Here is a 57,671-nt window from a genome sequence, read left to right as displayed (position 1 = left end):
CTTTGGTACTTATTGCTCCAAGAGAGTGGCGACTTACTCAACTAAGCCAGTTGGACTGGACCAAGCATCAGGTGATTATGCCCGAAACTGGCCCAACCCGTCGTACTGCCTATCACTGGTTTGCTGAACACGGTATTCGTCCAAATGTGTATGCTTATGTCGGCGGTAACGAGGCCATCGTGAGCATGGTGGCACTTGAATGTGGCGTGGGATTTGTGCCTAAAGTGGTACTTGATCACTCCAGTATGGCCAATGCTGTAACCCAAATACCTGTTGAAGATATTGAGCCTTATGCTTTAGGTTTATGCTGCTTGCAGGATAAGCAAAACGAGCCGCTTATAAACGCCTTTATGCAGCTTAATTTGCAAACGCGTGGCTAAGTTTAAGGCATAGCTGGTGCTTAGCTAGTGCTCAACTGTTTAATAAGGTTATCGAGGGCGCGATAGCCCAATGCTTCTGCAATGTGCGCCCGCGATACAGCGTTTTGCTCTTCAAGGTCAGCAATGGTTCTTGCCACTTTTAACGTGCGATGAAATACCCGCATAGACAAATTAAGCTGTTTAGCAGCGGCTTGTAAAAACTGCAAATCAGCGTCATCAAGTAAGCATATATCGGCAAGCTCACCCGCGTGCAGCGCCCCATTTGGCTTACCTTGCCGTAGCCCTTGTTTGTGACGCGCTGCAATGACCCGCTCTCGCGTTGCGTGTATCGAGTCGTCAGATCTATTGGCACGCTCTGGCAGGTCGTAGTCAGGTAGCCGCGGCACTTCGACTTGTATATCAATTCTGTCAAGCAGTGGGCCCGATAATCGGTTCAAGTAGTTGAGCTGTTGCTGCGGGGTTAGTCGGTTATCATCAATGTCACCTGTCGGGCTTGGGTTCATTGCCGCTACTAATTGAAAGTTAGCGGGGTATGTGGCGCTTCCTGAAGCACGAGACAAATGCACGTCGCCGGTTTCAAGTGGCTCGCGCAATACATCCAGTGCTTTTCGCCCAAATTCAGGCAGTTCGTCTAGAAACAAAATACCATTATGAGCCAGCGATATTTCACCTGGCACTGGGTTAGAGCCGCCGCCAGTAAGTGCCACCGCAGAGCTAGTATGGTGGGGCGAACGCAAGTGGCGGGTTAAAAAACGCTCTGCATGCAGTTTTTCGCCTTTCACAGAGTGAATGGCTGCCACTTCCAACGCTTCTTCCTCGCTCATATCGGGTAATAGCGATAGCATTCGGCTGGCGAGCAGGCTTTTACCTGTGCCAGGAGGCCCCACCATAAGTAAATTGTGTGCTCCACTTGCTGCGATAACAAGCGCTCGTTTGGCCTGCTCTTGGCCGATAATGTCATCCCACCCTGAAAGGGGACTGTTAAGTGCTCGCGAGGTAAACGGTTGGCCTTTAGCAAGTTTTTTGTTGCCGGAAAGGTGTTCATAAACAGACTGTAAATCGAAAGCAGGATAGCGTGTTGCGTGAGAAACCAATGCAGCCTCTACGTCATTATCACCCGGGTATACGAGCGCAATGTCTTCGTGTTCAGCTGCCATTACCACAGGAATAAGCCCGTTTACTGGCTTTATTTCGCCGTTTAATGCAAGCTCGCCCACAAAGGCAATGTTGAGCAGGCTAATGTCTGAGATGTAGCCCGACGCAGCTAAAATGCCTACGGCGATGGGAAGGTCGAACCGCCCGCCAAACTTGGGAATATCTGCCGGCGCTAAATTGACGGTTATTCGTTTTGCGGGAAACTCAAAACCACTGTTTATCAGGGCACTGCGTACTCTTTCTCGCGCTTCTTTAACGCTGGTTTCTGCCATACCGACCAGTTGAAAAGCAGGTAATCCATTAGCTAGGTGAATCTCTACACTTACCTCTGGCGCTGCCACGCCCTGCCCTGCAAAGGTTTTAACAACAGCCATTCCCATAATCTAAACAACCTCCTCTCGCTGAATACTTATGATTCGTGGTTATGAAACGCAAACGTGTCAGCGCGGTAAAAATGTAAGCCAACGCAGTCGGCGTAAACTTTAGAGAGAGTCGGGATAAGATGTAACTGTACTAACGATGGGATCTACTGAGAGTGCATAAAACGCTTGGTATGTAATGATCCTGCTCAGCAAACTTAGGCTAGTGCTAGTGCTAGTGCTAGTGGTGGTCGTTGTAGAAAACGGGCAGCTGCCAATGCCAGCGCATGGCGCCAAGCCTAAACAGTACGGTTGTGACAAGGGCCGCAATACCACACCACTGTGTGGCGAGTTCCATTTGCATGCCTATTCCATAAACCACGCCCCCTGCAATACAGGTCATGGCATACAGTTCGCCGTTGAGTACCAGCGGTACCTCTCGGCAAATAACGTCCCGTAACAGACCGCCAAACACGCCGGTAATGGTGCCCATGGCAACCGCCACGGCCATGCCTGTGTCGTTTGCCAAGGCTTTCTCTATGCCTACTACGTTAAACAGCGCTAGCCCGAAAGCATCGGCAATTAATAAATAGTGAAAAGGAAAGCGTGGACTAATACGCAGCCAGATAATGGGTATAAAGGCGGCTATCAGTGTGGTGTATAAATAATCGGTATCGGCAATCCAGAAGACCGGGACATCTAACATGACATCACGCAGTGTTCCGCCGCCAATGGCGGTTGCGCTGGCAAGCACGACCACGCCAAATCCATCCATACGCTTTTGATAGGCCATCAGGGTGCCGGAAATTGCGCACACTGCAACCCCCGCTAAGTTTAACCAATGAAACCAATCAAACATCTTCTTGTACCCTTTTACTACCCTTAAAAACTCGCCATTCCTACCGCAAAATACTTGATCAGGCCTTATGTTTCATGCTATTTCTTTGCCCAATATCGAAACGTACTGTTGAGATTACGGTTCGTGATATTGAGTGATGAGGTAAAGCCATAACCTCTAACGAACAACATTTCATAATTACAATGCCAATGGATATAGGTATTGTATGTCAAATATATCATATAAAACAAAGCGCTACTGATGTGTTAGCAGTTAGGCTTTGTTGCTCCTCGCTTTGAACGACCTTAGATGATGTGTTACATCATCAGTATGACATGCAATTTTGAGTAAAACAGCGCGTATTGGAAGTTGAGCCAAAGCATTACTGGTTTACCACTGTTTTTTAGTTTCACAAAAAGGTCTAGCGCCTAAACCTAGAACCTTAAATTAACGGGAAGGATTTATGCCCAAGTTACGTTCAGCAACTACCACCCAAGGTAGAAATATGGCGGGAGCTCGCGCGTTATGGCGAGCAACTGGAATGAAAGACTCTGATTTCGGCAAGCCTATTATTGCTATTGCGAACTCATTTACGCAGTTCGTACCTGGGCATGTTCACCTAAAAGATCTCGGCCAATTAGTGGCACGCAGCGTTGAAGAAGCGGGTGGTGTGGCGAAAGAATTCAACACTATCGCAGTGGATGACGGTATCGCCATGGGGCACAGCGGTATGCTGTATAGCTTACCATCTCGAGAAATCATTGCTGATGCAGTGGAATACATGGTGAACGCACATTGCGCCGATGCCATTGTTTGCATTTCTAACTGCGACAAGATTACCCCGGGAATGCTAATGGCGTCTATGCGCTTGAACGTACCGGTCATTTTTGTGTCTGGGGGCCCAATGGAAGCGGGTAAAACCAAGCTTTCAGACCAGCTTATTAAACTAGACTTGGTTGACGCCATGGTAGCGGCTGCTGACGACAAAGTTAGCGATGCTGATACCGACGAAATTGAGCGCTCAGCCTGCCCTACCTGCGGCTCATGTTCAGGGATGTTCACCGCGAACTCCATGAACTGTCTAACCGAAGCGTTAGGTTTATCCTTGCCGGGCAACGGCTCTATGCTGGCTACCCACGCCGATCGTGAAGGTTTATTTAAACAAGCGGGCAAACAAATTGTTGAGCTGTGCAAGCGTTACTACGGCGACGATGATGACAGTGTATTACCACGTAATATCTCTAACTTTAAGGCTTTTGAGAATGCCATGAGCTTGGATATTGCCATGGGGGGGTCGACCAATACCATTTTGCATCTGTTAGCAGCGGCAATGGAAGGCGAAGTGCCGTTTACTATGGCAGACATCGACAGATTGTCTCGCAAAGTCCCTCACCTATGCAAAGTGGCACCTTCAACACCCAAATATCACATGGAAGACGTACACCGAGCGGGTGGCGTTTTGGGTATTTTGAACGAGCTAAATAAGGCTGGCTTGCTGAACACCGATGTTAATCATGTTTTAGGAAAACCGCTTACCGACGTTATCAGCGAGTGGGACATCACTAACCCTGAAAACGAAGACGCTATTACCTTTTATCGCGCGGGTCCTGCGGGTATTCGCACGACAAAAGCATTTAGCCAAGATTGTCGCTGGGACGAAGCCGATGACGACCGCGAAAACGGCTGCATTCGCTCTATCGACCATGCGTTCAGTCAAGAAGGTGGCCTAGCCGTGCTTTACGGTAATGTGGCTGAAGATGGCTGTATTGTAAAAACGGCTGGCGTAGATGAGTCTATTCTTAAATTCAACGGAACTGCGAGAATCTACGAAAGCCAAGATGATGCGGTAGCAGGTATCTTGGGCGATGAAGTAAAAGCCGGTGATGTGGTCTTCATTCGCTACGAAGGTCCCCGCGGCGGCCCGGGTATGCAAGAAATGCTGTACCCAACGTCTTACTTGAAATCTAAAGGGTTAGGCAAGCACTGCGCTTTGGTAACAGACGGACGCTTTAGTGGCGGTACCAGTGGGTTGTCTATAGGTCACTGCTCACCTGAAGCCGCCAGTGGTGGTGGCATTGGTCTAGTGGAAGATGGCGATAAAATTGAAATAGATATCCCCAATAGAAGTATCAATATTGCTATTAACGATGAAGAACTAGCAGAACGCCGCGCGAAAATGGAAGCCAGTGATAAGCCTTGGAAGCCGAAAGATCGCGTTCGTGAAGTCTCCACATCTCTTAAAACCTTTGCGGCGTTAGCAACCAGTGCCGATAAAGGTGCAGTGCGTGATGTGACTAAGCTGGAAAATCTATAATGGCAGCCGAACACGTTAGCGATCATGAATATTTGAAGAAGATCTTACTTGCCCCTGTTTACGATGTAGCAGTGGCAAGTGAACTTTCCTATATGTCTTTGCTTTCAGCCGAGCTTGGCAATGAAATTTTTCTGAAACGGGAAGATCAGCAGCCGGTAAAAAGCTTTAAGCTGCGCGGTGCCTATAACCGTATTTGCTCACTAAGCGACGAGCAATTGCAAGCTGGCGTAATTGGCGCCTCGGCGGGTAATCATGCGCAAGGCTTAGCGTACAGTGCAAAAATGAAAGGTATTCAGGCGACTATTGTCATGCCTGAAACCACGCCTGATATCAAGGTAGACGCAGTACGACGCTTCGGAGGTGAAAACGTGAATGTGGTATTGCATGGCACCAGCTTTGATCAAGCAAGTAGCCATGCAAAAGCATTATGTGAGACCCACGGTTATACCTTTGTTCCGCCCTTTGACGACCCCGATGTCATTGCAGGGCAAGGTACAGTCGCGCGAGAGCTGCTAGAGCAAAACCCACACCTCGATATCTTATTTATTGCTGTGGGCGGCGGTGGTTTAGCCGCTGGTATTGCGGTTTACTTAAAGCAACTAAAACCAAGCATAAAAATCGTTGCGGTAGAGTCGGAAGAATCGGCCTGTTTCATTAAAGCAAAGGCGCAAGGCGCGCCTACCGAGCTTGAAAGCGTCGGCATTTTTGCTGATGGCGTTGCTGTTAAAGTGATGGGGCAGGAAACTTTCCGTCTGTGTAATCGTTTAATTGATGAAACCATTACGGTTACTAATGATGAAATATGCGGAGCAATTAAGGATATCTTTGATGATACCCGTGTTATTGCAGAGCCTGCGGGCGCATTGTCGGTGGCGGCAATTCGCAAGTACGCTAAGCAACACGACCTCAAAGGTAAGAAGTTAGGCGGCATTCTGTGTGGCGCAAACATCAACTTTCATACCCTTCGCTATGTGTCTGAACGCTGTGAATTAGGTGAGCAGAAAGAAGCGGTCTTTGCGGTTAAAATTCCTGAAAACAAAGGTGCGTTTAAACAGTTTTGCGAGTGCGTTGGGGCAAAAGCAATCACCGAATTTAACTATCGCTATGCCAGTGAGAGCGAAGCACATATTTTCGTGGGCGTTAAGCTTAAAGGCGGGCAGCAAGAGTTTGCTGCACTGCAAAGCGACCTTGAAAGCAAAGGGTATGACTGCGTTAACTTAACCGATAATGAGTTAGCGAAGCTCCATGTTCGTCACATGGTTGGTGGCCGTCCGCCAACTATTCTCAACGAGCAAGTCTTCAGCTTTGAATTTCCTGAGCGTCCGGGTGCGCTACTGAACTTCTTAAATACGTTAGGTGAACAGTGGAATATTACCCTATTTCACTATCGCAACCATGGCGCAGCAGAAGGTTTGGTATTGGCAGGCTTTGATATCGCACCAGAAAGTAGAGATGACTTTAACCAGCATGTTGCTGAGTTAGGCTATAAGGTTGAAGAAGTAACAGACAACCCCGCCTATCGTTTTTCCTGTCGCAACCAGCGAAGGTCTAAATAGCGAAACAGGCGAAACGAGCCTATCTCCCGTTTTCGCTTTGTATTGCTTCGCGTTAAGCGCAGGTTTACCGGGGAGCGATACGAAGCGGCACTATCTAGCGTCTATCTATCAATGAAGTATGGGGATTTTCAATGCCAGCCAAGATAGATTGACGCGCAATAAAAAGCCCATGCAGTAGCATGGGCTTTCTCTTTTTACCTAAGCTCCGTAGTGCTGGCAAATTCAGCCAGCTAGCGTCGCCTTAATTCGAAGCGTTTAGTGTAACGTTCTCCAAATGCTGCATCATTTCTGGCCAAATCAGGGCCATAACGTCAGCACGTAAGGCTTCACACTCTTCTGAGTACTTCAAGCTGCCATCTTTTTCAGAGTCCAGCCAGTGGTTTTCTTTCAATGCACTGATAAAGCTAGACAACACATTCTTATCGTAAAACTCTGGTGAGCTTAGCCCGTAGAGAGCAGATAAGCGTTCAGCCACTTGCTTACTTTCGCGCTCAAGCGCACTTCGGCTAATCACTTTTTCTTTATCAAGAATGGTCAATACCACCGCGTAACGCTGAAGCGTTTCCTGCATACATCGGCTTAACAGCCATGCTGAGTGGAATTGTTTGCAGTGTGCATCTGGCGGCAACAGTTCATCGCCCTCCTGACGCAACAATCCTTTGTTTAGTAGCGCTGTTATAAGCGCATCAGTATGCGCAAGCGCCTCATCTTGGGTAAGGTGCAAGAATAGCTCTTTTTGCAGCAACGGATAAAGCGCCGCAATAAGCTGAAAAATACTGTTCTTCGTGGTGCCTTTCTTCGCGAAGATAGACGCCATTATAAGACCTGGGATCGCGAATAAGTGCAAAATGTTGTTGCGATAATAAGTGAGGTATACCGCTGATTTTGGTTGAGGACTGATCAAACGCCCATAATCGTCTTCTTTTACGTCAAAGCGGCCTAATTTCAGCGTATCGCGCAGTAGCTCTTCCGCTGATGAATCTGGAATGGTGGCATCATCGCTGAACGGTACCGCTTTAAACAAGTCCATGAAGTCGCCCATTGCTTGTTTTAACTCTGCTTCACTCATGGTCTGTCGTTTAGAAGACAGTAAGCATAACGACGCTAACGCCATACCATTTAATGCCGCTGCGCGATTAATTCGCGTCATGACATTATTGGCCAGTTCGTTAACCGCAGGTGTCAGCCACGCTGGTTTTTTCTCTGGCTCGGCATCGCGACAATCTCGCCAGTTAGGCACATGATTTTCAAGAAACTGGTTAAGCGCAATGGGTTCGCCAAAATTCACGTATCCGTGACCATAATTCTTGAGTTTACGAATAGCCGAGAACACCTGAAGGTTAGATTCCTTTTTCTTCTTAGAGCCTTTGAGTTCGTTCAAATAGCTCTTCACTTCCATCACGTTTTCATAGCCGATATAAACAGGCACGATACTAACGGGACGGTTAACGCCTTTGAGCATGGCTTGAATGGTCATGGCTAGCATGCCCGTTTTCGGTGGGATCAAACGGCCGGTTCGGCTGCGGCCACCTTCGGGATAGTATTTTACCGAATAGCCTTTGTTAAACAGCAGCTCTAGATATTCTCTGAAAACAGCTGTGTAGAGCTTGTTGCCTGCAAAACTGCGGCGTAAGAAAAAAGCACCGCCACGACGGAACATTTTTCCAACCGGCCAAAAGTTCAGATTGATACCTGCAGCGATATGTGGCGTAACCATACCCTCGTGATAAATCACGTAAGTTAATAATAGGTAATCCATGTGACTACGGTGGCACGGTACGTAGATGATTTCATGACCATTAGCCGCCAATTCACGAATGCGATCGGCATGACCTACACTAATACCGTTATAAATTTTGTTCCATATACGGGTAAGTAGCCTGTCGCCAAAACGAATTAGCCCTTCGCGGTAGTCTGCCGCGATTTCTGTGATGTAGGTTTGGGCAGTCTCTTTCGCTTTTTCATGAGACACCTTCTTGCTTCGTGATTCCTCAGCAATAGCGCGACGCACTGCATCAGAGCCCAACACACTATTATTGAGTTCTTGACGCTCTAACAGCGTAGGGCCAGTCATGCTTTGGCGCTTTCTTTGAAAGTGAGTGCTTGCTACGCGCACAAGCTTATGTGCAATACTTTGGTCACTACCATGTTGATTGGACATCGCGCGTGCAGAAACGGCTTTAGAGTAGTTAATAAAGTTGTCGCGGCCCAAAAACAGCACAATGAACAACTTACGAAGCCAACTTGGCGCCGCTTTATCAGCAATAAGATCGCTTAAGCCTGGCTTTCCACGACCCGGGGCACGGCCCCACGTCACATAGACAGGAACAACTTGTAAATCTAGGTTTTCATGGTCTCTATGCAAATGAAAGAGGTCAGTAAAAACGTCTTCAATTCCCGTATCTTTAGCCGACGAGCGGAAAAGAGGCTGGGTTTTGCGTAAAAATAAGGTCGACGAATACTCTCGCCCCGCTAATGTGAGGGTTTCTGTAGGACTAGGTAAACCTAGCGCTTTAGTCGACATTCTCAGTGCAAGTTGGTCTGTCACTGAGTTGGTGGGGAGTAGATAAACGATAGGTTTACTTTTATCTATTCCTAATTCGGTTTCAACGTTAACTGGAATGCTGTGGGCTTTAACCAGTAACTTAACAGGATAATGAAATACCGACAGAAGGGCTTTTCGCATCCACGACATGAATTATGTAATCCTATGAAATAAAAACGGGTGAAGTGTAACACAAACGCGTCACAATCTCGCGACAAGCCAATTTCATCGCTTCTCATGCTGTAATGACTATTCATAACATGGGAAGTTCAAAAGCGCCCTTCTCCTTTTCTTGTGAGTCACAGCCATTTCTATAATGGGTTCGAATACAGAGAACGTAACATTAGCTGTATTTAATTGCGGTACAGCCGGACTGTTACTACTTTTATAAGGGCAAATGAATATGAGCAAGCAGTAGTGGATGATCAAAGCCGGTTAAAGACAATTGATGACTTTATGCTCAATAGCGAAGTGCCGTTAGATCTTGATGATTTAATGATGGTGCTCGCAGAGGCATACAAGGTGCCGATCGCACTCATTGGCGTCGTCGGAGAGTTTGAAGAAACCTTTAAAGCACACTACGGAACCACTCTTTCTAAAGTCACTCGTGAACATGCGTTTTGTAGTCACGTCGTTGAAGAGCGCAAGCAGGTGGTTGTTAGCAACGCGCAAGAAGATCCACGGTTTATGCATAATCCTCTCGTCACCGGAGAACCTCACATTTGTTTCTACGCAGGAACGCCGATCGAGATAAATGATCAGGTAATCGGTGCCGTATGTTTAATTGATACCGTGCCAAGAGAAATAGACGCAAAACACTTAGAAGTTTTAGAGAGAATAGGTGCTTTGGTTAGTCAGCATATTTCGCTTTCAAGAGAACACGAAGCGCTTAAACGCGAGCATGGGCTTATTGAGAAGTCTCCTATTGTGTTGGCAACGTGGCGCTATGATACGTCGTTGAGGCTGGTGTATATCTCGAAAAATAGTGAGCGTGTATTGGGAGTTTCACCCCAAGATTTGCTCACTGGAACGGTGGCATTGAGTGAGGTGCTGTCTGAGGAGGCGGAGGGTGATTTTACCTTTGCTATGCAGGCCCACATGGAAGGTGTTGAAACGCACACCTGCCGTCTTCAGATAAGGACGCCAACGCGTACTATTTGGGTGAGCATGATATCAACGGCAAATTTTCGCGAAGACGGCATGTTGTACTCGGTTCAAGCATTTTTGTTTGACACTAGTGACCAAAAGTATGTGGAAGACAAGCTCAATAAAACCAATCAGCGGATGCGTTTATTACTCGAGGCTTCAGAGTTAGGAACATGGGACTGGAACTTGGCCGCCGATGTTAATCAAGTCAACAAGCGCTGGTGCGACATTGTTGGTCTTGAGTATGAATACTATGACAGTGGCTCCCGCTTTTTTAGACAGCTCATTCATCCCGCGGATTACGTCAAAGTTGAAAAGCAGCTCAACATGCATCTAATTGGTAAGAGCAAAGTCTTTAACACCACATTTCGCATGAAACACACTGATGGCTCTTGGGTTTGGGTTGAAAGTTATGGGAAAACCGTTGAGACAGATGCCCAAGGTAAGCCGGTTCGTATAGCAGGTATTCACAGAGATATAACGCAGCGAATGGAAAGCGAACTGCATGAGAGAAAGAAAACCCAGCTCCTTCAATTTATCAATAAAACCCGGGCATCATATCTCCAAAACAATGACTTGACGATGGCGTGTCAGTCCGTACTGGCTGAACTCATAGATATCTCAGATAGCCAGTTTGCCTTTGTCGGCCAAATGAAAGGAGACGGTAGCTCATCTAGACTTTTCATTCATGCGATTTCTGAAATTGTTTGGGATAACAGTAGCTTTTCTCAATATGCAGAGTACAAAAAACGAAACCTCTACTTTAGCAACTTCGATAACCTTTTTGGAACCTCAATTTTAACGGGAGAAGTTACCATTAGTAATGCGCCAAACAGTCACCCTAATTCCAAAGGTGTTCCGCACGGTCATCCGCGCATTAGCCGATTTTTAGGCCTACCAATAAAAGTGAAAGATAAAGTAGTGGGAATGGTCGGTTTAGCGAATAAGTTTGATACCTACACTGACGAAGATGCTGAGTTTCTACAGCCCTTTTTAGATGCTTTGGCTGGCTTGTTCTACGCAGTAGAGCTTGAGGAAGCCCGAGCCGTTGCTGAAGAGAAGCTTAGGCATTTGGCGATGACTGATTCTTTAACGGGCCTTTATAACCGACGCGCGTTCCTTGACGAGTGCATCTCATTTTCAAAACAACATTGTCGAGGATGTGTTGCTATCGTCGATATTGATCACTTCAAAAAAGTAAACGATACCTACGGTCACGATGCTGGAGATCAGGCGCTTATTGCTGTTGCGAGAAAAATAGCTAAACATAATCAAGCGCCAAATGTCGTGGCTCGATTAGGAGGAGAAGAGTTTGCAATAGTCATGATAGGTGACAAGAAAGAAGAGATCCATAGGCAGCTAGAAGCACTGCGCATTGCTGTTGAAGAAGGAAGGGTGACCTACAAGACAGACACGATGAATTTATCGATCAGCATCGGCGCAACATTTATCAAAGACACCTTTGAGGCGGATTTCAGCGCCCTCTTATCGCTTGCTGACAAGGCGCTGTACAGAGCCAAGGAGCAGGGCAGAAACCAAGTCGTATGGGATGAATAATAATAGTACGTGGCTTCGCCTACATTAAATATAAGCGTATACGCTCAAGGCGCTGTTGCTAGATTGATAAAGTTAAGTTATAAAAAACGAATATTTTGTTAAACTTAATAATTAGGCTTGTTTTGAGCTTTTAACTAAAAAGCCGACATGCCTTTTAAATCAGGGACGATGTATGAAAACTTCGCGCTTGGGTTTTTCTGGCCTTTTTTCTCTTTTAGCTCTAACTGCGTGTGGTGGTGGAGGTGACTCTGATTCTTCTCCACCTACAAACCCACCACCTCCACCTGAGCCGACAGCACTAGAAATTTTATCAAATCCTTTAGATTACTCAGAGTCACGACTAAACTCGGCGGCAACCACCTATGCTGATGCGAACTACAGTGGAGAAACGAAAGTCTCTACTGTGGATATCAGCGCAGTACAAGAGGTTTACATCACGCTCTTTGGTGACCATACAAGTGGCTCACCCTATGTAGATCAATATGATATCTACACCTTCCTAGATGAGAACGGCAACGTTGAAGGTACGACCGAGTGCTATGAATCAGGATCAGTAACATACTCAGGTAAGCTTGATGAAGACATGGGTACAGGAACGATTACTGTAGATTATGATCAGTGCATTCAATATTACGACTCCACTCGGTATGACGGACAATTTTCGCTAGTTATTACTGACGCAGGTGAAAACAGCTCCGAAGTAACGTCTTATTTCACTACTTTGTCTATGCTAGACGGTGGCGTGCGCACAACATTAAAAGGCTACTTAAGTGTTGATTTTCGCTATCGCCCACAAACAGGTACGTTTTATGAAGAGACGAGGCAGTATCTTACTGTCACGCACAATGGTGAAACTTACAAGGTCAGTGGCACATCAGCAGAAGGGGTGACAAACAACACCTTCGTGTCTGAACTTAATGGTTCAATCTACATTGCGTCTAAAGGCAAATTGGACTTTGCATATTCTTCTGATCAGGGCGACCTTCCCTATTCGTCATCTGGCTCGCTGGTCGTAAAAGGAGATAAAACGGCTGGAATTGACGTTATTGATGGCGCAGTTCGCTATGGCGAAGATAACAACGGCGATGATATTTACGATGTAGGTGTATACTTTAATAATCTAACAGCGTTTGCCAGCGGAAATCATACTGGCCTTGCGCTTTCAGATATCGATGCGATATCCGTACCTCCTGTAGTGAATCAGCCTTATTACTATGCCTATGAGACTGTCTATACCACAGATGAAGTCACCGTTGAGCCTGGCTACTATCATGATTCAGATACTCCCGACTCAGAGCTGGTGATTTCGTTTCGCTGGTATGTAAATGGTGTAGTCCTTGACGATGTTAATGGTACCACGCTGCCACCTTACAGCGCAGTCTTCGGTGATGAAGTTAAAGTTACCATGGTGGTGTCAGACGGTATTAACGTTGTCGAATCCCAGCCTACTTTCGTTGAGATCGGCAATTCTCCTATGACGCTCACTGCATCGAATATGCCTGAAGTAGTAACTGCGGGCGGATACGTAGAGTTTACCGTATCGATGAGTGACCCAGACAGAGTTGACGATGACGTCGCGGGAGAGCTTATTTCAGCGCCTCCCGGTGCTTCGTTAAATGCGGAAGGTCTGATGACCTGGAATGTACCTGCGAATCAACTTTTCAACGCTCAAACTTATATGTTTAGTTTCGCTAGCTTAGACGGAACTGAATCCCAACAAACGCTCGAAATCACTTCTTATGCGGACAAGGCCCCGGCTTATGCTCGTACTACTGTGATGACACCAATTTATAATCACGGCTTTGCTATTGCTTCGACCAATGGTGTAAGTGAACTTATCACGGTAAATGCTCGCAACGTGGGCGCATTTTCGCTAGAAGGCAATACGCTTAAAAATACCTATGTGTATCCGTATAAACTGCCAACTAAAGGCGAAATTAGAAGCGTGCATACCCAAGATGTTGATGGTGACAATAATGATGAAATCTACCTTCTTACTCAACAGGGATTGTCTGTAATAAAAGACCGCGAAAGTAACGCAGAAGCGGTGTTTATTATTGAAGATAGTATTATTTCTGGCTTATTTTACGACATCAATGGTGACGGAGTTGATGAAGTTGCTTATTTATATGGGAGCGAATATTACAATGCGACTTCTATTGCCATTGTAGATGTTCGCACAGGTGAGCAGTTGCAACAGTACGATATTGACGGCGTCAATAACCTTTCTTTTGGTAACGTAGATGATGACGCATCGATAGAAATGGTAACGAACAATGGTTATGTATTTGATATCGAAAGCGGTGCCAACCAATGGCTATACGGTAGCGGGTTCAGCGACGCATTTGTTGTGCTGGGTGATATGAATAACGATGGTGTAGATGAAATCATCGGTGCCGATAGTTGGAATGATATCTCAATCTACTCAGCAGTATCGAAAAGCAGTTTGGCAACGGCGGAACATGGTGACATTTGTGATATCGCCTATAGTAAAGAAAGCCCAGCTACAGAAGGAATAGTGGTTGTCTCCGAGTGTCAGTGGGGACAAGTTAGAGGTTTTGCATTAGAAGCGGGACAAATCTCTGAGCAGTGGGCTCTTAACCACAACACTTACAGTGGCATGTCACTTCTCATTGACGATTTAGACAATGACAATGTGGACGACATTATTTGGACTGGTGAGAACCAAATTTTAGTAGCGCAACAAGATGCCAACGGTGAATATGCCTTGTCAGATATAAAAGGTGCGCCGCGCGCGAGTAGATATCATGCCGCGGGTTGGGCACCTTATGGCGATAATGATGAAAGAGCCGTCTTTGTTAGCGATACAAGTAGTTACGAATCATCTATTCAGATTTTATCGGTAGATAAAGAGGATAACTTTGCGATAAGTGCTGAGGTTGGCGAAGATGTCTATAACTATAGCAAACCGGTCGTTACAGACTACAACAATGACGGTGTGGGTGAGTTACTAATAGGGGCACTGGATTATAGTTCGTCGTTTAATGTCGTGAGACTTACAGATAACGCTATTCAGTGGACACTGAACAATAATCAGAATAGTGAAATTTCGTTTATTGAAGCCATTGACGTAAATAACGATAGTTACGCCGATGCAGTTATTATTGAGAACAATCGACTTAAAGCGTTTGATATCGAGAATCAGGTGCTTATCGACTCAATCATTAACGATTTTTCAATTAATGCGCTTGCTGCCTCTGAAAAAGACGGTGTGCATTATTTTGCTGTTGGGGGCTATAGTTCGCTCAAGCTCTATAAAATGCAGGATGGTGAATTTGTTGGATTGAATGAATTGGAAACCAATTGTGACCAATTGCTCACGGTAAATTTTGATAGTGATAGCGAACTTGAATTTGCGTGTTTAAATAGAAACTACAACACCATCAATGTTTATGACGTGGCGAGCGATGCATTAGAACTCAAAGACGCTATAGCACCGTCATTCTACCCTCAGTATATAGCGGCTGTTCCAACGACGTCGTCTAATCAGTCGATTCTCGCTATCTACCAGCCTAACGAGAATGACTATTCGTACAATTATTATGACAGCATCGCATATCGCGTGGTTGAGGTTGATAATAAAGGCAATGTGGTGTGGCAAAGCCCTGGACTTGGGCTCGATAATGTTGAAGGCATGCGCACACGTCAAAATAGTGATGGGGAGCTGGAGTTACAAATTAGTAACCCGAACATGGCTCTTCTCGTAAAATAAGAGGAAAGCACTTGTCGTAGGCTATTGCAGATCGCAAAAGACGCGGCAAGTGCTTGTTATTTAGTTTTAGGTGTATATACTTACAGGAACTGTATGAACAGACAGGTCTTTTATGCGCCCACTCACAGCTCGACAAACCGAAGTTTTAGAACTTATTAAAACAACCATGTTAGAAACGGGAATGCCGCCTACTCGTGCGGAAATAGCCCGTCAGCTTGGCTTTCGTTCTGCTAATGCAGCAGAGGAACATTTGAAAGCATTGGCGCGTAAAGGCGTGATTGAAATTTTGCCTGGTACGTCTCGTGGCATTAAGCTCAATATCCCTCTTGATAACGACGCACAAGAAGAAGAAGGCCTACCGTTAATTGGGCGTGTTGCAGCCGGTGAGCCGATCTTGGCGCAAGAGCATGTTGAATCGCACTACAAAGTCGATCCTGCACTGTTTCAACCCCATGCCGACTTTTTGCTACGCGTTAACGGTATGAGCATGAAAGACATTGGTATTTTAGACGGTGATCTTCTCGCTGTTCATCGCACCACTGATGTACACAACGGTCAGGTGGTTGTGGCGCGTGTCGATGAAGACGTCACCGTAAAGCGTCTAGAGAAACGCGGGCGTGAAGTATTGCTTCATGCTGAGAATGATGAGTTTGCACCAATAAAAGTTGATTTGGCGACTGAACATTTTGCGATAGAAGGCATTGCGGTGGGTGTGATCAGAAACGCTGACTGGATGTAGTATTTTAGCTTGTTTGTATAAAAGCGGCGCGTTAGCCGCTTTTTTTATGTCTTTTGTTCCTGTTTTTTTCTTCAATCTGCCAACTTAGGTTTTATCCTGCCCAGCAAACCTGTTGGTTTTCTGCGCGCTTATTTTTATCATTACTCACGTTATTCTTTCTATGAATGCTTCAAGTATTTTCCATTTTTTATTTTGAATTTTGTTTGAAATCGACATTGAGTAATCGATTACTTATTGATTTCTTAACTAGTTAGTCGAGCATTTACTTTAACCCCGTGTTCAAAATGCCTGTTTGATTCCAAGGGCATCTCACAGCAATGGCTTTCTCTTTTTGCACGTGAAATCCCCCGCGACCATTTTAGTAAATGATTAAAAATTAACCACTTCGTTAAATTTTTAATAGAAAAGACTAGACGGCACGACATTATTGCGCAATTCTTATACAGAGATTAACAAAATAATAACAATGACTCTAAATTTGTTTTACAAGTTGAGGTTATGGGTCAATCGTTCGCAAACCATTTGGTAGGGCATCGCGCAAATTAATCAGCGTCTTTGACCACGCCATTACGGAGGTGCTGAGTGAAACAACTAACGACCGTTTTCGCAAAATGGTGTTCTAGTATACCAATTTTGCTTTTTTCCCCTTTGCTTTTTGCGCAAGAAGCAAGCGAAGAAGCCTCTTCGCTTAATTTGAGACGCGGTGCTACCGACATCAGTGGGCAGGTATACGACCTCCATATGTTGATGTTCTTCATTTGTGTAGGTATCGCGGTTGTAGTTTTTGGCGTGATGTTCGCCTCAATGTATCTACATAGAAAGTCCCGTGGCGCCAAGCCAGCGAATTTTCACGAAAACGTGAAGGTCGAAATTGCTTGGACCGTTATTCCTTTCCTTATTCTTATCTTCATGGCGGTACCCGCAGCGAATACTCTAATTGCTATGGAAGACACGTCTGAGCCTGACATGACGGTGTTAGTAACAGGCTCTCAATGGAAATGGCATTACAAGTACATGGATAGCGATGTAGAGTTTTATTCTTTACTCGCCACTCAGCGCGAGCAAATAGAGAACAAATTCCAGAAAACAGATAACTACCTGCTGGAAGTTGACCGTCCCTTGGTTATTCCTACTGGGAAAAAAGTACGCTTTCTTATTACCTCTGACGACGTTATCCACTCTTGGTGGGTTCCTGACTTTGCCGTGAAAAAAGATGCCAACCCCGGCTTTATTAACGAGTCTTGGGCCAAGGTGAATGAGCCGGGTATTTATCGCGGACAATGCGCAGAGCTTTGTGGTAAAGACCATGGCTATATGCCGGTTGTGGTAATTGCTAAAGAACCCGCCGAGTTTGAAAAGTGGATGGGCGAACAAGAAGAGATTGTTCGTAAAGCAAAAGAAGAAGAGCAGCGTCTACTTTCTATGAATATGTCTATGGATGAACTGATGAAAGAGGGCGAGCGAGTATACAACGCAACGTGCGCTGCTTGCCATATGCCAAATGGTGAAGGTTTACCTGGCGTGTTCCCGGCATTAAAAGGCAGCAAGATGGCACTAGAAGATCAGCAAGGTCACATTGACATCGTGCTGCATGGAAAGTCAGGAACAGCCATGCAAGCGTTTGGAAAAATGCTGAGTCTTAAGGAAATTGCCGCCGTAGTCACTTACGAGCGAAATGCCTGGGGCAATAAAACTGGCGATATGGTTCAAGCCAAAGATGTAAACGCAGTGGCAAACGGAAACTAGGAGCAGACAATGAGCAAAGCAACTGAAGTTATTTCGCCAGATACCTCTGCGCCTCATGACGGTCACCTACATGATGACCATGAACACCACGATCATATTCCTAAAGGGATAACGCGTTGGTTGTTTACCACTAACCATAAAGACATAGGCACACTTTACCTGTGGTTTGCCTTTATTATGTTTTTAGTTGGTGGTGCGATGGCCATGGTGATCCGCGCTGAACTATTCCAACCCGGTCTACAAATTGTAGAGCCAAACTTCTTTAACCAAATGACTACGGTACACGGGCTTATCATGGTATTTGGTGCAGTAATGCCAGCCTTTACTGGGCTCGCAAACTGGCTTATTCCCATGATGATCGGCGCCCCTGACATGGCGTTACCGCGCATGAATAACTGGAGCTTCTGGATTTTACCAGGTGCCTTTCTCATTCTATTGAGCTCGCTCTTTATGGAAGGCGGCGGCCCTGCTTTTGGATGGACTTTCTACGCGCCCCTTTCAACGACTTACAGTGGCGATTCGACAGCGTTGTTTGTGTTCTCTGTTCACATCATGGGTATTTCATCCATTATGGGTGCGATTAACGTGATTGTGACCATCTTTAATATGCGTGCGCCAGGCATGACCTGGATGAAAATGCCGCTGTTTGTATGGACGTGGCTTATCACGGCATTCTTGCTGATTGCGGTAATGCCAGTGCTCGCCGGTGCGGTTACCATGGTGTTAACTGATAAGTTCTTTGGCACGAGCTTTTTTGATGCTGCTGGTGGCGGCGACCCGGTTATGTTCCAGCATATTTTCTGGTTCTTCGGGCACCCTGAAGTGTACATTATGATCTTGCCCGCTTTCGGCATTATCTCGCAAATTGTTCCTACCTTCTCTCGAAAGCAGCTGTTTGGATACGCGTCTATGGTTTACGCCACGGCGTCGATTGCGCTGCTCTCTTTTGTTGTGTGGGCTCACCATATGTTCACCACGGGCATGCCGGTGTACATGGAAATGTTTTTCATGTTTGCCACCATGCTTATCTCGGTGCCTACTGGCGTAAAAGTGTTTAACTGGGTAGCGACCATGTGGCGCGGCTCACTGAGCTTTGAAATGCCAATGATGTTCGCTATTGCCTTTATTGTGCTGTTCACCATTGGTGGGTTGTCAGGGCTAATGTTGGCGATCACGCCCGTGGACTTCCAATATCACGACACTTACTTCGTTGTAGCCCATTTCCACTATGTACTGGTAACTGGCGCGGTCTTTTCCATCATGGCTGCGGTGTATTACTGGTTGCCTAAATGGACGGGAAAAATGTATGACACAGCTTTAGCTAAATGGCATTTCTGGTGCTCACTGGTATCGGTCAATGTGTTGTTCTTCCCTATGCACTTTGTGGGTTTGGCTGGTATGCCACGCCGTATTCCTGACTATGCATTGCAGTTCGCTGATTTTAATAAATGGATAAGCCTGGGTGGTTTTGCATTCGGTTTATCTCAGCTCATCTTTCTTGCCCTGCTTATCAAGGCATGCAAAAAGCAAGGTGAGCCGGTATCAGCGCAAGTTTGGGACGGCGCAGAAGGATTGGAATGGGAAATTCCATCACCCGCTCCTTATCACACGTTTGAAACGCCACCTGTCGTTAAGTAACGGTAGGTGGAGTTGTGAATAGGTCATTCCTTTCAACCGGCAAAAGCCGATGGGAATGACATTCACACATTGCAGGTGGTGAGGGAGATAAACGACTAAACAAGCGTTTACCAACCTTCATCTATGGATTTACCCGGAGGTCACGTGATGTCACAGCAAAGCGCAAACAACAAGATGGTTATTAAACTTGTTGCTATTGTCATTGGCATGTTTGGCTTCGGCTTTGCCCTTGTTCCCTTGTACGACGTATTTTGCGACGTTACGGGAATTAACGGAAAAACCGAAGGCACGGCTGCGGTTTATCAATCGGTTGAGATTGATGAGTCGCGAGAAGTGACCGTCGAGTTTATTACTCGCACAAATACCGGTATGCCCTGGGAGTTTCGTGCTGAAACCAAGCGCGTGAAAGTGCACCCTGGCGAACTTAATACGGTATCGTTTTATGTGAGAAACCCTGCATCAAGCAATATCGTAGCTCAGGCCATTCCCTCTGTATCCCCCGGAACGGCAGCACTGTACCTGAACAAGACTGAATGCTTCTGCTTCAATCAGCAGCCATTAGATGCGGGTAGTGAAGCCTATATGCCCATGCAGTTTTATGTAGACCCTCAGCTACCTGAAGAAATTACGTTTTTTACCTTGCAGTACACACTCTATGACGTCACAGCGCGAGCCAGTGACCTAACGACAACACCGAATCCCTTTATGGCTTCAACACCATCAAATGGCGAATAGGCCGAAGGGGTAAGGAGAAGAAAATGCAACCCGAAGTACAGAATCACGAATACCAAAAATATTATGTACCCGCACAAAGTCCATGGCCCATCGTAGGGGCCGTTGCTCTATTTCTTATCGCCGTAGGTGCGGGCAATTATGTGGTGCAAGCAACCAAAGGTGAAACAGGCTATGGCGGTCATATCCTTTTAGCGGGGATAGCAGTATTGCTCGTTATGCTTGTAGGTTGGTTTAAAAATCAAATAGATGAATCTATGGCAGGGCTTTACAGCGATCAGCTGGGGCGTTCATATCGACAAGGTATGAGCTGGTTTATCTTTTCAGAGGTGATGTTTTTCGCTGCGTTTTTCGGCGCCCTCTACTACGCGAGATTTATTTCCGTTCCGTGGCTGGGCGGCGCATCGAATAACGCTATGACCAATGAGGTCTTATGGCCGACCTTTGAGGCCATGTGGCCGCTGGTGTCAACGCCAGGCGGCACTACCACACAGGAAATGAGTGCTGCGGGGTTGCCCACAATCAACACGGTTATCTTGCTTATCTCATCTATTACACTGCACTTCGCTCATGTGGGACTAGAGCAAAACAAACGCAAACAGCTAACCCTAATGCTGGGTATCACTATCTTACTTGGATGTGGGTTCTTGTTCCTACAGGTAGAAGAGTACATACATGCGTATCGCGACTTGGGGCTTACGCTTCAGTCAGGCATTTACGGCAACACCTTCTTTATGCTCACAGGGTTTCACGGCATGCATGTGACCCTTGGCACCATCATTCTAATTGTACTGTTTTTTAGGGTCTTGAAAGGGCATTTCACGCCTGAAAACCACTTCGCGTTTCAGGCGGGGAGCTGGTACTGGCACTTTGTAGATGTAGTGTGGGTCATGCTCTACATCTTTGTTTACGTACTTTAAAAGGAATCCCCAAACTCAGTAAGGCCTTGGGTTTGGGGTAATTAAACCGGTACCAATAGCGATAAGAATAATAATAACAATGACGGCAGAAGTGAGCACGCGTCGACCAATGTACTTACTCATAGGGCCCTTAGACGTGTCATTTTTCATCATGATTCGCATCGCCATGAACAAATTCACAATCATGTACAGCACCAACGCAACAAGGACTATTTTTATCAACATATTCACCTCTGTTTTTATTCTAATTTTGCATGGTGCGAAATAATCATGTTTTCTCGCACTCGCCACGTTATTCCTTGGTTACTCACGGGCTTTAGTGTGGCGATTATGTGCGGTTTAGGGTACTGGCAACTTGATCGCATGGTCCAAAAGCAACAACGTTTAGCTAGCATAGCGCAAAAGCAAAGTAATGGAACCTTGAGTTTAGAAGAGGCGTTGTCTCATGATGATCCTCGGGATATTACCGTATCGTTCAGCGGCGCAATAGACGCTAACCATGTGTTGCTATTAGATAATCAGATTCACAATCAGCGGGTGGGTTTCGATGTCATCGTACCGGTAAATACCAATGTCGGGTGGCTCTTGGTTAACTTTGGCTGGGTGCCTGCGCCAGACTTAACGCGCACGCTACCGGAAATAAGTTTTACAAGCCAAACGCGCGAATTAATCGGCGTGCTTAGCGTGCCGGGTAACAACCCCTTAGTGAAAGAAACCAACATGGCTTTGTCGCAAAGCCCCGCGCTGGTACAACACATAGAATTCCCTGCACTAAGCAACGCCTTAGAGCGCAAACTTTTACCCTTTATTCTTCACCTTACCACGCCTGACCCCGCGTTTATTCGTGAACATCAGGCCGTCGTAATGTCTCCTGAAAAGCACCTTGGCTATGCAGTTCAATGGTTTGGTTTAGCCATTGCCGCTGCAGCCATTGGCGGCTTTGCAATTAGTAAGAAAGGACGTAGTTATGAGTAATGCTGCTTCGAAAAAAACATTAATTATTATGGTAGCCGTGTTTGTTTTACCTGTTGTTCTGGCAAAGCTCGCACTTGATAACGATTGGTTTACTAAAGGCGCGACAAATAAAGGTCAGCTGCTCGCGCCGACCATCGACATGAGTGCGCTTTTAGAAAACGCGGAACCTAAATGGCGTTTGTTGTATGTGATGCCAAGTAAATGTGACGCAGTGTGCGAGAACGCACTTTTTAGCATTAACCAAGTGTGGCTTGCGCTAGGTAAAGAATCGGACCGTGCCCAAGCAGTGGTCGTTACTACCGCTTCAAGCGACCAAACTGCGATAGCCGCGCTAGAAGACTACCCTTTTGTCGAAACCTTACCCGTTACTACACCAACGGCGCTTGCCTCTAGCAGTGTTTATATTGTTGATACGCAAAATAACGCCATGCTCTTTTACGACATTAAAGACGATAGAAAAGACGCCGTGATGGAAAGCCGCAACATGCTGGCAGATATGAGAAAGCTTCTTAAATTATCGCGTATAGGATAATGGCCATGAAAAAATTAACCCTATTCAGTATTTTTCTGGCGGCAGTCGTTATTATTCTCGGTGCGTATACGCGTTTGACCGACGCTGGGCTAGGATGTCCCGACTGGCCTGGATGCTACGGTAACCTAACCGTGCCTTTGAGTGAGGAAAAAGTGGCACAAGCTAACGCCGCTTTTCCCGAACGTCCAGTTGAGGCGTTTAAGGCGTGGAATGAAATGATTCACCGCTATTTTGCAGGAACGCTGGGGCTGTGTGTTCTGGCTATTGCCATTATTGCTATTCGGCAGCGCGACAAAGGCACGCCCGTTAAATTACCTCTGTTACTGCTGGGGCTTATTATCTTCCAAGCAGCACTTGGTATGTGGACCGTGACGCTCAATCTGCTTCCCGTCGTAGTTATGGGGCATTTGCTGGGGGGCTTCTCTGTACTCTCTTGCCTGTTTATTCTCTACCTCCGCTTGCGCAACACCGCAGGCGATGCATCGAAAACTAAACAAGCGCCCATAGCGTCAGCTATGCATGATCAGGATATTACCGACTTACCTCAAGCCAAAGTCTTTCAGCGAAACCTTAAACTTTTCGCCTTCATTGGGCTTGGCGTGCTTGTTACCCAGATTGCTCTTGGCGGATGGACTTCTGCCAATTATGCTGCGTTGGCCTGTACGGAAATGCCGGTCTGTGAAAGCGGTTGGCAGGAAAGAATTGATTTGGCAGGTGCATTCAGTGTGCCTGACGCAGACAACTATGAGTTTGGTGCTCACGATTACGGCGAACGAGTTACCATGCACATAGTGCATAGGTTCGGCGCGGTCATCACGTTTTTATACTTACTAGCACTAGGTATAAGTGTGTTGGTAAGCCGCTACACCACAAGTAAACAAAAATATGTGGGTACGTTTATGTTGGTAGCATTGTGCACGCAAGTGGCATTAGGACTTAGTAACATTATCTTTATGCTGCCGCTGGCTGTCGCTGTAATGCATAACGCGGTCGCAGCCGTGTTACTTATCTCCCTACTCAACCTCATTTTTACCGTATTCTTGGCACTAGAAAACGATAACGTCTTCGGTACAGAAAAACGAAATACAGGCTCATTCTCAGGTTCGAAACCACTGCAGGGTGCAGGTGCATTTAGCATCCACGAAGCGCCTTTGCACGACCCTTTAAACGCGTCAACGTCTTCTCATATTCTCCCTAAAGCTCCAGGAGGTTTCCATGGCTAAATCGGTCTCTTTACATGCGCGTACTTCACGTCAGCAAAATGTAGTCACGTGGCGAGATTACTATGAAATGACGAAGCCTAATGTCGTCATGTTGTTGCTGTTAACCGCGTTAGTAGGCATGTGTTTAGCTACGCCTTCGTGGGTAAACGCAACCGTACTTATCTGTGGCTTATTGGGTATTGGTATGTTGTCTGCGTCTGCTGCCGTTATTAATCACGTTGTCGACCATAAGATAGATAGTGTGATGGCGCGTACTTTTAATCGCCCCGTCGCAAAAGGCAAGGTTAGCGTAAACAACGCGCTGTGGTTTGCAGGCGTTTTAGGTGTGGTTGGATTTGTAGTGTTAGCTCTTTTTGTGAATATGCTAACCGCGTGGTTAACCTTAGCAAGTCTAGTAGGCTACGCGTTTATCTACACGATGTATTTAAAGCGAGCGACACCGCAAAACATCGTGATTGGCGGTTTAGCTGGGGCTGCTCCACCGCTTCTAGGTTGGACCGCGGTTACAGGGGAAATACATGCCCATGCCCTGCTTTTAGTGCTGATTATCTTTACCTGGACGCCGCCGCATTTTTGGGCGCTCGCTATTCATAGAGAAAAAGATTACGCCAAAGCGAAGGTGCCCATGCTGCCGGTAACCCACGGTGTGTCATTTACGAAAACGTCAGTGTTGCTGTATACAGTATTGTTGGGGCTTGTATGTTTGCTGCCCTACCTTACAGGCATGAGCGATCTCATTTATTTGATTGGCTCAAGTGTGCTTAACATTGGGTTTTTATACTATGCATTAAAGTTAAAATTCGATGCAGAGCCACAAACTGCAATGAAAACTTTTAGGTTTTCAATTATTCATCTCATGGTATTGTTTGTCGTATTACTCTTAGATCACTACATACCACTGAGTTTATGAATCAACGAACTACCGTCGGCCTTGTTGCATTTTTAGCGCTATGTGCAGGCATCGTAGGGGCGCTGTATATCGCGCCCCCAAATGTTGAAAGTCAGCCTGAATACTTTCAGACTTACCCAGAGCCGAGAGCATTATCACCGTTTTCACTTACATCTCATGAAGGTGAAGTGTTTGATAATTCGTCGCTTGAAGGGCAGTGGAGCTTAGTATTTGTGGGCTATACCTTCTGCCCCGATATTTGCCCAACTACCATGGCTGAACTGAACGGCATATATCCTGAACTAAAAGCATTAAATAGTGTCGAACTTATTCGAATTGTTTTTGTATCCGTTGATCCAAATCGCGATTCAATTGAAAGACTTTCAGAGTATGTGAGCTATTTTAATGAGGAGTTCATTGCCGTAACTGGAGAGCACAAGGCGCTATTCCCGTTTGTACGTAATTTAGGAATGATGTATGCCATTGCTGAAAGTACCGATAACCCCAACTATTTAGTTGATCACAGTGCATCTGTCGTACTTGTCGACCCTGAAGCTAGGGTGATAGGAAGATTCAAACCAAAAAGAGAGCCAGGAAAGCTATCGATAAGTGATTCCCAGCAAATATTGGCTGATATGCCAATAATAATCTCGAAGCAGTAATATGGAAATCAAAATAAGGCAAGGTGTGGCATCTGATGCTGCGCAAACTACGCCGCTTATATTGAATGCGGCGCAGTCTTTGTTAACGTCTATTTTTGGACAAAATAAAAATAAAACAGCTGAGGGCTACCTGTCTCATGCATGGGAGCTCGGTGGCGGGCAATATGGCTTTAAGAATCATTGGGTGGCGTGTAGCGGCGACGAAGTACTCGGTGTTGTGACCTCTTGGCACAGCAAACTTGGTGCAACATTTGATAGGGCGACCCTTGATAGCATCACATCGTACTTTACCCTCGATGAGGCTATGACAGTGCTCATGCGCAATCAGACCGTGGCCATCAATCTTACGCCGCCTACTAATACCGAACTCATGATAGGCCATCTCTCTGTTGAAGAAAGTGCCCGTCGAACGGGCGTGGGAACGATACTGGTTGATGCTATGCAAGCGCGAGCAGAAAAACTGAACAAACGTAAAGTGGTACTAGATGTTGAAGTGTCGAACGTGCCAGCCATTCGTTTCTATCAGCGCCATAGTTTTGTGGAAGAGTCGATAAATAAAGGTTTTATTCGATTTTCTAAACCTGTATAGGTAAACGTTTCCTTATATACGCGCGAGCCCAATCGATATGCGCTCGCGCTCAAGCATAGATGTGCCTTATCGACATGCCCTAGTCTGGGTAATTGCCGTTCTCATCTGCCACAAAGAAGGGCGTAGAGTACCAATAATAACGCCCTGATTGCGCATTAGACGGTGCTGTACAATTCACACGTGAACGTCCTACTGGAAGGGTTTCATCAAGGGTAAACGTAAGCACATTTTCTTCTAGGCTAGTCTCGATAGGGTCGCCGCCGAAAAAACAATTTACTTGTGTAAGGCGAACATCGTCACTGTCTATCGTTAAACTAATGGGCGATGACAGGTTTCGTGTTGTCATACGAGGGTCTTTATGTGAACTTTGCGTCACTGGCATGGCTAGACTATTAAGCTTGGTCTTTAGCGTTGCCAAATTGGCGTAAGGACCGGCCGCGGGGAAGCGCGGTAGTGCCTGCATGTCGCTAGATGGGCCCACAGCCCCGGAATGCTGCCCGAATCCAATGTAACCTTCAGCTTTGAGCTTATTAGCGAGCGCCGTGTTGTATTCACCAAACGGGTACGCTAAATATTTAAGGCTAATATCCAGTTTATCTTCAATCTTCTTTTCAGCACTTTCTACGTTCTGCCAAACTTTCTCCAGCCATGCGCGCTCGCCCATTGCTTGCTCACCGTTTAGCATATGAAGGTGGTCTAGCGTGTGGTTGGCAAAAACAACGCCATCGTTATGCATAGCAATAACTTGCTCCCATGTTAGCTGCTTAGGACCTACGCCAATTTCATCAGGGTTGATAAACACGGTATAGGGAAAACCTAGGTCAGCCAGTATTGGGTGAGCATTGTCTAAAATGTTTGCGTAGCCATCGTCAAACGTAATCGCAACCGCATTTTCTGGCAGTGTAGTGTTGTGTTGTATCGCAGAAACAACGTCCTGAAGCGAAACAACAGTGTGGTGTGCGTCCAAGTATTCCATGTGCGATTTAAAGGCTTCAGGCGAAATACTGGTACTGGCTGGTGTTGAAGACGACACATGGTGATAAAGCAAAATGGCGGCGTTAGGCGTGGTGCTCACACTAGAGCCGATGTTACTACCACTTTGTTCCTTTGTAGTGGAAGTCGCATCAGCAACAGGGGTTGCATCTGAGCCTGAAGCAATGCTAGGTGAGACCAACAAAACATTGAAAATTCCCGCAAGCATTGAAGATAAGATCTTCAAACGCGTGCGACTCGTCGTTCTATTTTGAATTACATTGTTGGTTTTCATATCATCATCCACTGAGTGCCTAATCAAATTCAATAGCATGGTAAACTCCAAATAATGCGACTTGGCCAATCTTATACATGGTCAAGCTGGTACGCATTTCACTTATGCCGCTGCATAGGTTGATAGTATATAGCGAAATTAACCCCTACTGAGATCATTTATGTCCCCTGCTCAACTAACTCAGCGCTCCTTTTTTGACGACCATTCCCGTCTGTTGGCGTTAGCGCTTCCCATGATCTTAGCGAATATTACTACGCCTCTATTAGGTTTGGTGGATACCGCGGTTTTGGGACACATGTCTTTACCAGCCATGCTTGCAGGGGCTTCGGTGGGCGCACTTATCTTAACGCAAATATACTGGGTGTGCGGGTTTCTTCGCATGTCATCAACAGGCTTGAGTGCACAAGCTAAAGGCTCACCGAACAATACATTAGAGTCAGCAAAAGTGCTGTGGCAAACGGTGGCGGTTGCTCTAATGTTGGGGGCTGTGGTACTCGCTCTTCAATCTCCTATCTTGTCTATAGGCTTAGCTTTAACTCAGCCAAACAGTGAAGTTGCCCTGCATCTTCAAGACTACTTTTCGACGCGGGTATGGGGCGCACCAGCTGCCATGCTTAATCTGGCATTAGTTGGATGGTTAGTAGGGCAGCAAAAAACGCGCAGCGTCATGGCTATTCAAATTGTGGGAAATTTATTGAATGCGGGACTCGATGTAGTGTTTGTGTTCGGGCTTGGTTTGTCTGTAGCTGGCGTGGCGCTGGCCAGTGTTATCGCTGAGTATACCATGGCTATAATGGCGCTAGCGGTGGCGTTTAAGCGCGTAGGCGGTGTCGCGGTGAGTGCATCGTGGTTTAACCGTGCAGCTCGTAAGGTACTGATGAAGCTTAACGGTGACATGCTATTACGTAACTTAGCATTACAGGGCTGCTTAGCGTTTCTCACCATTCAAGGTGCCCGTTACGGCGAAACGTCGGCGGCCGTCAATGCCATACTCATGCAGTTCTTTGTTCTTATTGCATTGGGACTTGATGGCATAGCCTATGGGGTGGAAGCGCTGGTGGGTGAAGCCAAGGGGGCGTCAGACAGCAGCGAAGTGAAACGACGCACCTACCAAGGGTTAGTCTGGTCGAGTATTTTTGCCCTTATTTATAGCTTGATATTTTTCGCTGGCGGTGAGGCCATTATCGCGCTTCTTACCGAACATAGTGACATTGTAAAAGCTGCGCTACCTTATCTTGGTTTAATGGTATTACTTCCTCTATTAGCGCATTGGTGTTTTTTGTACGATGGCGTATTTGTTGGTCTTACCCGAGCCAGCGCAATGAGAAATACCATGATAATAAGTGCGTTAGGGGTGTATTTCCCCGTTTGGTACCTCACGCAAGATCAGGGTAACGTCAGCCTTTGGTATGCTCTACTTGCCTTTTTACTCGCTCGCGGTGTGACATTGGCCTGGAGCTTTTATCGACTAGATAAACGTGGTGAGCTAGCGATACCGCAAAGCTAGTGTTTTATAACGCTTCGCTGACCTTACTTAGGGAAGGCGCGCTGAGCACGCTGCCTCTCTCAGTTTTTCTAGGGCATCATTCAGTATTATTCTTGCTACTGTGTTTTTTTCGCGGTTCTTTTTTTGCACAATGATAATAGTGTGTAGTTCAGGGGGCTGGTCGAATTCAACATGACGAACAAACCCGCCTGCTTCTATCAATATTTCTATGTATCTATGTAGCCCCAGCGAGGCGTAGTAGACTTCTGGACCCATCACTTCGTTTGTATGTTGGCCGCTTTCATCTGTACCCCCACAGCTAAAAAGCAACACTCCGTCATCGTCTAAGTGATCCACTAGCTTCTTAAGCAAAGGCTCTTGCTGCGTTAGGGGAATATGCCAAAAGCTATCCCAAGCGCTAATAAACGAATAGTGCTTGGGGATAGTGAATGTACACACGTCGGCGCAATAGAAGGTATGAGCGGGTAATTGGGACGTCGCAATAGCCAGCATATCTTTGGAAACATCAATGCCTTCGTAAGTTAGCCCTGCGCGTTCGATAACCGGGACAAAACGATTGGTGCATCCGCAACCTATGTCTAGTGCGTAGCCTCGTTTCTTTGGTTTGTCTTTATTGCTCGCTTTTCCCTTATCAAGCGCTTCACTCTTATCATGCGCTTCTCCCTTATCAAGCGCTTCGCTAGGCACCGTATCAGGCTCTTGTGATGGGGTGTCCGCTAAAAATGACAATGCTTTTTGGTAGGCGGTTAGCCCATTTTTCTGATTAAATTCAGGGCGAGTCCAAAGGTGTGTAATGGTGTCGTAGGCCTTGCCAGTTTCTTCAGGTGTCATATTCCCTCTGTTAGCTGCGCTTTTACTGGTTCAAGGTTAATTCATCTAGCAACAATGTATAGTGCAAAGTGCAAAGTGCAAAGTGCAAAGAAGAGAAAAGGCGAAGCCCGTTTAGGATATTGAGCGGCCAGACAGTAACACCTATGCAGTTTCGTTTGGTTAGGGCTTATATGTAGACATAACTAGGCATTACCCAAAACGCTATTACTCAAAGTGCTATTACTCAAAGGGCTTTGGGCCAAATAGACAGCTAAAAGTGAATAGCCTGCAAAAAGAGCGTGATCATTTAAGCAGGCAGCACTACAGCTATTTTCTTACGATGTGCGTGGCACAGAGTTTGTTGCCCGCTGGGTCTCGCAGATAAGCAAGATACAGTTGGCGTTCCCCATTGCCTCGAATACCCGGTGGGTCCTCGCATGGCACGCCTCCATTCTCGCTTCCTACTTTATGCCATTCATCAACGATGTCTGGTGTTCGAGCGGCAAGGCCGAGCGTGGTGCCATTACCGTGTGTGGCAGCCTCTCCGTTAATCGGTTTTGTTAGCGCTAAAATACCTTTCGGCGTATAGTAAAAAACCCGTCCGTATTCATCAAAAACGCCTGGTTCGTATCCTAATACTCCTAAAATAGCATCGTAGAATTTTTTTGATGCTTCAAGGTCGTTCGCACCAATCATTACGTGGCTAAACATAGCTGTGTCCTCTAAAAATAGTAGGGCCAATTCCCTTTTATCAAAGTTAGGTTATGTGTGTTTCGCTACTTACCCTTTGCTAACGCTTTAGGGAGCTAATGCAAAATCTACCGCAGCTGAAGCATGGATAGCGGTAGTATCGTATAACTTAACTTTGGTGTGATGTTGTTGAACTAATAAGGCAATTTCTGTGCAGCCTAAAATGATGCCTTCAGCACCCTCGGCCGCCAGTTCATTTATAATGTCAATATACGCGTTACGGGATTCAACACAAATCACGCCCTTGCATAATTGTTCATAAATAATGTTATGAACCGTGTCTCGTTGTTGGGCATTTGGAGTAACAACCTCAATGCCAAAAATCTCTTTAAGGCGGGATGTATAAAAGGTTTGTTCCATGGTGAAGCGGGTGCCCAGTAGCCCAACTTTCTTAACCCTATCTTGTTGCAACACGCACCCCGTAGCGTCGGCAATGTGAATAAGTGGGATGGTGATCTTTTGCTCTATGTCAGCTGCTACTTTATGCATGGTATTGGTACAAATTAATATGGCTTTTGCACCCGCAGTTTCTAAGTGCTTCGCCTCGCGGATCAGTATATCGGCGGTTTTATCCCATTCTCCTTTATGCTGAAGCTGCTCTATGTGGGCAAAATCAACGCTGCTTATTATCAGCGGTGCGCTGTGAAGTCCGCCAAGTCGAGCGTTTACACCACGGTTTATGGCTTGATAGTAACTGACCGTTGATTCCCAACTCATTCCGCCAAGCAGGCCCAGCTTCTTTGTTGTATTCACCACAGCTCCTTTTCATATTGTTAGGCACTTTGCGCAACCCCTAATCTACCTATAACCCGAGACGAGCGCTAGGCGAACATAAATGAACGGGAGACAGCTGCGCAATTTAGAGTATGGCGTATGGGTAAAACTGAGTGCAATCAGACTGGCTTACATAAAGAATAGGGCAAGAAGGTATGGCGTAGAGCCGGAAGAAATCAGAATTTAGGCGGTGGCTTTTTGTTTTTTATAAACGAAAAACGCTGAATAAAAATTCCCCAGTAACCCAACATGGCGATAGCGAAACCGACAAATAATATAAGAAGGCTCAGGTAATGCAGCGTGATATGAAGTTCACTTAAGGTAAACAACAGCAAGACGCCGACAACGAAAATAGATAGACCTATTTTGAATCGTTGCCAGCTTTTGTGAATGTCTTGCTTTAGCATGAGATAGTTATCGAGATATACACTTAAGCAAGTGCAATATTACGCTTAGTAGTAAGAGTGCTCACCCGCTTGGTGCTCAGTCGCATCGCGCACGCCCTTAAGCTCGCCAGCGAATTGCTCGACCATTTGCTTCTCAATACCTTCTTTAAGCGTTACGTCTACCATTGAGCAACCATTGCAGCCGCCGCCGAACTGAAGTATGGCGTAGCCGTCGTCAGTCAGTTCTGTCAATACAACATTGCCACCATGGCTCGCTAACTGAGGATTGATTTCCGACTCAATCATATAGTTGATTCGCTCAATTAATGGTGCGTCGTCAGACACTTTACGCGCTTTTGCATTAGGTGCTTTTAAGGTTAACTGTGAGCCCATCTGATCGGTAACGTAGTCAATTTCCGCTTCCTCTAAATAAGGCGCGCTTTCTTCATCTACGACCGCATCGAAACCATTAAATGGCAAACGGGTATCCGTTTCTTCAACCGCGTCTGGTGGGCAATAGGACACGCCACACTCAGCCGACGAAGTGCCTGGATTTACGACGAATACACGAATATTCGTGCCAGACTCTTGTTTACTCAACAGTTTTACGAAGTGAGCCTGGGCTTCTTCTGATATAGTTATCATCAGCAAGTCCTACATATTTTGAAATTTGGATTATTGTATCAAATTTACCTGAGTAAAACAGTCAGGTATTAATTAAATAAATTATTCCAGTGAATCGAATTTGTTGAGAGGCGTGCACGTCGACACTATTCTCAACCATAACAACAAGACGGGAAGCGCTATGTTCGCGAAATTGCATTACACCGCCAAAAAGAATCCATTCTCACTCGTTTCATTATTAGCCTTTGGTACCATCGCCTTTGGGGCAACAGCCAGTCAGAAATCATTAGCACATCCCGCCTCTGCTTCAACTGTTACTATTGCACCTGATGTAGGCGGGCAGCCGGTGACAGCATACTTACCTGACACGGTATCCTACAACCCAGCTATTCCCACGCCTGAATCGATACTAGGCGCCAACATTGGCGAGTGGCATGTGCGTCACGACCAAGTCGTCAATTATATGAAGCTACTTGCCGAGAAGTCTGACCGTATCACCATTGAAGAAACCGGCCGTACTCACGAAAACCGCCCACTTCTGTTACTGACAATCACAGCGCCCTCAAATAGAAACAATATTGAGGCGATGAGGCAGCAACACATTGATGCAATGGAAAGCGGCAAGAAAGTAGGTAGCGATGCTCCCCTTATTTTCTACATGGGCTACAGTATTCACGGTAACGAGCCTTCCGGAACCAATGCTTCACTTGCGTTGGCTTATTATTTGGCCGCGGCTGAAGGTAAAGAAATTGATGCCTTGTTGAATAACAATATTGTGCTGTTTGATCCGTCTTTCAACCCCGACGGGCTTTCTCGATTTGCTCAGTGGGCAAATATGCACAAGGGCAAGCAGCTGGTTTCTGACAGTCGACATCGTGAACACGATGAGGGGTGGCCGTCAGGTAGAACAAATCATTACTGGTTTGATTTAAACCGCGACTGGCTATTGCTGGCGCACCCAGAGTCGCAGGCGCGAATTAAACAGTTTCATAAATGGCGCCCACATATCCTCACCGATTTTCATGAGATGGGGACAGACAGCACCTATTTTTTCCAGCCTGGTGTGCGCTCGCGTAAAAATCCACTGACGCCTGATGAGAACGTAACGCTAACTGAAGCGCTTGCCCAGTATCATGCTGCCGCGTTTGATGAGCAAGGGGAGCTCTATTTTACCCAAGAAGCGTTTGACGATTTCTACGCAGGCAAAGGCTCGACCTATCCAGATTTACACGGCAGTGTGGGTATTCTTTTTGAGCAAGCAAGCTCACGGGGCCACATTCAGGACTCTATTAATGGCAAGCTTGCCTTCAAAGACACCATAGCAAATCAAATTACTACGTCTTTAAGCACTTTTAGAGGCGCATTGGCAAATAAGGCTGCTATTCTCGATTATCAATCGGGTTTTGTTAAGAGCACACAGTCACTGGCTGAAAAGGATGAGCAGGTAGGTTTTGTTGTTAGTGCATCGAATGACACAGCTCGCTTTAACGCATTTGTTGCATTGCTTGAACAGCATCATATTAATTACGAGGTGTTAACGAAAGATGTTGAGGTAAGCAAAGTTCGCTATGGTGCAGGTCGCGCGATTTATATTCCTTCAAACCAGCCTCAATACCGTTTAGTAAAGTCAATTTTCTCTACCCAAACCTCGTTTGAGAACAACACGTTTTACGATGTATCAACGTGGAATTTGGCTTTGGCTTTCAATTTGGATTACGCGCCTCTAGATAGGGGCGATGCGCGAAGCCTAAAACTTAGCGACAGCAACGCACTTGCACAACCTGCACTTAATGATATTCACCCAGACGCATACGCGTATGCGTTTTCATGGCAGCAGTACTATGCGCCAGCCATGCTGCAAACGTTATTGGAAGCTGGCGTTAAGGTGCGTAGTAGTGAAGAAGCGTTTTCTGCTATTAATTACGATGGCAACAGCATTGAGCTTCAGCCTGGCAGCATAGTTGTACCGAAAGGGCTGGGCCAGCCAGAAAACTTGGCGGCCATTTTGCGCGATGCGCAACAGCAACTTCAGGTGCCTGTGTTTAGTTTGCGCAGTGGGTTAACACCCACAGGGCACGATTTGGGTAGCCGGAGCATGGCACCTGTTACCTTGCCACAGGTGTTAATAGTGGGCGGCGAAGGCACCAGTGAATACGAAGCGGGTGAAATATGGCACTATTTCGACACAAAAGTGGGGCTGGCTGCCAGTATTGTTGAGCAACAATATCTGACAAGCGCGCTTAATGATCCTAGCGTTACTTATACGCACCTTCTATTCCCTAGCGGTGGATATCGCTTTAGTGAAAGTGAAAGAACTCAAATTGAGCAGTGGGTGAAAGCCGGTGGCGTAATCGTGGGGCAGAAATCCGCGTTGCGTTATTTCGCTCAACATAAATGGTTAGACGTAGAAATTGTTAGTCGAGAGAGTATTGATAACGCGTTCGATGAAAGCGAACTCAGCTATAAAGATGGCGCTTCGTTATACGCCAGAAAGTTGGTGGCTGGCGCTGTGTTTGAAGCGAATATCGATAATACTCATCCATTGTTCTACGGCTATGATGACGACACGCTACCCATGTTTAAAACCAATAATATGATAGTGGAGGCTAGTAGTTCACCCTTTATAACGCCTGCGCGCTACACTGATGAGCCTCTCATGGCTGGGTTTAGTGACAAAAGAATGGTTGCGCTAATGGCTGAATCAACTGCTGTGACGACTCAAAAAATGGGTCGCGGCGTTGTCATTGGCTTTACCGACAATACACAGTTTAGAGGGTACTGGTATGGCACGAACAAGATGCTGGCCAATGCAATCTACCAATCGCATTTTATTCGCTAAATCAGTTTGAAAGGCGCGGCGAATGCCGCGCTTTTCAGTATCACCGCTTCTGATCACTAGGCTTTCTGATACAGACTGCTTTTAGGTGGTGGCGTAAATGCCGCGACCCACACCTGAATGTGTAAATTTGGGTAGCGTTTTTTGAGCCTTTTACTCAATGTATTCACGGTCACGCCGGTGGTGAGTACGTCATCGACGATTGCAACGCTGAAGTTGCTGCCATCTTTAATGCCTTGCGCTATTGCTATCTCATCATCGATACACTGCGTCGATAGGCTAAATACACGGCTAGCGTTTTCGGCTCTCGCCATTTTGGATAAGTGATGCTGCACGCTAAAGCCCCGTCGTTTGGCCCACGACTGGTTAACTGGAACATTCAGCTCACTGCTTATGCTTTCACACAGAAGCGTAGCCTGATTGTAGTGCCGTGTAGCAAGTCGCCATGCACTAATTGGCACCGGAAGCAGCACATTGGGCACTGATAAAGTGCACTGTCGCATTTTATGGACAAACCAGTTACTTAATACTTTTCCTGCCGTAAGGGAATGCGTAAACTTTAACTGGTGAACCAGCGATGACATTGGCCACGTATGAAGTCCCAAAACGCGTAACGCGTCATAGTGGCTATGCTTGACGTGGCCTGCCACAGGGCCATATTGAAGTAAGTTACTTCCGTGCAACGTGGCATCGAAAAAAAATATGTCATCTTCACACCAGTGACATACTGGCGTAGGACTTGCCTGATAACATAGCAAGCATGAAAGGTTCATAGTGTTGATTCCATCAACTTCCTTGAATTGTCGAACGTCGACCTGTTTTCATTATTTCGTGTTGCCTCAAAAACACGTGACTGCCTAAGGAGGTGTAAATGGAAAGTTTGCATACAAACGGCGAGCTTGTCACCCGTACTCAGGGTACAGGCGTAGATGTGGTATTTCTTCATGGTTGGGGTATGAACAGCGGAGCGTTCACATCCTTTATTCCTTATTTAAGCGATAATTTTCGCGTCACCACCATAGATCTTCCTGGGTTTGGGGAAAATGCAGAGTTCGTCCCGTCACCGTATAACGTGGAAACATTGGCTCAATCCATTGTGAACCAGCTTCCAAACCAGTGTGTGTTGGTTGGGTGGTCATTAGGTGGCCTAGTTGCGCAAAAGTTAGCGCTGTTAGCACCAGAAAAAATTACCGGACTGGTAACGATTGCTTCAACACCTCGATTTATAGCAGGGCCTTGTTGGCCGGGTATTGCTGCCGATTTACTTTCAATGTTCGAGACTCAGCTTGAAAAGAACTATCAGAAAACACTGGAACGTTTTTTGGCAATTCAAGCGATGGGCAGCGAAACGGCAAAGCAGGATATTAAGGCGATCAGAGAACAGGTAACCCAATTCCCAGATCCCGCCGAGGAAGCGCTTAAGAAAGGTTTACGCATATTGTCTACTGAAGATATGCGTCAAGACGTGGGGCGAATAACTACACCCACGTTACGATTGTATGGCAGGTTAGATAGTCTAGTGCCGACCAGCGGAATAGATCGTATATGTGAGCTACATCCGCAGGCTGATACCGTTGTTCTGCCTCATGCGTCGCATGCGCCGTTTATTTCACATCCTCAGCAAACTGCTGACATTTTATTTCGCTTTGCCGCTGGCGTTTACCAGCAAAAGGCGTCTTAATAAAGCGATGACATAAAGCTTCAAACCGCGGCTTGCCGATAGTTTGAAGCTTTTCTTATCTTTGACAGCTTAATAAAAATCGCCTGCTTACAATAAGTTAATGACAGGGTGTAATACATGTCTTTCCATTTGTGTGAAATTGGTTAATAATTGCACATGAGAGGTTAGGGGGAGTGTATGACAAGTATTGATGGTTTAGGTGCAGGCTCTGCATTTGCAGCGGCTCAATATGGTTTACAAAATGCCAGCGACGGAATTTCGCAGGCAGCATCAAATATTGCTCAGCGAACTGCTGAGGATGCGGTAGCACCCGCTCAACCTATTGCGACCAATACCGACACAATAAACACGTCATCGAATTCAACGTCTACCTCCACGCGTCTCACTGACGACTTAATCGCGCTCAATGTAAACGAACGTAATGCCCAGGCCTCTGCCAAAGTATTAGGTGTTGCCGATGAGATGCTTGGTACCATCATAGACGTGCTTGCGTAGGTGGAACAGTTACGGTGAATATCGTTACACCAATCCTTAACGCCATTGCTTATCCCACGGCGAACATAAATACAGAGTCTGCACGTAGAGATAACGTGCAGCGTGAAACTATTCCCCAAGCGTCAGATTCCCAGCAAGGGGCTTCTCAAAAAGGCTTGGGGTCAGAAGCCGATAAAGCGAAGAGCCCCGGCCAGCCGCCAGCGCCGGTTACTTACGAACGCCCTCAGGTACAAACAGAACTTCAAGCTGCCTTTCAAAACGTATTTGGGCAACAGAAAGATAATGCGCAAGATGAGAGTGCAGGCAAGCAGGGCGCGCAAGACAGGCAACAAGAACAGCAAGAGAAACAAGACGCTGCTGAAATTGAGCAGTTAAAAGCCCGGGATCAGGAAGTAAGGGTTCACGAGCAAGCGCATGCTTCAACAGGCGGTCAGTACGCCGGTGCTCCGCAGTATGAATACACTACAGGCCCTGACAATAAACGCTATGTGACCGATGGCGAAGTGTCGATTGATGTTTCAGAAGAAAAAACGCCAGAGGAGACGCTGAAAAAAATGGAGCAAGTGCGCGCAGCCGCCCTTGCACCAGCTGAACCTTCATCACAAGATTTAAAAGTGGCTGCAGAGGCTTCTCAAAAAGCCACAGAGGCCCGTAGCGAGATTGCCAAAGGCCAAACAGAAACGGCTTCAGTAGGTTCTACCTCAGTACAAAGCAATGGCATTGTTGCAGACACTGGGGCAGCCGTGCAGCCCGATACAAATATAGGCACCGCAACCGATTCTATTGCGGATATGGTGTTAGATAATCAATCTTATTCAGCAGACACACAAGGCTTTCAGGCAAATGAGTCTAATGTGATGCAAACACGAATAGGCCGAATTCAAAATGCTTATTTGCAAGCTTACACCCCCTCTAGAGAAGGTTTATCGCTTCAAGCATGATAACGTGCAATTAACGCTAGCTGCTTAATATTGCACGAACGATTTAGCCCGTCATATTAGCCCGTCATAGCTAAGGGCTAAATCGCGAAAAAAGCACTTTCACTTCCCTTGCATTGCCTTCAAACCAGCAGGCCCTAATAATCCAGTATTGCCTTTGTAAACGGATATTTAGGTGAGCCGCCAGTGATGTCTGAAAGTACCGAGTTCATGGTATCTACGTCGCTATCGAAGCCACCATGGGACGTGGCGGCGGTGGCATCACCTACTTTCCCCTCACTGTACTTAAACGTCACGTTAGGCAGCGGCTGATTAAACACAGCCATACCTAACAAGGGCATCTCTGGTTTGGATTCAAACGCATTTGATACTAAATAGAGCAACGACTTCTGGTAAATACGCGCCACGTGATCATCTTTTTCCAACGCTTCAGATAAGTTGTAAACCGTGGTCGATTCAATGTGTTTACCTTCTATAAGCGCAGAGAGCTTTTCGTTGAACAAGGGGTAGCTAATGGCTGGAGCTAGTAAATGCAGACTCTTAATCGTTATGTTTTCATCAACTTTACACAGCCTAGATAGGCTGTGAGCATGAAAAATAGAGCCTGCCGAATGACCGACGACATGCAGCTTAATATCTGAATTGTCTTTCAAGTAGGCGGCCAATTGCGTTAGGAAATACGTACCATCTGATGTGGTACGGGTAAAAGGCGTGCTAGCGTCTGATTTCATTTCTCGCCACAGTGCGCCGCCTACTTTACGTGTTGCCCATTCTAGTATGCGGTCGGTGTAGTCAGTGAAGGCTCCAACTTTGTTGCTAATCTCTTTATTCTTAAAGCCCAGAATATCTTTGAGTTCTTCTAGCATACCCGTGTCGTACATGAAGTGAATGGGGTAAATATCGTTTTTAAGAAAGGTGTCTTTCATGGCAGCAATGCGTTTAGCCGAAGCTTTTATGCTATTTAAGCCGCCGTGTGCATATAGCATTACATGGCGATGGTTACTGTCAGAAAGTTTTTCAATAATGGCATCGACGTGGTTTTTATTGCTCCAATATTTACTTCTGGTATCAAAGTGCCCGTCGTCGAAATGAACGAAGTGATCTTGAATGCTCACCCGTGGTGTGGAGCGAGAAAACAAACCCTGTGCAATAGAGCGCGTAGCCTGATGGTAAGTTCCTGTGCCAGAGATAGGAAGTGCGAGTTGAACAACCCACGCATCCATAACGTTTAACGCCCAGTCGTCGTAACGCCAAAGTGCCAGCCCTGACTTCTTCCAATCCATCCCCCAGGAGTTTTGGATCCAGAACCCTTCATCGTTATAGCCAACAATGGCAAACGCGTGGCCACCCATGGGTTCAGGCCTTAGGCTTATTACATCACCTTCGCTATCTTTCCAGCCTTCATGAATTCTGGCGGAAACAAAGATTACGCCCACTTCGTTAAGCGCCGCATGAAAATCGCTAATTTCTCGTTCAATACGGTAGTACGCACCTAGCCTGTGATTGCTTGCATTGTTAGCAATAGCTAGGGTCATTTCAAATTCGTTGCTGTGCTTAATATCTTCAGTTAGTGACTCGTTACATACGCCACTGTTGTACCACCCCTTAATTGCACCGCGGCAGCTAGAGCCTTCATACGCTTCACCTAACCACTCATCATGACGTTTGGCCATGGCATAAAGCATCCACGGGCTAACAGTATGTTTTCGGCCTTGCTGACGGTAAATGAAATTAATGGTAGCGGCCAATGCAAAGCCGGTGCACGCTCCATCTTTACCTTGGTCTAAAATAACCAAATTGCCTGGCGGGTCGATAAAAGGCTTAAGTGGAGTAAGATTTGGCTGGTAATAACGATCCCGAAGGTCGGGGTAATCGGCGCTGACATTCAGCATGTTTTTTGAGACAGGCGAGTTCATAAAATCATCCTTTGATGAGGGCAGATAATCTTTGCTGTACAGTTGGATGATTATGCTCGTACACCAAAGGTTAGGGCCCTTAGCTCATTATGGTTGTCCGAAAGTGCTGCCTAGAAAAAGGCTGTGGTCAAATGAGCAACATTACCTTCGTTAAACGTTAAGGCTCTAAAAGCATGTCAACGGCCTTGCTAAACGCTACCAATATACGAACTTCGGTTTCGGTGTGACCCACACCTTTTCATTGTTTCGGTATTTTGTAGTTTGACACTCTTTATTCAAGAGTATCAGGGAGCATGAATTTCCATGCGTCCCATCTAATGTAACACAAACTAATGTAGCAAAAGCGGCAAGGCAAAGGGAAGTGAGATAAAAGAGCTGCCTTATTTAGTTAACTATTGGCTTGCTAAGCCAACACTTACCGTTTTTCATCGCTGCTAGCGCAACATCAACGAAGAAGGGGAAGAGACAAAGCTTTCAATACGACGTCGCCATTACGAAACAACATAAATTGGATCGTAAATGTCGTTATAAATTTTTAGAAAAGTTACTTGTATTATCAATGTTGTTTTTGGTACTGAGGCGAGACTTAAATGTTTAAAATAAAGCCATTGCTATTTTATTGTTTTTCTATACTAGCGACACCGACGGTGGCCATTGCCGCTGACGTAAAGTTAAATATTGATGTCGAAAGCTCTGGTCCGATATTGAATAAAAATATTTATGGCCAGTTTATGGAGCATTTAGGCAGAGGCATTTATGAAGGCATTTGGGTAGGTGAAGACTCAGGCATACCTAATGAAGATGGCTTCCGGTTAGATGTACTACAAGCATTACGCGATTTAAAGGTACCTTTATTGCGCTGGCCAGGGGGCTGCTTTGCAGATGAGTATCATTGGCGAGATGGTATAGGTCCGCGAGATAAACGCCCAAGAACAATCAATAGTAATTGGGGAGGGGTTATTGAAGATAATGCGTTTGGCACCCATGAATTTTTCCAATTTGCAGAGTTATTAGGCGCACAAACTTACGTCAACGGCAATCTGGGAACAGGCAATCCCCGGGAAATGGTAGAGTGGCTGCACTATATGACCTCTGATGCAGATACGACGGTTGTTCGTGAACGTAAAAGAAACGGCCGAGATAAGCCGTTTAAAGTGGACTACTTCGCCATTGGCAATGAAAGCTGGGGATGTGGTGGTAACATGACACCAGAATATTACGCTGATCTTTACAAGCAATATTCTGCATTCCTCAAAGCCCCAGAAGGAAACCAACCTAAGTTTATTGCCAGCGGTGGTACTGACGATCAAACAGAGTGGACAAAAGTACTCACCGAGAAAATTAACTCTTCATGGAGTTTAAAAATGGACGCGATAAGCCATCATTACTACACACTTCCGACCGGAGATTGGAGTAATAAAGGAAGCGCCACAGGTTTCCCCGAAGATCAATGGTATTCAGCGATACATCGCACTTTGCAAATTGAAGCATTTATTGAGAAGAACCTCGCCGTTCTTAAAGAAATGGATCCTGAAAACAAAATCGGTTTTTATGTCGACGAATGGGGATCCTGGTACGACGTTGATGAGGGGACTAACCCTGGTTTTTTGTATCAGCAAAATACGTTGAGAGATGCGATTATAGCTGCACTGAATATTCACGTTTTCAATCGTCACGCCGAACGCGTACAAATGACGGTAATTGCTCAGATGGTTAACGTATTGCAAGCCATGATACTCACTGATAACGAAAGAATGCTTTTAACGCCCACATATCACGTATTTACGATGCACATACCGTTTCAAAACGCGACCTACCTTCCAGTTAGCCTAAGTAAGCCACTATTAAATAAACACGCAGAGATAAGCATTCCAAGTATCAGTGCTTCAGCAGCCAAGGCACAGACGGTAACACCTATATTTCTATAGTGAATACGCAGTTGAATAATGCAATTGAAGTAGAGCTTAATCAGATAAAAAAGGTCAAAGGGGAAGTATTAACCAGCGATAAAATGGACGAGCACAATACCTTTGATGACCCGAACAATATTCAACCTTATGAGTACTCTACTGGCGTTAAAGATGGTAAGGCCGTCATAGTCGTCCCAGCAAAGTCGCTGATGGTGCTTAATTTAGGCCAGCTTTAATCAAAAAGTATGGTGTGAACAGACCCGCAAAAGCAGTGGGGCGTAATATAATTTAAGCGTTCAGTTTGCGCTTTTATTTAACATTAATGTTTTTATAAGAATAGAAAGAATTATGCAGATATTACTTATTAGACAAATTGCGATGACTGTAGCGAGTATTGCTCTTCTTATTGGCTGCTCACCTCATCAAGGTGACGGAATAAGTCTTGATAATGACTCTGAAGCTTTCAAGCCGCAAGGTATTACTAAATTTAAAGCCTATACTAAGCAATTCGACGATGACATACACATGTCTAAAAACCACGCAACAGGACATGTTGGGGATCTCTTTTTTACCCACTGGAAAGACGGTGGCGAAGCCTCTCTCAAACTAAGTCAAAGCGGAGAATTTGAAGTGAGTTGGGAGGGCGGCGGATATAATTATGTTGGGGGCCCCGGGTGGCATTACGGAGATGTAAGCCGCGAAATTGGCTATCGCTTTGAACAGGAGAGTGGCGCTAGTTATATTGCACTCTATGGATGGGGATACGACAGCAACATGTCTAAAGACAATCCTGCTCACTTAGTTGAATATTATGTTCTTCAGCGCTGGACCTATGATCCTAGCCAAAACGGCATTTTCGGTAAGACCTTTGTGAGTAACGGCGTTGAATACTCAACTTATCGAACTATACGAGAGCGAAAGCCCTCTATAAATAATACGGCCACGTTTTATCAGTATTGGAGTAAACCGTCTAAACCCATGCCTCTAGGCGAAGATCATAAAATTATCTTTGCCGATCACGTGGCAGCTTGGGCTGACACAGGCTGGATTCTTCCTGATATGAATAATTTTGACGCAAGCGACGACCCTACATATCAAGTTATGGCAGTAGAAGTATTTAATCCTGCAAAGGACGGTAAGGCGACTGGTAAAGTGTGGGATGCTAGTGCTCAATTTTAACTCAGTTACCTAACCGGCGCAGTTGTAATCTTGTGTTAATTATCGACTTTGATTATCCGATGCCGACGGTAACGCACCAATATTTTCAAAAGCGTTCGTTACCTTCTCTGGCAAGACTAAATTCACTTTTTTGGAAATATGGCGCTGTAGTTCAAACCGCTTTAAGTCAGGGGAGACAAAGACTGTTCTGGGATGTCCGTTAATCAGTTGACCATTGGTTTCATATTGAGCTGTGCTGTCTTGCAATTTATCGAGTGTATTTATTTCACGATTGCAGGGCTCTGAACTACTTGTAGATAATGTTATCAGCGGCTGTTGATTTTCAGGTTTTACATAAGCGTTTCCGTCCAGTTCAGCAAGTTGAGCTTTCTTGTATTGGGCGCATAAAGCGTCCTCTTGATCCACACTTAGTAAAGGACCGTGATGTTGCTCATCTGCCGTCAACAAATTACTTTTTACTGTATGACCATCTCGCTCAAATACATCAGGCCCTGTCTCGGGGTGCCAACCAAAGTGGTCATCTGTGGCACTTCGAGCAGTTCTTGTAAATCGCAGCGTACTGTTAACAAACGTATTATGCGCAATATTGGCGTTCGCTGAGTTGAGCACCCACACACTTAAGTCGTTATTTACAAATACGTTACCCACAGCCGTAATGCCATCCGATATCTCAAAAGATAACCCAGCCTGCGTGTTTTCGACATAGTTATCGATAAACAGGCCTTCACGGTTTCCCACGTCGTACCATACACCCTTTGATGTTGGATGATTAATAATCAAGTTATCCCGTACTGTTACTCTGTACGTTTGATTAATGATTTTCACTGCGGAAACATAATAACCAGTGATGTTCTCAATATCGTTACGCTGAATGATGTTTTTTTCGAGTAACACGTCTGAAGAACCAATAATATAGATACCTTCAGTACTGGTATCAGAAATCAGGGAGTGTCTTATTATTAAACCGTCACCGCGAAAATAGCCTGCGACACGCGAGCAATATGTGATGGTGACATTTTCAAGTAGCGTGTTTATGACCTCTTTACCATAGGTTAAAGGATCGGCAACGCCAACAGGTTCATCTACTGGCTCGTCTTCTGGTAAAAAGGTTCGTTTACCTTCTATACCGATAGCCCGCCAAGCGTATTGAGTAAACGTAACCCCATAGATTTTAGGGCCAATCTTGTCACTTCGTTTATTGTGGACGTCGTTCGATGTACGCAACAGCGCTGTGTCGTAAGCGGTGATTTCGATTAATTTACTATTTGGATCAGTACCGATGTAAACCTGCTGCTTCTCATAATCAACAAAAAATGTATTAGGCGTTAACTCTTCGATACTGCCAGCCGACTGTAAAAACTCACCATCAATAAAAACCATGTCATTATTAAATCGATGTAGCGGCGTTTTATCAATGTGGCGCTCCTGACGCCACCAAAACATAGGTTTAGAAGGAAACAAGGTTTTCCAATTTGTAACCCACACATTGTCTTGTTTTTGTTCCCAGGTCGAGGCTACTTGAGTTCCTTTCAAAATGGGTTTTTCGTCTTTATAGGGTTGTAAAGTTATCCCTTGATTAAGTATTAAATTGCCAGTGCGATAAGTACCACCTCTTAAAACTATTGCATCTCCCGATGTTACTTTACTTATAGCAGAGCTAAGCGAAGTGGGATTATCAAGTGTGAGTCCATCTGCCCGAGGTTGTCCCTCTGGAGATACATAATATATTGTCTTAGCGTTTGGCTGCGCATAGCTTTTTGAGATTGGCCCATAAGGTCCACCAGAAAATTGCGCCTTTACAGGTGTGACTGAACTGAGTCCAAAAGTCATCACGATGAGTCCGAAACGGAGCCAAATGTTCATGATTACTGTTCCTTTAATATTCACAAGTTAAAGAAAGTCAGTATAGAGGTTAGTGAGCGGTGATGAATCTATATTCATCCTATTAACAAATAATCGAAATGAGGTTAACAAATTCAGTAATATGTGTTGCTCCGCTTTCTACTAGCATAATGAAAAATCAATTCACAAGTAGCAAGAAAGGAACAAACATGAGGTTAAAACTCTTGTGCGGCAGTGTTTTTTTAATCAGTGCTTTAACAGTTAAGGGGCAAACTTCCCCCCCTATGAAAGTTAATGATTCAGAGTATTTTGAGGCTCCAGGAGCCAATGTATTGGTATATAGCAACTGGTACGATGGGCTGTTCAGCGATTCAAAGATTAGTGGCATTGAAATTATTCAGCACGGCAAGCGTATCGCCACTAATGGTGACGTTAGGCTAAATGATACTCCCGAACAGTGGGATAGTATTCCGACTTTCATCAAACGCGATGTTGATGCCGAAAAAGGTGCCATTAGAGCTTCACTACATTATCCAGAACACAAATTTAATTTCAGCGTCAAAGTTACTTCGACGAAAGAGCATCTCAACATTAGCGTACACACCGATGCCCCTTTACCCGAAGAGCTAGTGAACAAGGCGGGGTTTAACCTCGAATTTATGCCTTCAGCATATTTTAATAAGTCTTTTATCGCCGATGACGCAACCGGTACGTTTCCTCTTTACCCTTCTGGGCCAAAAGAACAAAATGATTTACAAGCACCAACGCCGCTTGCCACCGCGTACCATTTAGTCCTAGCACCAGAAGACGCAGAGCGCAGAATAAGTATTGAGTCGAAACAGCAACCTATCTATCTGTATGATGGAAGAACAAAGGCCCAAAACGGGTGGTTTGTAGCGCGCTCCATGATCCCGGCAAATAAAAGCGGTAAAGTGCTGGAATGGTCTCTAAACGTTAGCAGTATAAAGGATTGGCAACGGTCGCCAATAATTGCGCACTCTCAGGTAGGCTACCACCCTAATCAAAACAAAATAGCGGTACTGGAACTCGACCCGAAGCACGTCATAGGCGAAAACCTAGTTTCCTTACTTAAAATAATGCCGTCGGGTGAAAAGAACGCGGTCTTGTCTAAAAAACCAATGGATTGGGGGAAATATAAACGATATCAATATGCAAAATTCGACTTTTCAGCGGTACGTGAAAGTGGCCTTTATCAGCTTAAGTACAATGACACCATCACCGCGCCGTTCAGAATAAGTAAAGATATTTTCAGCAAAGCCTGGCATCCAACCTTAGACGTTTTTTTTCCGGTTCAAATGGACCATGTTTTAGTAAACGAAGCCTACAGAGTTTGGCATGGTGCTTCCCACTTAGATGATGCTTTGCAGGCACCGATCAACCAAAAACATTTTGATTTATATGCCCAGGGGCCGACAACCGATACTCAATTCGCGCCTTTAGAGCATGTACCGGGGTTAAATATTGGTGGATGGTATGATGCGGGAGATTACGACATTCGTACTCAGTCGCAATACAGAGCCGTTCTAGGTCTTGTTGAAGTATGGGATCAGTTTGCGCCAAAACGCGATACTACCCTTGTTGACTACGATCGAAAGTTTGTTGATATTCATGTGCCAGATGGTAAACCCGACATACTCCAGCAAATTGAGCACGGCACTTTAGCACTAATTGCACAACACCGAGCATTTGGCAGAGCAATAAACGGTATCATTGTGCCTAACATATCCCAGTATACGCACTTGGGTGATGGCATCACCATGACCGACAATCTGGTATACAACCCTACAATGACACCTTTACAAGCAGATGGAAAACACAGCGGGGTCCCTGATGATAGATGGGTATTTACCAGTCGCTCCTCAGCCGTTAACTTTGGCTCCATCGCCGCTTTAAGTGCTGCTGCCCGTGCACTACGGGATCATAATCCTGAGCTCGCTACAGAAGCGCTCAATACAGCCGAGTTAGCTTGGCAAGAAGAGCGATCTCACCCTCCCTTCTTGTTTCATCATGGGAATACAACAGGAGGACGACTTGACGCAGAAAAGCTTTCGGCGGCAGCAGAACTATTGATGAGCACGGGGGACGAGCAGTATAAGCAGGCAATTAATACCCTTTGGCCCGAAGTCGAGGCACATTTTGCGCAGCACATTGGTACTCTAGTTCGCTTAATTCCTTTAATGGGCGATAAATATAAGCACAAAATTGAATTGCTAGCTAAGGACTATGTGAATGAAGGTAGGCACATTACGCAAGCTAACCCGTTTAATGTCACAATTACAGAAGGTGGATGGGCAGGAAATGGACGGATAATACGCGATGCTATTCATCATTACTATTTGGTCAAGGCGTTTCCTGGGCTACTCGAACCAGACGCTGTTTATGATGGGCTGCATTATCTCTACGGGACGCATCCAGATTCAGATATCTCCCTCGTATCAAATGTCGGCACCGTATCAAAACGCGTAGCCTACGGTATGAATCGCGCAGATTTTTCATTTATTTCTGGTGGGGTTGTCCCGGGTATTTTAATAATTAAACCTGACCTGCCAGAAAATAATGAAGAATGGCCATTTTTCTGGGGCCAAAATGAATACGTAATAAATATCGCAGCGTCTTATATCATGCTTGTACATGCCGCTAACGACTTACTAAATAGCTCTGCTGAATAGCCCAAATAGGGCTATTCTCCCTTACAGATTAGCCCTGCATTTGTTCGAGCTCGTTCCCTGCAGTTTCGCGAACAAATTTAAACACGAAAAAGACTGAAAGAAGCGCGCACGTAGTATAGATACTGTAAGCGCCTGCCAATCCAATCCCAGTTAGCATGAGTGGGAAAGTCATGGTGACTGCAAAGTTAGCTAGCCATTGTGCTAAGCCACTTACAGCGAGACCAGAGCCTCTGATTTGGTTAGGAAACATCTCACCTAGTAAAACCCACATTACAGGCCCCCAGGATAAATTGAAAAAGAAAACGTAAGCATTGGCGGAAATAAGCGCCACACTACCTAATCCGCCAAGAATCAAATTTCCGTTGATGTCGCTCGATGAGTTGACGAAGGTGAATACCATGAATGCGAGAGAAATAGACATTCCTATTGAACCAATAATCAGAAAAGGTTTACGCCCTAATCGGTCAATGAGAAACATGGTGATAACACAACCAGCGATACTTACAGCGCCTGAGATAACGTTAATTAAAAGTGCATCAGCCTCTGAAAATCCCACAGCTTGCCATAGCACCGCTCCGTAATAAAAAACCACGTTTATTCCTACAAGCTGCTGAAATGTAGCCAATCCGACACCTACCCATACAATGGGACGCAGACGGTTTCTCGTTTTGTCGATTAAATCTGAAAACTTTGGTTTTCGGTCTTTTTTGACTAAAGATGCTTCAATCTCCAAAAGTTTTCTTTGTCCTGCTTCTTGACCATACAACTTCTGTAAAATGGCCAGCGCTCGTTTACTGCTTTGCTTCATAACTAAAAAACGTGGGCTTTCAGGAATGAAAAATAAGCTTGCAAGAAATAGTGCGGCTGGAAACAATTCTATCCAGAACATCCACCTCCATGCTTCATATCCCCACCAAAAAGGAGCTGTTGATACCCCCGCCATATTGGCTACAACATAATTACTGACGAATGCGCTAAATAAGCCGAAAATGATGGCTACTTGTTGAATAGTGATAAGCTTACCCCGTATGTTTGCTGGAGCAATTTCACTAATATAAGCAGGTGCAATCACTGAGGCAGCTCCGACTGCCAACCCGCCAATAACGCGATAAACCACAAATTCGGTAGAGCTTATTGCTATACCTGACCCCCATGCACTAGCAATAAACAATGAAGACGATAACAAAAGAACGGTTTTACGCCCTACTATGTCCGAGAGCCTTCCTGCGATGAAGGCACCAACTCCACACCCAAGCAGCATACTGGCAACATTGAACCCGGTGCCAACAGAGTCAGAACTAAAAGCCAGTTTCAGCCCGTCGACAGTGCCGTTAATTACCCCGCTATCGAAGCCAAACAAAAAGCCACCGATAGTAGCCACTACACTAATAAGGAAAATAAAAATAAGATTTTCTTTTTCTTTGCTATCTTTCACAAAACTACCACCTAAAAGATTAATATAAGAGCACTACAACTGGCAGCTCGCCTGACCCTGATTTGCCACTAATTTAATTGTGTTTAGTTGAATGGACGCAGTGCCAATTACCTCTAACTCAAAAGGAACTTTTATGTTTTTCATATCAGCGCCTGTATCAGCAAAACAACTGAGTTTCAAAAAGCCTTGCTGCCATCCCCCGCCTGCTTTTGCTTGTATTGTTGTCGTCACGTCCAGGTTGGACTTGCATTGACTTTCGCACCCCAGCTTTATTGAGGCGCGCTGTATGTCTGCTGATAACACCTGGTAGTCTATCTGTAGAGCCATATCACCATTCGACTGACGTTCAAGGTCAATCGGTTCTCCCTCTATTAAAAAGCTTCCTCTATCTAACCAGTTCACAATAACCGAATCTTCTTGGGCGAGATAATCAGCCGATTCAACATTCATGTTGCCACCCGCACTGCTGCTTTTTCCCTGTAGGTACTGATTGCGACCTTTGACATCGCTCAACACTAATCGCCATGGTGATACCGCTGCTCCAGCAATCAAAAAGTTTGATATGTGATAGTCGGTTATTGTCTCTGCTTGGGTTTCATCTAGCTGTTCAACGCTGACACCGTCCGTTACAGAGAGTCCATATCCCAAAGCGAATAAGGGGTCATAGTTGGCATTTTCACCACTCAAAACATCATGGTCGGCTTTTTTGGGCCACGAGAAACTTAGGCGCCCAATGAAGTCATGGTTAATTTTTTCTTGCTCATTACGCATTATTACGTCTGCAATTCCGCCGCCTTCAGTTCCAGGCAACCAAGCTGCAACAAACGCATCGGATGCGTTTATTTCTGGATTCACCCATAAAGGTCGTCCGGAAATAAATATCGAGACAGTGGGGATATTTAACGCCTTGAATTTTTGAAGAAGTTCTAATCCAGTGTTATCGGTGAAATCTACGTGGGGTCTATCTCCTTGGAACTCTGCGTAAGGTTGTTCACCGAAAACGATGATCGCTACATCCGGTCGTACTTCAAATTCACCCTCTGGATGATAATCGACTGTACCCTCACTACCGGCTACCGCCGATCTAATGCCGGCAAGAATTGACTCTCCGTTGGGAAAGTCGCTATTGGCATTACCTGTACCCTGCCAGCTTAACGTCCACCCGCCACTAGCTTGGCCAATATTGTCAGCGGCTGTACCCGCCACAAGAATACGTTGATTCGGGCTAAGCGGTATTAATTGCTGGTTATTCTTTAATAATACCAGTGATTTTCTGACCGCCTCTCGCGCCACGGCTCGATGAGATTCGGAACCCAAACGCTTATAGTCACCCGCTAGTGGCCGTGATGATGGTAATCCTGCATCGAACAGACCTGCTCGCAGTTTTACTCTTAGTATTCGGGCCACAGCCTGATCTAAACGAGCTAACGTAATTTCTCCTGACTTTACTTGCTCAAGTGTATTTTGATAGAGCTTCTTCCAGCTATCTGGCGCCATAAACATATCAAGACCTGCGTTAAACGCATTAGCACAAGACACATTAGTGCAGCCTTCAACTTGTCCGTGCCCATTCCAGTCGCCCACTACAAAGCCATCAAACCCCATTTGAGCTACCAATACATCGGAGAGCATGGTCTTGTGTCCATGCATTTTTATACCGTGCCAGCTATTAAATGACGCCATTATTACCTGCACACCGGCTTGTATTGCGGGTGGATACCCAGCGCCGTGGACATCGCGCATTGTTATCTGATCATCTACGTTGTCACCTTGGTCTTGACCATTACGCGTACCCCCATCACCAATAAAGTGTTTAGCGGTTGATATAATATGATGTGAATTTAAAAACTGGTCCGTGTTCACTTTTCCCTGAATACCGGAAACGAGTGGTTCAGCATAGCTCGCAACAATGGCCGGATCTTCAGAAAAGCTTTCGTAGGTTCTTCCCCATCTGCTATTTCGTGCCACAGCCAAGGTTGGAGCAAATGTCCAGTCTAACCCCGTTACTCGCATTTCAGTGGCGGTTACCTTTCCTATTTTTGCCATTAGTGCAGGGTCGTTGGCCGCTCCTAGTCCAATGTTGTGAGGGAAAATAGTTGCTCCTACAATATTATTATGTCCGTGAACAGCGTCACTTCCCCACAGCAAAGGAATGCCGACTCTGCCGTTAGATTTATCAGTAGAGGCCAGCCAAAATTCATCAGCTAGCGCCAGCCACATGTCCGCTTCTGCACGATTATTTTTCTCTGGCGCAGAGTTTCCACCATTCAATACCGCGCCAAGATAAAATTCTCTAGCTTCTTCAGGGGTGACAGAATTGATGTCAGCTTGAATAATCTGCCCCACCTTCTCTTCCACAGTCATTGCATTAAGTAACGTAGCGATTTTCTTTTCGTGTTCACGGTTTACCGTTATTGGAGATTGCTGTGAAGGCCACGCCTTAGGTTCTATTTTAGGAACGTCTTCTCGATAAATAGTTGTGTTCTTTTTTTCCATACCCGTGCAAGAAGAAGCCAAAAATACAAAAGCTAACGCAGAAAAATAATGAACCTTTGACATCTCTTTAAACCATCAAAAATTGTTGATGGTGTAATACTGCCAGAAAAAATAATCACCACTACGCGATGCATAAAAAACACAAACGACTTACAACAATTCATAAACAGATTATTTACATCCTGCGCTAACATGTTGTTGTCCTGTTGAAAAGGCATCTATCGCACGTTTGCTACTTCCCTTGTGCTAAGTAGGTTTATTTGCAGGGCGCGGTTGAAATACCGGAAGTCCCTGCGTTAGCTCCGAGCGGGATTTTGAATCCGGTTGAGGAAAAAGGCGTCGTCAACCAATTGCCCGATAAATTCACTGTTACTTTCAAGTAATTGGTATACGTGGAAACAACGCTTGGTATATACGCTGACAGAGAGCAAAAAATAATAGTTTATGAAAATCATCGAACTTAAATCTGATGCAATGCGTGTCACTATAAGTGATTTTGGTGCTCGCATCCTCGATTGGCAGGTACAAGTAAACGGCAGCTATCGGTCGATTGTGCTTAAGTACAATAACGAAGAAGATTATTTATCCGACCAATTTTACCTAGGTGCAATTGTTGGCCCATTTGCAAACAGAATTAAAGATGGGAGGGTAGATATTAGAGAAAGCCAAGTATTGCACCTTGACCGCAACGAAGGCCTTAATCATTTGCACGGAGGGGAAAATGCAATAGATAAACAGGTATGGCAAATCACTCGTTGTTCACAGAGCGCTGTACGGCTGGAATTAGTTATTCAGGATATGTGGAATGGTTACCCTGGAGCACTAGAACTTACAGCTGAATACACATTAGAGAATAACCGGCTTCGACTTCGCGTAAGTGCACTCTCGGAGAAAGACACAGTCGCGGGAATGTCAGCCCATAGTTACTTCAATCTTAACGGAGTTAATAGCCATCGAGGTGGCTTAGAGCAGTGGCTTACCACATGTGCAACTCACGTAAATATTAACGATTCGAACGGCCTACCAATCCGCCCTCCTCAGTCAGTAAAACATACGCAATATGACTATTCAAAGCGGTATCTTTTAACTCAACAAAAGGGGTCTGAGGTTCTCGATAACAATTTCATTTTTTCCAATTCGTGCTCCAAAGCTATTTTGGAAAGTTTCGATAGATATTTGAAGCTGGAAGTATCTTCAGACTACCCTGCCATGCAGCTTTATACCGGAGGTCATTTAAGTGAGCCTTTTTGTAAAAACCAGAGCGTTTGTATAGAACCGCAGTTCGGCCCTGACATGCCTAATTGTAAAAATCATCCCTTGGGGTTACTTCCAGCAAATACGCTTCAACAACACATAATCGACTATACAATTACCACAGAATGATAGTTCCCAGTTTCAACATTGTTGCAATATCGCTTTAAACACTTGGGGAACTATCAATGGTAACACCTAGATGAGGGCGTTATCTCACAGTATTTCCTATAGTCTGTCAGCAAGCATGTTTTCCAGCTTTTGTTGATCGATAGCAAAGTTGCGTATGCCTTCAGCAAGCTTTTCTGTCGCCATTGCGTTTTGGTTCATTTCCCAGCGAAAGGTTGCCTCATCTAGTGGTGCAGGGGGAACTTGGTACTCATTTGTATCACAAAGCATACGAGGTAGCGGATCTGAACAGTTTGCCAGTGCCTCCAGAAGCTCTGGACTAATAGTTAATCTGTCACACCCAGCCAAAGCCTGAATCTCACCGATATTTCTAAAGCTCGCTCCCATAACAACGGTTTTATAACCATGAACTTTATAATAATTATAGATTTCGGTGACCGATTTAACTCCAGGGTCATCGTTAGGTAAGTACTCAGCAATATTGTGATGAGACTTGTACCAGTCTAATATTCTGCCGACGAACGGGGATATCAAAAACACATTTGCTTCGGCACACGCTCGTGCCTGCGCAAAGTTAAACAAAAGCGTAAGGTTACAATTAATGCCTTCTCGCTCTAACTGCTCAGCGGCTTTAATTCCCTCCCATGTCGAGGCTATCTTTATAAGAATACGAGATTTGTCGACGCCTTCTTCCTCATATAGTTTTACGAGTTGTTTAGCCTTATCTATAGTGGAAAATGTATTGAAGGACAGTCTAGCATCTACTTCCGTAGATACTCTTCCAGGTACAAACTCGCTTATTTCTTTACCAATAAGTACACAGAGCATGTCGTTGGCGTGCAGAATTTGCTGTTCCTTATTATTAGCCTGTGCCCTTGCCCAGCTAACTGATTTATCTATCAAATGCTGATATTGAGGCAAAGTAGTGGCTTTTAAAATTAAGGATGGGTTGGTAGTGGCATCATAAGGTCGATACGTTTTAATTGCTTCCACGTTTCCTGTATCTGCAACTACGGTAGTCATATCCCTCAATGCATCTAACTGATTTTTCATTTCTTTACTCTGTGATTATTTAAAAGGACTTTAGGTCAGTTCGGAAGAACTTTGAGTATTAATGTAAATCGCAAATACAGGGCGCAGATATTATGATTTTGGATATTGGTGTTGCGAAAAATCTGACTGAAAAAACATAGCCTATACCTTTTCCAAAAAAGTGAAATAACCACTAAATAACAAATAAATTACAAAATTAAAGAATTTCATTTCCACATTTCATAATTGCGATAGCCGATAAAAAGAATGACCATTTCGGCCTGGTTATGTTCTGGAATGTAGTTATGTATTTAGGGATCGATTTAGGAACATCTGGTTTAAAAGCGGCACTTATGGACGACGCAGGTAATATCATCGACACGAAATCTGCGGCGTTGTCTGTGAACAGTCCCAACCCCCTATGGTCTGAGCAAAACCCACTTGATTGGTGGTCAGCAGTAGAGTCGGTTATTGACCAGCTTTCACAGTCTCATATCGTTTCACAGATAAAAGCGATAGGGCTCTCTGGGCAAATGCACGGCGCTACTTTATTAGATGAAGCTGGAAGCGTAATAAGGCCCGCAATTTTATGGAACGATGGGCGATGCCAAGCGGAGTGTTTGGAAATTGAAGGGGTTGTTTCAGACAGCCGAAGACTGACTGGCAATATTATGATGCCAGGGTTTACTGCACCCAAGTTGCTGTGGGTCAAGAATAATGAACCTAAGCATTTTGAGAGAATTCATAAAGTGCTTTTGCCCAAAGACTATTTGAGATTTCGGCTGTGCGGCACGTTCTTTTCTGATATGTCAGATGCGTCAGGCACAATGTGGATGAACACCCGAGAACGCTGTTGGGATGAATCGCTTTTGGCTGCATGTGGGCTTACGAAAAAGCACATGCCAGAGTTGGTCGAGGGGCCCCAAGTAACGGGGACATTATTACCCGAGCTAGCCCGGAAGTGGGGAATGGACGAAATCCCAATTGTGGCCGGTGCAGGAGACAATGCAGCCGGCGCAATAGGCGTTGGGTTGACTGAGCCTGGTCAAGGCATGATTTCACTGGGCACCTCTGGCGTCTACTTTGTCGTAGCTGATCAATTCAGCAGCTTCCCTGAGAAAGCAGTACATAGCTTTTGTCATGCCTTACCTGACCGCTGGCATTTAATGTCGGTAATGCTAAGTGCCGCCAGCTGCCTTGACTGGTTCGCCAAATCAGTAGTTGGAAAAGATGTTCCAGCTGTACTTTCTTTGCTAGAAAATGAAGACGGCCCGTCGGAAAATGCGCCGTTTTTCCTTCCATATTTAAGTGGTGAACGTACGCCGCACAACGACCCTAATGCATCTGGCGCCTTTATTGGTCTTACACACCAACATTCCACAAAAGATATGGCTTACGCTGTTTTGGAGGGGGTTTGTTTTGCTATGGCTGATGGTGTAGATGCTGTTCATGCCTCAGGTACCTCTGCGAATGACATTTGTTTAATTGGCGGTGGCACTAAAAGCGCCTATTGGCGACAAATGATGGCGGATATCTTAAACCTAAAACTTTCTTACAAGCAGGGAGGAGATGTCGGCCCAGCACTAGGAGCTGCAAGGTTGGCTCAACTGGGAACCTGCGAAAACAGTCAAGTGCAAAATGTGTGTGGATCGCCACCTCTGGTTGATACCCACAACCCAAATGCAGAGCATCATCAAATTTATCAGCGAAGACGAAACCTATTCGTTTCGCTTTATCCCGCTATTCAGCAAGCGGTATCGCCTTTATCTCAAACGTCAACGGAGCGCTAAATTATGTCAGCTTATTTTGAAAATATTAAACCTATTCAATATGAAGGACCTGAATCAGACAACGATTTAGCTTTTCATTACTATAACCCCGAAGAGGTTATTTTGGGAAAAACCATGGCAGAACACCTGCGTTTTGCAGCGTGTTACTGGCATAACTTTTGTTGGGATGGCGCTGATGTGTTTGGTCAAGGCACCTTTGGCAGACCGTGGTTGAAAGACGGCGACCCCATGAAACGCGCAGTTGAAAAAGCTGATGTCGCATTTGATTTTTTCAGTAAATTGAATGTTCCTTATTATTGTTTCCATGACACCGATGTGGCGCCTGGCGGAGACAGCATTAATGAGTATGTCAGCAACTTTTCATCTATGGTCGATGTGCTTGAAGAGAAGCAAGCACAAACAGGACTGAAGCTTTTATGGGGTACAGCGAACTTATTTAGCCACCCAAGATATTGTGCTGGCGGTGCCTCAAACCCCAATCCTGAAGTTTTTACTTTTGGCGCAACACAAGTTTTCCATGCTATGAACGCTACCAAACGGTTGGGTGGTGAGAATTATGTACTATGGGGCGGAAGAGAAGGTTATGAAAGTCTCCTTAACACCAACCTTAAAAAGGAAGATGAACAGTTGGGGCGCTTCTTTACCATGGTCGCAGAGCACAAGCATAAGATTGGCTTTAAAGGAACGCTACTCATCGAACCTAAGCCTCAGGAGCCTACAAAACATCAGTATGACTACGACTCGGCCACTGTGTATGGTTTTCTAAAACGTTATGGGCTAGAGGACGAGTTCAAAGTCAATATCGAAGCGAATCACGCTACGCTTGCTGGCCACTCTTTTCACCATGAAATAGCAACAGCAATAGCATTAGGTATTTTTGGCAGCATTGATGCTAATCGTGGTGATGCACAAAACGGCTGGGATACTGACCAGTTTCCAAATGCTGTTGATGAGTTAACGTTGGTCATGTATGAAATCTTAAAAAATGGTGGCTTTACTACTGGCGGACTGAATTTTGACTGTAAACTTCGTCGCCAGAGCTGCGCCCCGGCAGATTTATTCCATGGTCATATAGGGGGCATGGACCATATGGCCTTAGCGTTACGAAAAGCTGCAAAAATCATCGAGAACGACTTTCTGGCGCAAGCTAAAGAAGCAAGATATAAAGGCTGGCAGAGTGATTTAGGTAAAGCAATTGATAGTGGTAAACACAGCTTAGAATCATTAGCAGAGCATTGTGTATCGAATAACTTAGCGCCCAAAGCCGTGAGTGGTCAACAAGAGCTACTCGAAAATAAACTAAACCGCGCACTATTTGGCTAATTTTGCCTACATCGCGGGCTGGAAGAATTTCTAGCCCGCTTTTTACCTTTAGTCTTCTCACTCGATTTTCATCAACATCACTTCATTATCTTTTTGGAATAATTATGAAATTTTCGAACCCTATGGCTAATGCTGTACGTGCTTTATGCATGGATGCGGTAGAAAAAGCTCAGTCTGGTCATCCCGGAGCTCCTCTGGGAATGGCGGATATCGCCTATACGCTCTGGACAAAACATCTCAGACATAACCCATCTAACCCTGACTGGTTCAACCGCGATAGATTTGTTTTGTCAAACGGTCATGGTTCTATGTTGCTCTATGCACTGCTTCATCTAACTGGCTATGACCTTTCTATCGACGACCTAAAGCGATTTCGTCAGCT

The 57,671-nt window shown here is 45.4% G+C and carries 44 protein-coding genes (2 of these 44 running past the window's edge); 29 read left to right on the top strand and 15 right to left on the bottom strand.

Annotated features, from left to right (window positions below; all coding sequences use genetic code 11):
• On the top strand, positions 1-380 hold the final stretch of the coding sequence (ilvY, locus tag MASE_RS19360) for an HTH-type transcriptional activator IlvY (RefSeq protein ID WP_014951395.1). The gene continues 493 nt to the left of window position 1, outside the view; 380 of the gene's 873 nt are visible here — the last part of the coding sequence; its start codon lies off the left edge, out of view; the stop codon is at positions 378-380.
• A 20-nt stretch (positions 381-400) separates the two neighbouring features.
• Here ilvY and MASE_RS19355 read toward each other — a convergent pair whose 3' ends face one another.
• Positions 401-1,915 carry a YifB family Mg chelatase-like AAA ATPase gene (locus tag MASE_RS19355; RefSeq protein ID WP_014951394.1) on the bottom strand — a complete coding sequence of 505 codons (1,515 nt, stop codon included), beginning with the start codon at positions 1,913-1,915 and terminating at the stop codon, positions 401-403.
• A gap of 220 nt (positions 1,916-2,135) precedes the next feature.
• A complete protein-coding gene (locus tag MASE_RS19350) occupies positions 2,136-2,753 on the bottom strand; it encodes a trimeric intracellular cation channel family protein (protein ID WP_014951393.1) in 618 nt (205 codons plus the stop codon).
• A gap of 442 nt (positions 2,754-3,195) precedes the next feature.
• Here MASE_RS19350 and ilvD point away from each other — a divergent pair, with 442 nt between their 5' ends.
• A complete protein-coding gene (gene ilvD, locus MASE_RS19345) occupies positions 3,196-5,046 on the top strand; it encodes a dihydroxy-acid dehydratase (RefSeq protein ID WP_014951392.1) in 1,851 nt (616 codons plus the stop codon).
• Positions 5,046-6,602, top strand: coding sequence for a threonine ammonia-lyase, biosynthetic (gene ilvA, locus MASE_RS19340; RefSeq protein WP_014951391.1), 1,557 nt, complete (start codon positions 5,046-5,048; stop codon positions 6,600-6,602). Before ilvD ends, ilvA begins: the two co-directional genes overlap by 1 nt.
• 241 nt (positions 6,603-6,843) lie before the next feature.
• Here the strand turns inward: ilvA and plsB are convergent, their stop codons facing one another.
• Complete coding sequence (plsB, locus tag MASE_RS19335) at positions 6,844-9,297, bottom strand: glycerol-3-phosphate 1-O-acyltransferase PlsB (RefSeq protein ID WP_014951390.1); 2,454 nt, start codon at positions 9,295-9,297, stop codon at positions 6,844-6,846.
• 267 nt (positions 9,298-9,564) lie between these two features.
• On the opposite strand from plsB, the gene MASE_RS19330 reads away from it, so the two are divergent.
• From MASE_RS19330 to MASE_RS19300, 7 genes are all read left to right on the top strand, one after another.
• Positions 9,565-11,850, top strand: a complete 2,286-nt coding sequence (locus MASE_RS19330; protein WP_014951389.1) for a sensor domain-containing diguanylate cyclase — start codon at positions 9,565-9,567, stop codon at positions 11,848-11,850.
• 172 nt (positions 11,851-12,022) lie between these two features.
• A complete protein-coding gene (locus tag MASE_RS19325) occupies positions 12,023-15,583 on the top strand; it encodes a COG1470 family protein (RefSeq protein WP_014951388.1) in 3,561 nt (1,186 codons plus the stop codon).
• 112 nt (positions 15,584-15,695) lie between these two features.
• On the top strand, positions 15,696-16,322 hold the full coding sequence (gene lexA, locus MASE_RS19320; protein ID WP_014951387.1) for a transcriptional repressor LexA: 627 nt from the start codon (positions 15,696-15,698) through the stop codon (positions 16,320-16,322).
• A 582-nt stretch (positions 16,323-16,904) separates the two neighbouring features.
• Positions 16,905-18,068 carry a cytochrome c oxidase subunit II gene (coxB, locus tag MASE_RS19315; protein ID WP_014951386.1) on the top strand — a complete coding sequence of 388 codons (1,164 nt, stop codon included), beginning with the start codon at positions 16,905-16,907 and terminating at the stop codon, positions 18,066-18,068.
• A gap of 9 nt (positions 18,069-18,077) precedes the next feature.
• Positions 18,078-19,706: a cytochrome c oxidase subunit I gene (gene ctaD, locus MASE_RS19310; RefSeq protein ID WP_014951385.1), complete on the top strand. Its 1,629-nt coding sequence runs from the start codon at positions 18,078-18,080 to the stop codon at positions 19,704-19,706.
• Between the two features lie 147 nt (positions 19,707-19,853).
• Positions 19,854-20,441 carry a cytochrome c oxidase assembly protein gene (locus MASE_RS19305; RefSeq protein ID WP_014951384.1) on the top strand — a complete coding sequence of 196 codons (588 nt, stop codon included), beginning with the start codon at positions 19,854-19,856 and terminating at the stop codon, positions 20,439-20,441.
• A 23-nt stretch (positions 20,442-20,464) separates the two neighbouring features.
• Positions 20,465-21,358, top strand: coding sequence for a cytochrome c oxidase subunit 3 (locus MASE_RS19300; protein ID WP_014951383.1), 894 nt, complete (start codon positions 20,465-20,467; stop codon positions 21,356-21,358).
• Between the two features lie 15 nt (positions 21,359-21,373).
• Here MASE_RS19300 and MASE_RS19295 read toward each other — a convergent pair whose 3' ends face one another.
• Positions 21,374-21,583, bottom strand: coding sequence for a DUF2909 domain-containing protein (locus tag MASE_RS19295; protein ID WP_039221374.1), 210 nt, complete (start codon positions 21,581-21,583; stop codon positions 21,374-21,376).
• Positions 21,584-21,628: 45 nt separating this feature from the next.
• Here MASE_RS19295 and MASE_RS19290 point away from each other — a divergent pair, with 45 nt between their 5' ends.
• From MASE_RS19290 to MASE_RS19265, 6 genes are read left to right on the top strand one after another with little or no spacing between them, the layout of a single operon-like run.
• Complete coding sequence (locus MASE_RS19290; protein ID WP_014951381.1) at positions 21,629-22,333, top strand: SURF1 family protein; 705 nt, start codon at positions 21,629-21,631, stop codon at positions 22,331-22,333.
• A complete protein-coding gene (locus tag MASE_RS19285; protein WP_014951380.1) occupies positions 22,326-22,865 on the top strand; it encodes a hypothetical protein in 540 nt (179 codons plus the stop codon). The genes MASE_RS19290 and MASE_RS19285 overlap by 8 nt, the downstream gene beginning before the upstream one ends.
• A 5-nt stretch (positions 22,866-22,870) precedes the next feature.
• Positions 22,871-24,088 carry a COX15/CtaA family protein gene (locus tag MASE_RS19280; RefSeq protein ID WP_041693893.1) on the top strand — a complete coding sequence of 406 codons (1,218 nt, stop codon included), beginning with the start codon at positions 22,871-22,873 and terminating at the stop codon, positions 24,086-24,088.
• The gene (gene cyoE, locus MASE_RS19275; protein ID WP_014951378.1) at positions 24,081-24,998 is read left to right on the top strand and encodes a heme o synthase; all 918 of its coding nucleotides are present in this window, start codon (positions 24,081-24,083) and stop codon (positions 24,996-24,998) included. The genes MASE_RS19280 and cyoE overlap by 8 nt, the downstream gene beginning before the upstream one ends.
• Positions 24,995-25,639, top strand: a complete 645-nt coding sequence (locus MASE_RS19270) for an SCO family protein (RefSeq protein WP_014951377.1) — start codon at positions 24,995-24,997, stop codon at positions 25,637-25,639. Before cyoE ends, MASE_RS19270 begins: the two co-directional genes overlap by 4 nt.
• Position 25,640: 1 nt before the next feature.
• Positions 25,641-26,228 (top strand): GNAT family N-acetyltransferase, encoded by a 588-nt coding sequence (locus MASE_RS19265; protein ID WP_014951376.1) that lies wholly within the window; start codon positions 25,641-25,643, stop codon positions 26,226-26,228.
• A gap of 79 nt (positions 26,229-26,307) precedes the next feature.
• Here the strand turns inward: MASE_RS19265 and MASE_RS19260 are convergent, their stop codons facing one another.
• Positions 26,308-27,534, bottom strand: a complete 1,227-nt coding sequence (locus tag MASE_RS19260; RefSeq protein ID WP_014951375.1) for a polysaccharide deacetylase family protein — start codon at positions 27,532-27,534, stop codon at positions 26,308-26,310.
• Between the two features lie 121 nt (positions 27,535-27,655).
• On the opposite strand from MASE_RS19260, the gene MASE_RS19255 reads away from it, so the two are divergent.
• Positions 27,656-29,002, top strand: a complete 1,347-nt coding sequence (locus tag MASE_RS19255) for an MATE family efflux transporter (RefSeq protein ID WP_014951374.1) — start codon at positions 27,656-27,658, stop codon at positions 29,000-29,002.
• A 27-nt stretch (positions 29,003-29,029) separates the two neighbouring features.
• On the opposite strand, the gene MASE_RS19250 is transcribed toward MASE_RS19255, so the two are convergent.
• The 4 genes from MASE_RS19250 to nfuA form a co-directional block, all read right to left on the bottom strand.
• Positions 29,030-29,833 (bottom strand): class I SAM-dependent methyltransferase, encoded by an 804-nt coding sequence (locus tag MASE_RS19250; protein WP_014951373.1) that lies wholly within the window; start codon positions 29,831-29,833, stop codon positions 29,030-29,032.
• Between the two features lie 306 nt (positions 29,834-30,139).
• Positions 30,140-30,523 (bottom strand): VOC family protein, encoded by a 384-nt coding sequence (locus MASE_RS19245; RefSeq protein WP_014951372.1) that lies wholly within the window; start codon positions 30,521-30,523, stop codon positions 30,140-30,142.
• 87 nt (positions 30,524-30,610) lie between these two features.
• On the bottom strand, positions 30,611-31,315 hold the full coding sequence (locus tag MASE_RS19240; protein ID WP_014951371.1) for an aspartate/glutamate racemase family protein: 705 nt from the start codon (positions 31,313-31,315) through the stop codon (positions 30,611-30,613).
• A 473-nt stretch (positions 31,316-31,788) separates the two neighbouring features.
• Complete coding sequence (gene nfuA, locus MASE_RS19230) at positions 31,789-32,367, bottom strand: Fe-S biogenesis protein NfuA (protein ID WP_014951369.1); 579 nt, start codon at positions 32,365-32,367, stop codon at positions 31,789-31,791.
• A 160-nt stretch (positions 32,368-32,527) separates the two neighbouring features.
• Between nfuA and MASE_RS19225 the strand changes: the two genes are divergently transcribed.
• Positions 32,528-35,185 carry a M14 family zinc carboxypeptidase gene (locus MASE_RS19225; protein ID WP_014951368.1) on the top strand — a complete coding sequence of 886 codons (2,658 nt, stop codon included), beginning with the start codon at positions 32,528-32,530 and terminating at the stop codon, positions 35,183-35,185.
• A 56-nt stretch (positions 35,186-35,241) separates the two neighbouring features.
• Here the strand turns inward: MASE_RS19225 and MASE_RS19220 are convergent, their stop codons facing one another.
• Complete coding sequence (locus tag MASE_RS19220; RefSeq protein WP_014951367.1) at positions 35,242-35,955, bottom strand: ComF family protein; 714 nt, start codon at positions 35,953-35,955, stop codon at positions 35,242-35,244.
• Positions 35,956-36,053: 98 nt separating this feature from the next.
• Here MASE_RS19220 and bioH point away from each other — a divergent pair, with 98 nt between their 5' ends.
• From bioH to MASE_RS19205, 3 genes are all read left to right on the top strand, one after another.
• Positions 36,054-36,863: a pimeloyl-ACP methyl ester esterase BioH gene (bioH, locus tag MASE_RS19215; RefSeq protein WP_014951366.1), complete on the top strand. Its 810-nt coding sequence runs from the start codon at positions 36,054-36,056 to the stop codon at positions 36,861-36,863.
• Between the two features lie 177 nt (positions 36,864-37,040).
• On the top strand, positions 37,041-37,358 hold the full coding sequence (locus tag MASE_RS19210; protein ID WP_014951365.1) for a hypothetical protein: 318 nt from the start codon (positions 37,041-37,043) through the stop codon (positions 37,356-37,358).
• A 14-nt stretch (positions 37,359-37,372) separates the two neighbouring features.
• Positions 37,373-38,299 carry a putative metalloprotease CJM1_0395 family protein gene (locus MASE_RS19205; protein ID WP_014951364.1) on the top strand — a complete coding sequence of 309 codons (927 nt, stop codon included), beginning with the start codon at positions 37,373-37,375 and terminating at the stop codon, positions 38,297-38,299.
• A gap of 134 nt (positions 38,300-38,433) precedes the next feature.
• Here the strand turns inward: MASE_RS19205 and MASE_RS19200 are convergent, their stop codons facing one another.
• Positions 38,434-40,212, bottom strand: a complete 1,779-nt coding sequence (locus tag MASE_RS19200; protein WP_014951363.1) for a C1 family peptidase — start codon at positions 40,210-40,212, stop codon at positions 38,434-38,436.
• 590 nt (positions 40,213-40,802) lie between these two features.
• Here MASE_RS19200 and MASE_RS20455 point away from each other — a divergent pair.
• From MASE_RS20455 to MASE_RS19190, 3 genes are all read left to right on the top strand, one after another.
• Positions 40,803-42,140: an alpha-N-arabinofuranosidase gene (locus tag MASE_RS20455; RefSeq protein ID WP_269719633.1), complete on the top strand. Its 1,338-nt coding sequence runs from the start codon at positions 40,803-40,805 to the stop codon at positions 42,138-42,140.
• Positions 42,141-42,151: 11 nt separating this feature from the next.
• Positions 42,152-42,358 carry an alpha-L-arabinofuranosidase C-terminal domain-containing protein gene (locus MASE_RS20450; protein ID WP_269719632.1) on the top strand — a complete coding sequence of 69 codons (207 nt, stop codon included), beginning with the start codon at positions 42,152-42,154 and terminating at the stop codon, positions 42,356-42,358.
• Positions 42,359-42,470: 112 nt separating this feature from the next.
• Positions 42,471-43,301, top strand: a complete 831-nt coding sequence (locus tag MASE_RS19190) for a glycoside hydrolase family 11 protein (protein ID WP_014951362.1) — start codon at positions 42,471-42,473, stop codon at positions 43,299-43,301.
• Between the two features lie 39 nt (positions 43,302-43,340).
• Here MASE_RS19190 and MASE_RS19185 read toward each other — a convergent pair whose 3' ends face one another.
• Positions 43,341-45,164 (bottom strand): right-handed parallel beta-helix repeat-containing protein, encoded by a 1,824-nt coding sequence (locus MASE_RS19185; protein WP_014951361.1) that lies wholly within the window; start codon positions 45,162-45,164, stop codon positions 43,341-43,343.
• Between the two features lie 263 nt (positions 45,165-45,427).
• Here MASE_RS19185 and MASE_RS19180 point away from each other — a divergent pair, with 263 nt between their 5' ends.
• Positions 45,428-47,833 carry a glycoside hydrolase family 9 protein gene (locus tag MASE_RS19180; RefSeq protein ID WP_014951360.1) on the top strand — a complete coding sequence of 802 codons (2,406 nt, stop codon included), beginning with the start codon at positions 45,428-45,430 and terminating at the stop codon, positions 47,831-47,833.
• A gap of 28 nt (positions 47,834-47,861) precedes the next feature.
• Here the strand turns inward: MASE_RS19180 and MASE_RS19175 are convergent, their stop codons facing one another.
• A complete protein-coding gene (locus MASE_RS19175) occupies positions 47,862-49,268 on the bottom strand; it encodes a sugar porter family MFS transporter (RefSeq protein ID WP_014951359.1) in 1,407 nt (468 codons plus the stop codon).
• 33 nt (positions 49,269-49,301) lie between these two features.
• Positions 49,302-51,827, bottom strand: coding sequence for a glycoside hydrolase family 3 protein (locus MASE_RS19170; RefSeq protein WP_014951358.1), 2,526 nt, complete (start codon positions 51,825-51,827; stop codon positions 49,302-49,304).
• Between the two features lie 381 nt (positions 51,828-52,208).
• Here MASE_RS19170 and MASE_RS19165 point away from each other — a divergent pair, with 381 nt between their 5' ends.
• Positions 52,209-53,147 (top strand): aldose epimerase family protein, encoded by a 939-nt coding sequence (locus MASE_RS19165; protein WP_014951357.1) that lies wholly within the window; start codon positions 52,209-52,211, stop codon positions 53,145-53,147.
• A gap of 96 nt (positions 53,148-53,243) precedes the next feature.
• On the opposite strand, the gene tal is transcribed toward MASE_RS19165, so the two are convergent.
• Complete coding sequence (tal, locus tag MASE_RS19160) at positions 53,244-54,197, bottom strand: transaldolase (RefSeq protein WP_014951356.1); 954 nt, start codon at positions 54,195-54,197, stop codon at positions 53,244-53,246.
• Positions 54,198-54,481: 284 nt separating this feature from the next.
• Here tal and xylB point away from each other — a divergent pair, with 284 nt between their 5' ends.
• The 3 genes from xylB to tkt all read left to right on the top strand — a co-directional run.
• A complete protein-coding gene (gene xylB, locus MASE_RS19155; protein ID WP_014951355.1) occupies positions 54,482-55,966 on the top strand; it encodes a xylulokinase in 1,485 nt (494 codons plus the stop codon).
• 3 nt (positions 55,967-55,969) lie between these two features.
• Positions 55,970-57,289: a xylose isomerase gene (xylA, locus tag MASE_RS19150; protein ID WP_014951354.1), complete on the top strand. Its 1,320-nt coding sequence runs from the start codon at positions 55,970-55,972 to the stop codon at positions 57,287-57,289.
• A gap of 104 nt (positions 57,290-57,393) precedes the next feature.
• On the top strand, positions 57,394-57,671 hold the 5' portion of the coding sequence (tkt, locus tag MASE_RS19145; RefSeq protein WP_014951353.1) for a transketolase. 1,738 nt of this gene lie beyond the right edge of the window; 278 of the gene's 2,016 nt are visible here — the first part of the coding sequence; its start codon is at positions 57,394-57,396; its stop codon lies beyond the right edge, outside the window.

This window comes from Alteromonas macleodii ATCC 27126 (assembly GCF_000172635.2).
Lineage (GTDB): Bacteria > Pseudomonadota > Gammaproteobacteria > Enterobacterales > Alteromonadaceae > Alteromonas > Alteromonas macleodii.
The sequence above is the reverse complement of the archived record's forward strand: the minus strand, read 5'-3'. Positions and strand labels throughout refer to the sequence as shown.

What these genes read in the sequence shown, in the direction of transcription:
- MASE_RS19185 (WP_014951361.1), bottom strand. Translation starts at nt 45,164, where the DNA reads ATGAACATTTGGCTCCGTTTCGGACTCATCGTGATGACTTTTGGACTC.
- MASE_RS20455 (WP_269719633.1), top strand. Translation starts at nt 40,803, where the DNA reads ATGTTTAAAATAAAGCCATTGCTATTTTATTGTTTTTCTATACTAGCG.
- ilvA (WP_014951391.1), top strand. Translation starts at nt 5,046, where the DNA reads ATGGCAGCCGAACACGTTAGCGATCATGAATATTTGAAGAAGATCTTA.
- xylA (WP_014951354.1), top strand. Translation starts at nt 55,970, where the DNA reads ATGTCAGCTTATTTTGAAAATATTAAACCTATTCAATATGAAGGACCT.
- plsB (WP_014951390.1), bottom strand. Translation starts at nt 9,297, where the DNA reads ATGTCGTGGATGCGAAAAGCCCTTCTGTCGGTATTTCATTATCCTGTT.
- MASE_RS19260 (WP_014951375.1), bottom strand. Translation starts at nt 27,534, where the DNA reads ATGCTATTGAATTTGATTAGGCACTCAGTGGATGATGATATGAAAACC.
- lexA (WP_014951387.1), top strand. Translation starts at nt 15,696, where the DNA reads ATGCGCCCACTCACAGCTCGACAAACCGAAGTTTTAGAACTTATTAAA.
- cyoE (WP_014951378.1), top strand. Translation starts at nt 24,081, where the DNA reads ATGGCTAAATCGGTCTCTTTACATGCGCGTACTTCACGTCAGCAAAAT.
- MASE_RS19180 (WP_014951360.1), top strand. Translation starts at nt 45,428, where the DNA reads ATGAAAGTTAATGATTCAGAGTATTTTGAGGCTCCAGGAGCCAATGTA.
- MASE_RS19265 (WP_014951376.1), top strand. Translation starts at nt 25,641, where the DNA reads ATGGAAATCAAAATAAGGCAAGGTGTGGCATCTGATGCTGCGCAAACT.
- ilvD (WP_014951392.1), top strand. Translation starts at nt 3,196, where the DNA reads ATGCCCAAGTTACGTTCAGCAACTACCACCCAAGGTAGAAATATGGCG.
- bioH (WP_014951366.1), top strand. Translation starts at nt 36,054, where the DNA reads ATGGAAAGTTTGCATACAAACGGCGAGCTTGTCACCCGTACTCAGGGT.
- MASE_RS19325 (WP_014951388.1), top strand. Translation starts at nt 12,023, where the DNA reads ATGAAAACTTCGCGCTTGGGTTTTTCTGGCCTTTTTTCTCTTTTAGCT.
- MASE_RS19305 (WP_014951384.1), top strand. Translation starts at nt 19,854, where the DNA reads ATGTCACAGCAAAGCGCAAACAACAAGATGGTTATTAAACTTGTTGCT.
- MASE_RS19295 (WP_039221374.1), bottom strand. Translation starts at nt 21,583, where the DNA reads ATGTTGATAAAAATAGTCCTTGTTGCGTTGGTGCTGTACATGATTGTG.
- tal (WP_014951356.1), bottom strand. Translation starts at nt 54,197, where the DNA reads ATGAAAAATCAGTTAGATGCATTGAGGGATATGACTACCGTAGTTGCA.
- MASE_RS19190 (WP_014951362.1), top strand. Translation starts at nt 42,471, where the DNA reads ATGCAGATATTACTTATTAGACAAATTGCGATGACTGTAGCGAGTATT.
- MASE_RS19290 (WP_014951381.1), top strand. Translation starts at nt 21,629, where the DNA reads ATGTTTTCTCGCACTCGCCACGTTATTCCTTGGTTACTCACGGGCTTT.
- MASE_RS19280 (WP_041693893.1), top strand. Translation starts at nt 22,871, where the DNA reads ATGAAAAAATTAACCCTATTCAGTATTTTTCTGGCGGCAGTCGTTATT.
- MASE_RS19250 (WP_014951373.1), bottom strand. Translation starts at nt 29,833, where the DNA reads ATGACACCTGAAGAAACTGGCAAGGCCTACGACACCATTACACACCTT.
- ctaD (WP_014951385.1), top strand. Translation starts at nt 18,078, where the DNA reads ATGAGCAAAGCAACTGAAGTTATTTCGCCAGATACCTCTGCGCCTCAT.
- MASE_RS19350 (WP_014951393.1), bottom strand. Translation starts at nt 2,753, where the DNA reads ATGTTTGATTGGTTTCATTGGTTAAACTTAGCGGGGGTTGCAGTGTGC.
- MASE_RS19225 (WP_014951368.1), top strand. Translation starts at nt 32,528, where the DNA reads ATGTTCGCGAAATTGCATTACACCGCCAAAAAGAATCCATTCTCACTC.
- MASE_RS19355 (WP_014951394.1), bottom strand. Translation starts at nt 1,915, where the DNA reads ATGGGAATGGCTGTTGTTAAAACCTTTGCAGGGCAGGGCGTGGCAGCG.
- MASE_RS19210 (WP_014951365.1), top strand. Translation starts at nt 37,041, where the DNA reads ATGACAAGTATTGATGGTTTAGGTGCAGGCTCTGCATTTGCAGCGGCT.
- MASE_RS19220 (WP_014951367.1), bottom strand. Translation starts at nt 35,955, where the DNA reads ATGAACCTTTCATGCTTGCTATGTTATCAGGCAAGTCCTACGCCAGTA.
- MASE_RS19270 (WP_014951377.1), top strand. Translation starts at nt 24,995, where the DNA reads ATGAATCAACGAACTACCGTCGGCCTTGTTGCATTTTTAGCGCTATGT.
- MASE_RS19285 (WP_014951380.1), top strand. Translation starts at nt 22,326, where the DNA reads ATGAGTAATGCTGCTTCGAAAAAAACATTAATTATTATGGTAGCCGTG.
- MASE_RS19200 (WP_014951363.1), bottom strand. Translation starts at nt 40,212, where the DNA reads ATGAACTCGCCTGTCTCAAAAAACATGCTGAATGTCAGCGCCGATTAC.
- xylB (WP_014951355.1), top strand. Translation starts at nt 54,482, where the DNA reads ATGTATTTAGGGATCGATTTAGGAACATCTGGTTTAAAAGCGGCACTT.
- MASE_RS19245 (WP_014951372.1), bottom strand. Translation starts at nt 30,523, where the DNA reads ATGTTTAGCCACGTAATGATTGGTGCGAACGACCTTGAAGCATCAAAA.
- MASE_RS19165 (WP_014951357.1), top strand. Translation starts at nt 52,209, where the DNA reads ATGAAAATCATCGAACTTAAATCTGATGCAATGCGTGTCACTATAAGT.
- MASE_RS19300 (WP_014951383.1), top strand. Translation starts at nt 20,465, where the DNA reads ATGCAACCCGAAGTACAGAATCACGAATACCAAAAATATTATGTACCC.
- MASE_RS19255 (WP_014951374.1), top strand. Translation starts at nt 27,656, where the DNA reads ATGTCCCCTGCTCAACTAACTCAGCGCTCCTTTTTTGACGACCATTCC.
- MASE_RS19170 (WP_014951358.1), bottom strand. Translation starts at nt 51,827, where the DNA reads ATGTCAAAGGTTCATTATTTTTCTGCGTTAGCTTTTGTATTTTTGGCT.
- nfuA (WP_014951369.1), bottom strand. Translation starts at nt 32,367, where the DNA reads ATGATAACTATATCAGAAGAAGCCCAGGCTCACTTCGTAAAACTGTTG.